This is a genomic window from Actinomycetospora sp. NBRC 106375 (assembly GCF_030269665.1).
GTDB lineage: Bacteria > Actinomycetota > Actinomycetes > Mycobacteriales > Pseudonocardiaceae > Actinomycetospora.
On record NZ_BSTS01000020.1, the window covers coordinates 57,672 to 113,798 of the forward strand.

The 56,127-nt window shown below is 73.6% G+C and carries 55 protein-coding genes and 2 pseudogenes (2 of these 57 running past the window's edge); 28 read left to right on the top strand and 29 right to left on the bottom strand.

Features of this window, described 5'->3' with window-relative positions:
- Together QSK03_RS26685 and QSK03_RS26690 are read right to left on the bottom strand one after the other, a co-directional pair.
- Window positions 1–39 carry the beginning of an alpha/beta hydrolase gene (locus QSK03_RS26685; protein ID WP_285658400.1) on the bottom strand. It extends 891 nt beyond the left edge of the window, so only the first 39 of its 930 coding nucleotides appear in the window; the start codon lies at window positions 37–39; the stop codon falls past the left edge of the window.
- The gene (locus QSK03_RS26690; protein ID WP_285658401.1) at window positions 36–584 is read right to left on the bottom strand and encodes an HdeD family acid-resistance protein; all 549 of its coding nucleotides are present in this window, start codon (window positions 582–584) and stop codon (window positions 36–38) included. Before QSK03_RS26690 ends, QSK03_RS26685 begins: the two co-directional genes overlap by 4 nt.
- Window positions 585–747: 163 nt before the next feature.
- Between QSK03_RS26690 and QSK03_RS26695 the strand changes: the two genes are divergently transcribed.
- Window positions 748–3,657, top strand: coding sequence for an AfsR/SARP family transcriptional regulator (locus QSK03_RS26695; protein WP_285658403.1), 2,910 nt, complete (start codon window positions 748–750; stop codon window positions 3,655–3,657).
- A gap of 92 nt (window positions 3,658–3,749) precedes the next feature.
- Window positions 3,750–4,754, top strand: a complete 1,005-nt coding sequence (locus QSK03_RS26700) for an enoyl-CoA hydratase/isomerase family protein (protein ID WP_285658405.1) — start codon at window positions 3,750–3,752, stop codon at window positions 4,752–4,754.
- Here the strand turns inward: QSK03_RS26700 and QSK03_RS26705 are convergent.
- The 4 genes from QSK03_RS26705 to QSK03_RS26720 all read right to left on the bottom strand — a co-directional run bounded on the left by QSK03_RS26705 (window position 4,703) and on the right by QSK03_RS26720 (window position 9,139).
- On the bottom strand, window positions 4,703–6,208 hold the full coding sequence (locus QSK03_RS26705) for a flavin-containing monooxygenase (protein WP_285658407.1): 1,506 nt from the start codon (window positions 6,206–6,208) through the stop codon (window positions 4,703–4,705). The genes QSK03_RS26700 and QSK03_RS26705 overlap by 52 nt on opposite strands.
- 38 nt (window positions 6,209–6,246) lie before the next feature.
- Entirely contained in the window at window positions 6,247–7,032 is a 786-nt protein-coding gene (locus tag QSK03_RS26710; protein ID WP_285658409.1) for an MBL fold metallo-hydrolase, read from the bottom strand.
- A 32-nt stretch (window positions 7,033–7,064) separates the two neighbouring features.
- Window positions 7,065–8,312, bottom strand: coding sequence for an MBL fold metallo-hydrolase (locus QSK03_RS26715; RefSeq protein WP_285658411.1), 1,248 nt, complete (start codon window positions 8,310–8,312; stop codon window positions 7,065–7,067).
- A 164-nt stretch (window positions 8,313–8,476) separates the two neighbouring features.
- Entirely contained in the window at window positions 8,477–9,139 is a 663-nt protein-coding gene (locus QSK03_RS26720; RefSeq protein WP_285658415.1) for a TetR/AcrR family transcriptional regulator, read from the bottom strand.
- Between the two features lie 184 nt (window positions 9,140–9,323).
- Here QSK03_RS26720 and QSK03_RS26725 point away from each other — a divergent pair.
- The 6 genes and pseudogenes from QSK03_RS26725 to mscL form a co-directional block, all read left to right on the top strand.
- Window positions 9,324–9,854: pseudogene (locus tag QSK03_RS26725) on the top strand (CocE/NonD family hydrolase); the annotation flags it as partial.
- 80 nt (window positions 9,855–9,934) lie between these two features.
- Entirely contained in the window at window positions 9,935–10,870 is a 936-nt protein-coding gene (locus tag QSK03_RS26730; protein WP_285658416.1) for a CocE/NonD family hydrolase, read from the top strand.
- A 324-nt stretch (window positions 10,871–11,194) separates the two neighbouring features.
- A complete protein-coding gene (locus QSK03_RS26735) occupies window positions 11,195–11,545 on the top strand; it encodes a YrhK family protein (protein ID WP_352232050.1) in 351 nt (116 codons plus the stop codon).
- A 134-nt stretch (window positions 11,546–11,679) separates the two neighbouring features.
- Entirely contained in the window at window positions 11,680–12,141 is a 462-nt protein-coding gene (locus QSK03_RS33240) for a DUF1275 family protein (protein ID WP_352232051.1), read from the top strand.
- Between the two features lie 256 nt (window positions 12,142–12,397).
- Window positions 12,398–15,796 (top strand): bifunctional lysylphosphatidylglycerol synthetase/lysine--tRNA ligase LysX, encoded by a 3,399-nt coding sequence (lysX, locus tag QSK03_RS26740; protein ID WP_285658419.1) that lies wholly within the window; start codon window positions 12,398–12,400, stop codon window positions 15,794–15,796.
- A 209-nt stretch (window positions 15,797–16,005) separates the two neighbouring features.
- Window positions 16,006–16,380, top strand: a pseudogene (mscL, locus tag QSK03_RS26745) (large conductance mechanosensitive channel protein MscL); the annotation flags it as partial.
- Window positions 16,381–16,794: 414 nt separating this feature from the next.
- Here the strand turns inward: mscL and QSK03_RS26750 are convergent.
- The 3 genes from QSK03_RS26750 to QSK03_RS26760 form a co-directional block, all read right to left on the bottom strand.
- Window positions 16,795–17,703: an alpha/beta fold hydrolase gene (locus QSK03_RS26750; protein ID WP_285658421.1), complete on the bottom strand. Its 909-nt coding sequence runs from the start codon at window positions 17,701–17,703 to the stop codon at window positions 16,795–16,797.
- A 215-nt stretch (window positions 17,704–17,918) separates the two neighbouring features.
- Window positions 17,919–18,356 carry an SRPBCC family protein gene (locus tag QSK03_RS26755; RefSeq protein WP_285658423.1) on the bottom strand — a complete coding sequence of 146 codons (438 nt, stop codon included), beginning with the start codon at window positions 18,354–18,356 and terminating at the stop codon, window positions 17,919–17,921.
- A gap of 109 nt (window positions 18,357–18,465) precedes the next feature.
- Window positions 18,466–20,481: a heavy metal translocating P-type ATPase gene (locus tag QSK03_RS26760; protein ID WP_502872226.1), complete on the bottom strand. Its 2,016-nt coding sequence runs from the start codon at window positions 20,479–20,481 to the stop codon at window positions 18,466–18,468.
- Between the two features lie 68 nt (window positions 20,482–20,549).
- Here QSK03_RS26760 and QSK03_RS26765 point away from each other — a divergent pair, with 68 nt between their 5' ends.
- The gene (locus tag QSK03_RS26765; protein WP_285658428.1) at window positions 20,550–20,930 is read left to right on the top strand and encodes an ArsR/SmtB family transcription factor; all 381 of its coding nucleotides are present in this window, start codon (window positions 20,550–20,552) and stop codon (window positions 20,928–20,930) included.
- A gap of 57 nt (window positions 20,931–20,987) precedes the next feature.
- Complete coding sequence (locus tag QSK03_RS26770) at window positions 20,988–21,119, top strand: hypothetical protein (protein WP_285658429.1); 132 nt, start codon at window positions 20,988–20,990, stop codon at window positions 21,117–21,119.
- Window positions 21,120–21,152: 33 nt separating this feature from the next.
- On the opposite strand, the gene QSK03_RS26775 is transcribed toward QSK03_RS26770, so the two are convergent.
- A complete protein-coding gene (locus tag QSK03_RS26775) occupies window positions 21,153–22,832 on the bottom strand; it encodes an MFS transporter (RefSeq protein ID WP_285658430.1) in 1,680 nt (559 codons plus the stop codon).
- Window positions 22,833–22,883: 51 nt separating this feature from the next.
- On the bottom strand, window positions 22,884–24,278 hold the full coding sequence (locus QSK03_RS26780) for an FAD-binding oxidoreductase (RefSeq protein WP_285658432.1): 1,395 nt from the start codon (window positions 24,276–24,278) through the stop codon (window positions 22,884–22,886).
- A gap of 254 nt (window positions 24,279–24,532) precedes the next feature.
- On the opposite strand from QSK03_RS26780, the gene QSK03_RS26785 reads away from it, so the two are divergent.
- The 5 genes from QSK03_RS26785 to QSK03_RS26805 all read left to right on the top strand — a co-directional run bounded on the left by QSK03_RS26785 (window position 24,533) and on the right by QSK03_RS26805 (window position 29,896).
- Window positions 24,533–26,305: a CocE/NonD family hydrolase gene (locus tag QSK03_RS26785; RefSeq protein ID WP_285658434.1), complete on the top strand. Its 1,773-nt coding sequence runs from the start codon at window positions 24,533–24,535 to the stop codon at window positions 26,303–26,305.
- Between the two features lie 76 nt (window positions 26,306–26,381).
- Window positions 26,382–27,080, top strand: a complete 699-nt coding sequence (locus QSK03_RS26790; RefSeq protein ID WP_285658436.1) for a TetR/AcrR family transcriptional regulator — start codon at window positions 26,382–26,384, stop codon at window positions 27,078–27,080.
- Entirely contained in the window at window positions 27,077–28,738 is a 1,662-nt protein-coding gene (locus tag QSK03_RS26795; protein WP_285658437.1) for an acyl-CoA dehydrogenase family protein, read from the top strand. The genes QSK03_RS26790 and QSK03_RS26795 overlap by 4 nt, the downstream gene beginning before the upstream one ends.
- 76 nt (window positions 28,739–28,814) lie before the next feature.
- Entirely contained in the window at window positions 28,815–29,249 is a 435-nt protein-coding gene (locus QSK03_RS26800) for a VOC family protein (protein ID WP_285658439.1), read from the top strand.
- A gap of 5 nt (window positions 29,250–29,254) precedes the next feature.
- Entirely contained in the window at window positions 29,255–29,896 is a 642-nt protein-coding gene (locus QSK03_RS26805; protein WP_285658441.1) for a winged helix-turn-helix transcriptional regulator, read from the top strand.
- Window positions 29,897–29,917: 21 nt separating this feature from the next.
- Here QSK03_RS26805 and QSK03_RS26810 read toward each other — a convergent pair whose 3' ends face one another.
- Together QSK03_RS26810 and QSK03_RS26815 are read right to left on the bottom strand one after the other, a co-directional pair.
- Entirely contained in the window at window positions 29,918–30,463 is a 546-nt protein-coding gene (locus QSK03_RS26810; RefSeq protein ID WP_285658443.1) for a hypothetical protein, read from the bottom strand.
- Between the two features lie 140 nt (window positions 30,464–30,603).
- The gene (locus QSK03_RS26815; RefSeq protein WP_285658445.1) at window positions 30,604–31,035 is read right to left on the bottom strand and encodes a MarR family winged helix-turn-helix transcriptional regulator; all 432 of its coding nucleotides are present in this window, start codon (window positions 31,033–31,035) and stop codon (window positions 30,604–30,606) included.
- 77 nt (window positions 31,036–31,112) lie between these two features.
- On the opposite strand from QSK03_RS26815, the gene QSK03_RS26820 reads away from it, so the two are divergent.
- A complete protein-coding gene (locus QSK03_RS26820) occupies window positions 31,113–31,490 on the top strand; it encodes a VOC family protein (RefSeq protein ID WP_285658447.1) in 378 nt (125 codons plus the stop codon).
- Between the two features lie 2 nt (window positions 31,491–31,492).
- Here QSK03_RS26820 and QSK03_RS26825 read toward each other — a convergent pair whose 3' ends face one another.
- The gene (locus QSK03_RS26825; protein ID WP_285658449.1) at window positions 31,493–32,224 is read right to left on the bottom strand and encodes a TetR family transcriptional regulator; all 732 of its coding nucleotides are present in this window, start codon (window positions 32,222–32,224) and stop codon (window positions 31,493–31,495) included.
- A gap of 155 nt (window positions 32,225–32,379) precedes the next feature.
- On the opposite strand from QSK03_RS26825, the gene QSK03_RS26830 reads away from it, so the two are divergent.
- Window positions 32,380–32,817 (top strand): VOC family protein, encoded by a 438-nt coding sequence (locus QSK03_RS26830; protein ID WP_285658450.1) that lies wholly within the window; start codon window positions 32,380–32,382, stop codon window positions 32,815–32,817.
- On the opposite strand, the gene QSK03_RS26835 is transcribed toward QSK03_RS26830, so the two are convergent.
- From QSK03_RS26835 to QSK03_RS26845, 3 genes are read right to left on the bottom strand one after another with little or no spacing between them, the layout of a single operon-like run.
- Complete coding sequence (locus QSK03_RS26835) at window positions 32,810–34,726, bottom strand: S9 family peptidase (RefSeq protein WP_285658452.1); 1,917 nt, start codon at window positions 34,724–34,726, stop codon at window positions 32,810–32,812. The genes QSK03_RS26830 and QSK03_RS26835 overlap by 8 nt on opposite strands.
- 57 nt (window positions 34,727–34,783) lie before the next feature.
- Complete coding sequence (locus QSK03_RS26840; protein ID WP_285658454.1) at window positions 34,784–35,161, bottom strand: CBS domain-containing protein; 378 nt, start codon at window positions 35,159–35,161, stop codon at window positions 34,784–34,786.
- 40 nt (window positions 35,162–35,201) lie between these two features.
- Entirely contained in the window at window positions 35,202–37,334 is a 2,133-nt protein-coding gene (locus QSK03_RS26845) for a molybdopterin-containing oxidoreductase family protein (protein WP_285658456.1), read from the bottom strand.
- A gap of 176 nt (window positions 37,335–37,510) precedes the next feature.
- Here QSK03_RS26845 and QSK03_RS26850 point away from each other — a divergent pair, with 176 nt between their 5' ends.
- Window positions 37,511–38,518 (top strand): helix-turn-helix domain-containing protein, encoded by a 1,008-nt coding sequence (locus QSK03_RS26850; protein ID WP_285658457.1) that lies wholly within the window; start codon window positions 37,511–37,513, stop codon window positions 38,516–38,518.
- 3 nt (window positions 38,519–38,521) lie between these two features.
- On the opposite strand, the gene QSK03_RS26855 is transcribed toward QSK03_RS26850, so the two are convergent.
- Both QSK03_RS26855 and QSK03_RS26860 read right to left on the bottom strand, forming a co-directional pair.
- Complete coding sequence (locus QSK03_RS26855; protein ID WP_285658462.1) at window positions 38,522–38,725, bottom strand: hypothetical protein; 204 nt, start codon at window positions 38,723–38,725, stop codon at window positions 38,522–38,524.
- A gap of 81 nt (window positions 38,726–38,806) precedes the next feature.
- Window positions 38,807–39,376, bottom strand: coding sequence for a TetR/AcrR family transcriptional regulator (locus tag QSK03_RS26860; protein ID WP_285658464.1), 570 nt, complete (start codon window positions 39,374–39,376; stop codon window positions 38,807–38,809).
- 24 nt (window positions 39,377–39,400) lie between these two features.
- Between QSK03_RS26860 and QSK03_RS33475 the strand changes: the two genes are divergently transcribed.
- Together QSK03_RS33475 and QSK03_RS26870 are read left to right on the top strand one after the other, a co-directional pair.
- Window positions 39,401–40,198 (top strand): alpha/beta fold hydrolase, encoded by a 798-nt coding sequence (locus QSK03_RS33475; RefSeq protein ID WP_285658466.1) that lies wholly within the window; start codon window positions 39,401–39,403, stop codon window positions 40,196–40,198.
- A 136-nt stretch (window positions 40,199–40,334) separates the two neighbouring features.
- Window positions 40,335–40,742 (top strand): amphi-Trp domain-containing protein, encoded by a 408-nt coding sequence (locus QSK03_RS26870; protein WP_285658468.1) that lies wholly within the window; start codon window positions 40,335–40,337, stop codon window positions 40,740–40,742.
- Between the two features lie 9 nt (window positions 40,743–40,751).
- Here the strand turns inward: QSK03_RS26870 and QSK03_RS26875 are convergent, their stop codons facing one another.
- The 3 genes from QSK03_RS26875 to QSK03_RS26885 form a co-directional block, all read right to left on the bottom strand.
- Window positions 40,752–41,159: a VOC family protein gene (locus QSK03_RS26875; RefSeq protein ID WP_285658470.1), complete on the bottom strand. Its 408-nt coding sequence runs from the start codon at window positions 41,157–41,159 to the stop codon at window positions 40,752–40,754.
- A 91-nt stretch (window positions 41,160–41,250) separates the two neighbouring features.
- A complete protein-coding gene (locus tag QSK03_RS26880; protein WP_285658472.1) occupies window positions 41,251–41,844 on the bottom strand; it encodes a DinB family protein in 594 nt (197 codons plus the stop codon).
- Window positions 41,845–41,909: 65 nt separating this feature from the next.
- Window positions 41,910–42,368, bottom strand: a complete 459-nt coding sequence (locus tag QSK03_RS26885; RefSeq protein WP_285658473.1) for a MarR family winged helix-turn-helix transcriptional regulator — start codon at window positions 42,366–42,368, stop codon at window positions 41,910–41,912.
- A 65-nt stretch (window positions 42,369–42,433) separates the two neighbouring features.
- On the opposite strand from QSK03_RS26885, the gene QSK03_RS26890 reads away from it, so the two are divergent.
- On the top strand, window positions 42,434–42,811 hold the full coding sequence (locus QSK03_RS26890) for a cupin domain-containing protein (RefSeq protein WP_285658475.1): 378 nt from the start codon (window positions 42,434–42,436) through the stop codon (window positions 42,809–42,811).
- 6 nt (window positions 42,812–42,817) lie between these two features.
- Here QSK03_RS26890 and QSK03_RS26895 read toward each other — a convergent pair whose 3' ends face one another.
- Together QSK03_RS26895 and QSK03_RS26900 are read right to left on the bottom strand one after the other, a co-directional pair.
- Window positions 42,818–43,186: a VOC family protein gene (locus tag QSK03_RS26895; protein WP_285658476.1), complete on the bottom strand. Its 369-nt coding sequence runs from the start codon at window positions 43,184–43,186 to the stop codon at window positions 42,818–42,820.
- Window positions 43,187–43,196: 10 nt separating this feature from the next.
- Window positions 43,197–44,033 carry an AraC family transcriptional regulator gene (locus QSK03_RS26900; protein ID WP_285658477.1) on the bottom strand — a complete coding sequence of 279 codons (837 nt, stop codon included), beginning with the start codon at window positions 44,031–44,033 and terminating at the stop codon, window positions 43,197–43,199.
- Between the two features lie 47 nt (window positions 44,034–44,080).
- Between QSK03_RS26900 and QSK03_RS26905 the strand changes: the two genes are divergently transcribed.
- Complete coding sequence (locus QSK03_RS26905; protein WP_285658479.1) at window positions 44,081–45,589, top strand: flavin-containing monooxygenase; 1,509 nt, start codon at window positions 44,081–44,083, stop codon at window positions 45,587–45,589.
- A 49-nt stretch (window positions 45,590–45,638) separates the two neighbouring features.
- Window positions 45,639–46,424 (top strand): type I methionyl aminopeptidase, encoded by a 786-nt coding sequence (map, locus tag QSK03_RS26910; protein ID WP_285658481.1) that lies wholly within the window; start codon window positions 45,639–45,641, stop codon window positions 46,422–46,424.
- A 17-nt stretch (window positions 46,425–46,441) separates the two neighbouring features.
- Here the strand turns inward: map and QSK03_RS26915 are convergent, their stop codons facing one another.
- Window positions 46,442–47,080: a hypothetical protein gene (locus QSK03_RS26915; RefSeq protein ID WP_285658483.1), complete on the bottom strand. Its 639-nt coding sequence runs from the start codon at window positions 47,078–47,080 to the stop codon at window positions 46,442–46,444.
- An 83-nt stretch (window positions 47,081–47,163) separates the two neighbouring features.
- On the opposite strand from QSK03_RS26915, the gene QSK03_RS26920 reads away from it, so the two are divergent.
- Complete coding sequence (locus QSK03_RS26920; protein WP_285658485.1) at window positions 47,164–47,712, top strand: ester cyclase; 549 nt, start codon at window positions 47,164–47,166, stop codon at window positions 47,710–47,712.
- A gap of 10 nt (window positions 47,713–47,722) precedes the next feature.
- Here the strand turns inward: QSK03_RS26920 and QSK03_RS26925 are convergent, their stop codons facing one another.
- The 3 genes from QSK03_RS26925 to QSK03_RS26935 form a co-directional block, all read right to left on the bottom strand.
- Window positions 47,723–47,965 (bottom strand): helix-turn-helix domain-containing protein, encoded by a 243-nt coding sequence (locus tag QSK03_RS26925; RefSeq protein WP_285658487.1) that lies wholly within the window; start codon window positions 47,963–47,965, stop codon window positions 47,723–47,725.
- Window positions 47,966–48,115: 150 nt separating this feature from the next.
- Window positions 48,116–48,811, bottom strand: coding sequence for an MT-A70 family methyltransferase (locus QSK03_RS26930; RefSeq protein ID WP_285658489.1), 696 nt, complete (start codon window positions 48,809–48,811; stop codon window positions 48,116–48,118).
- Between the two features lie 89 nt (window positions 48,812–48,900).
- A complete protein-coding gene (locus QSK03_RS26935; protein ID WP_285658490.1) occupies window positions 48,901–49,647 on the bottom strand; it encodes a BglII/BstYI family type II restriction endonuclease in 747 nt (248 codons plus the stop codon).
- A 93-nt stretch (window positions 49,648–49,740) separates the two neighbouring features.
- Here QSK03_RS26935 and QSK03_RS26940 point away from each other — a divergent pair, with 93 nt between their 5' ends.
- The 4 genes from QSK03_RS26940 (at window position 49,741) to QSK03_RS26955 (ending at window position 54,977) form a co-directional block, all read left to right on the top strand.
- Complete coding sequence (locus QSK03_RS26940) at window positions 49,741–50,355, top strand: TetR/AcrR family transcriptional regulator (RefSeq protein ID WP_285658491.1); 615 nt, start codon at window positions 49,741–49,743, stop codon at window positions 50,353–50,355.
- Entirely contained in the window at window positions 50,352–51,884 is a 1,533-nt protein-coding gene (locus QSK03_RS26945; RefSeq protein WP_285658492.1) for a glycosyltransferase family 39 protein, read from the top strand. Before QSK03_RS26940 ends, QSK03_RS26945 begins: the two co-directional genes overlap by 4 nt.
- 87 nt (window positions 51,885–51,971) lie before the next feature.
- Complete coding sequence (locus tag QSK03_RS26950; RefSeq protein ID WP_285658493.1) at window positions 51,972–53,495, top strand: ArnT family glycosyltransferase; 1,524 nt, start codon at window positions 51,972–51,974, stop codon at window positions 53,493–53,495.
- Window positions 53,496–53,516: 21 nt separating this feature from the next.
- Window positions 53,517–54,977 carry an alpha/beta hydrolase gene (locus tag QSK03_RS26955; protein WP_285658494.1) on the top strand — a complete coding sequence of 487 codons (1,461 nt, stop codon included), beginning with the start codon at window positions 53,517–53,519 and terminating at the stop codon, window positions 54,975–54,977.
- Here the strand turns inward: QSK03_RS26955 and QSK03_RS26960 are convergent.
- Window positions 54,956–56,127: the 3' portion of an FAD-dependent oxidoreductase gene (locus tag QSK03_RS26960; protein WP_285658497.1), read on the bottom strand. The gene runs 265 nt beyond the window's last position; the window shows 1,172 of its 1,437 coding nt (coding positions 266–1,437); the start codon falls outside the window, past its right edge — the gene reads right to left on this strand; its stop codon occupies window positions 54,956–54,958. The two genes, QSK03_RS26955 and QSK03_RS26960, sit on opposite strands and share 22 nt — an antisense overlap.

The window sequence follows — 56,127 nt, forward strand, 5'->3', positions numbered from 1 at the left end:
GGGGAAGGAGACCTCGATACGCCGACAGCCCCCGGTCACGAGGTGCTCCCGGCGGCCACGGCGGAGTGCGACCCGCCGGCCCTGACGACCCGGGTCAGGACCGTGATCCCGTAGACCGTGCTGAACAGGCCGAACGTGACGCCGAGGGAGAGGGGATCGATGCTCGGGAGCAGCGCGAGAGCGAGGCCGAGGGCGACCGACACGAGTCCGCCCGCCACCCAGATCGCGCGGCGGCCCGGCGTCAACCCGTGCCGTGTGGCCAGGACGATCTCGCCGATGCCGGCGGCGAGCGCCCAGAACGCGACGACCCAGCTCAGCAGCACCGCCGTGGCACCGGGCCAGAGCAGGGCAGCGAGACCGGCCAGAGCGGAGAGGGCGGCCAGCGCGAGGTGGCCGAGTGTGGGTCCGATGCCCTCCACCTGGACGGCCGTCACCAGGTCGGACCCGGCCGCCACGAACGCGGAGACGACGAACAGGAGGACGACGACGCCGAGGGTGATGCTCGGCCAGCCGATGGCGAGCACCCCGAGCACCACGGCCAGGACCCCGCGCACGATCAGGACCCGTCTCAGGTTCCTCGGCATGTCCTTCTCCTCGCAGCTGGAGTCATCACCTCCGAAAGCTGCCGGCGGCGACTCCACCCGCTCTCCGGTCCGACTCCAGTCCGGCCCGGGTGCGGCGCCCGCGCCCACTCCGGGGCCTCACGATCCCTTCTCCGCGATTCGTTGTGACGGCTAACCTCCACTGATGCGGGTGCGGGACCTCGGCGCCATCGCCGTGGCCGTCGATGCCGACGAGCGCCCGGTCGCCGGGCTGCGAGCGACCGCGATGCTCGCGCTCCTGACGATCAACGTGAACCGTCGTGTCTCGGTCGACGCCTTGATGGACGCGGCCTGGGGTGAGCGCCTCACTCCTGGGGCCGCCTCGAGCCTGGACTCGCACATCTGGCGTCTGCGACAGCTCCTCGAGCCGGGTCGCAGCCCACGGCAGCCGCCGACGGTGCTGGTCAATGACGCCGGGGGCTACCGCCTCGTGGCCGGGGCCCACGGCGTGGACTCGCTGCTGTTCTCCGAGCTCGCCGGCGAGGTCCGGGACCTGATCGCCGCCGGGCACGCGGGCGCGGCCGTGGTTCGTGCCGACAAGGCGCTGGGATTGTGGCGTGGTCGCCCGTACGGCCCGCTCGCCGAGCGCCCGTGGGCGCAACCGGCCGTCGCCCGCCTCGACGAGCTGCACGGACAGGTGGAGGCCCGGCGGATCGAGGCGCTCGTCGAGGCCGGGGCACTCGACCAGGCACTCTCCGACGTGGAGCCGCTGATCGCCGCGATGCCGTTCCGCGAGCCGCTGCGGGCGCAGCAGATGCTGGCGCTCCATCGCAGCGGTCGTGGCGAACAGGCGCTGCAGAGCTACCGGGACGCTCATCGCCTGTTCATGCAGGAGGTCGGCACCGAGCCCGGCGCGGAGCTCCGGACCCTGCACCGCCGCATCCTCGACGACGACGCCGGGCTGGCCGCGCCGGCTCCGGCCCGCCGAACACCGGCCGCCGGGCGTAGGCCCGAGGTGCACCTGCCGGCCGCTCTGACGCCGCTGATCGGCCGCGAGGACGTGCTGCCCGCGCTCGCGCAGCTCGTGCGGGAACGCCGGCTGGTGACGGTCGCCGGAGCCGCCGGGTGCGGCAAGACGCGGCTGGCGATCGAGGTCGCCCGCCTCGCCGCCCCGACATTCGGTGACGGCGTGTGGTTCGTCGACCTCGCGTCGGTGTCGGACGACGACCTCGTCGTCGAGACCGTCGTCTCGACGGTGGGTTTCGCGGCCACGGCGGGGTCGACGCCGCTCGAGGACCTCGGGGACTACCTGCGCGCCCGCCGGGTCCTCCTCGTCCTCGACAACTGCGAGCACCTCCTGCCCGCGGTCGCCCGGATCGTGGACGCAGCGCTCGCCGACAGCGTCGACCCGAGCGCCCGGCCGGTGTGCGGGATCCTCGCCACCAGTCGCGAGCCGATCGACGTCGCCGGCGAGACCATCTGGACCCTCGATCCCCTCCGGCTGCCACCCGACGACGCCGGTACCGACCGCGCCGCGGCCCCCGCCGTCGCCCTGTTCCTGCAGCGGCTGGCCGCGGCGGCGCCGACGCTCGCGGTCGACGACCAGGTCCTCGACCGCGCCGTGGACATCTGTGCGGCCCTCGACGGGCTTCCCCTGCCGATCGAGCTCGCCGCCGCCCGCGTCCGCAGCCACACCCTCGACGACATCGCGGCGCAGGTCTCGGCCGACCCCGGTCGGCTGGGCCGGCTGGGGCGCGTCGGTGACGACCACCGCCGCACGGTGCAGTCCGCGATCGAGTGGAGCCACCGGATGCTGACGGTGCCCGAACAGGTCGCCCACCGGCGGATCGCGGTCCTGCCGGGGCCGTTCACCAGCTCGATGGCGGCCGCGGTGCTCGGCGAGGTGGTGGACGGGCCGGCGGGGGCGGACGACCTCCTCGCCCAGCTGGTGCACCGCTCGATGCTGAGCGCGCAGAGCGCGCGACGCAGCCACGGGTCGACGACGTTCCGCCAGCTCGCGACCGTCCGCGCGCACGCACACCGTGCGCTGGTCGACGCGGGCGAAGAAGCCGAGATCATCGACCGCCGCGACGCGTGGACCGCGGCGCTGGCCGCGGCGCGGCCCCGCCTGGGACATCCCGACGAGATCGAGTGGTTCCACGCGCTCGACGACGGCTACGCCACGGTCCGGGCCACCCTGTCCCGGCACCTCATCGACGAGCCCGACGTCCGGGGCGCCCACATCGCGGTTCGCCTCGGGACCTACTGGTACTACCGCGCACGGGTGCTCGAGGGCACCCGCTGGCTCCAGCTCGCCTACGACGTCGTCCACGGCGGCGCCCCCGACGGCCCCGAGGGCGGTCGGCCCGTCGACTCCGTGTCGGTCCGGCTGGCGCTCGGCGCGGCGCTGGCCCTGCGGGCACGGATCGACCTCGCTCGACCGCACGTCGAGCGCGCCCTCGACGACCTGCCCGCGGCGGCGCCGGAGGACCTCGTCGAGATCGGCGAGGGATTGGTCCGTCTCATCTCCTCGGCCTTCGTGCCGGCGGCCTGGATGCCGGCCGCGGTCGAGCTGATCGCGGTGGTGCACGAGCGGCTCCGCCAGGTCGTCGACGACACCGGCGATCCGGAGCTCGAGCTCGTTGCTGCCGCCGTCGGCTGTTCGGCGGCCTTCGCCGCCGGCCGCTGGCAGGAGGCGGTCCGCGACTCGGAACGCGTCCACGAGCGCGCGAGCGTCGCCGGGAACGTCATGGCGACCTGGGTGTCCGCGGCACCGCCCATGCTCGTGGCGATGCTGACGGCGGACCCGGACAAGGGCATCCCGTGGTTCCGACGACTGGTCCACGGCTACGCGCGGCTGGGCACCGGGGGCGTGGGGAGTCCTCTCGAGGTCCGCGCCAACTTCGCCGCCCAGGCCGGGGATTACCGACGGGCCGCGACGATCTACGCCGCGGCCCGCGCCGAGAACCGCCGCGCGGCGCTGACCTGGCCGCGATGGGAGCTCACCCACTCGCTCGAGGAGATCACCCGAGAGCGGCTCTCCCGCGCCGAGTACGAGCAGGCCTGGCAGGACGGCGAGCGCCTGTCGGTCGCGGAGGTGCTGGAGGCCGAGTAGCCACTGGAGTCGGACTGGAGTCAGACGCGCGACCGTGCCCCGGTGCCGGGCCGCTCGGCCCGGATGACCGACGGAGCCGAGGAGTCGCGCCGATGCGCACAGCCGATCTGGATCTCGCGACGTTGCGGTGCGAGCAGGACGGCCGCGTCCTGACCGTGCGCGTCGTGTCCCCGCCGTTCAACTACATGACCGCGGCGATGCAGGACGATCTCGTCCGGCTCGTCGCGGCTGTGGACGCTGACGACGGCGTCGGCGCCGTGATCCTCACGGGCGGCGTGCCCGGTCGCTACATCACCCACTTCGACATCGCCGACCTCCTGCACAGCGCCGAGACCCTCCCGCCGACGCTCCCACGGGCGCCGGTGTCCCTGGCGGTCCGGGTGATCAAGACGATCTCGGCGGTGGGTGGCGGGCCGGCGCGACGGCTGCTGGATCGGACGCCCCTGGCCTCGCTGGGGCTGCTGGCCCGCTTCCACGCCGCATGCGAGGCGATCCTGCGCTCGCCCGCGGTGTGGATCGCGGCGGTCGACGGGCCGTGCGGCGGCGGCGGGCTGGAGGTGTCGACGTTCTTCGACGTACGCCTGGCGTCGGCGGACGCCCACTTCATGCTCCCGGAGCTGACGATCGGGCTGACCACGACCTTCGGCGGCCAGCAGCTGGCGAAGGTGATCGGACCGGTGCGCGCCCTGGAGCTCATGCTCGAGGCACGGGCGATCACGGCGGCCGAGGCGTCCGAGGTGGGCCTGGTGAACTCCGTCGTGGACGGCGACGTGCTCGCGGCCGCCCAGGAGCTCGCCGCCCGGTACGCCCGACGACCCCGATCGGTCGTCGCTGCGCAGAAGGCCGTCTTCCACGACGACGTCCCGCTGTCGGAGAGCCTGACCCGGGAGGCCGTCGACCAGATGATCGGCCTCTCCACCCGGGTCACGCGCGCGGCGCTCCGCTGCTGGCTACGGCGCCAGGACCCGTCCGGTGACTCCACGTTCCTCACCGATCTCGAGCCGTGGCGTGACGGGACGGCGCTCGACATGAACGCCGGGGCGGGTCAGCGCCGCGACGAGGAGGCGGTCGGTTCGACGGCGGGGCGCACCTCGTAGTTGCCGGCGTCGAAGAAGCGGGTGCGTTTGCGGTAGTCGGTGGTGAAGCCGGGCCAGTTGCTGGTGTTCTTGCCGTTCGCGGACCGGTACCAGCTGGTGCAGCCGGACTCCCACACCGTGCCGGACAGCAGCCGCTGGATCTCCTCGTTGTACCGGGCCTGCACCTCGGGTCGGACGTTCGCCCAGCCGTGGCCGTGCACGCCGAGGTGCCGGATCGCGCTGAGCACGTAGTCCGTCTGGCTCTCGAGCATGTAGATGATCGAGTTGTGCCCGAGGTTCGTGTTCGGGCCGTAGAGGATGAACATGTTCGGGAAGCCGGTGACGGTCATCCCCAGGTAGGCCTCGGGCCCGTCGCGCCACGCGTCGCGGCGGAGGTTCACGCCGTCGAGGCCGGTGATCGCCATCGGGGCGAGGAGGTCGCTCGCCGCGAAGCCGGTGCCGAAGATGATCACATCGACCTTCCGCTCGCTGCCGTCGGCGCCGACCACGGCGTGCGGCCGGACCTCGGCCAGCCCCGTGGACAGCACCTCGACGTTCGGGCGCGTGATCGCGGGATACCAGTCGTTGGAGATCAGGACGCGCTTGCAGCCGAGCGGGTAGGTCGGGGTCAGGCGGCGCCGCAGCTGCGGGTCGGGAACGTGCTTGCGCAGGTGGCGTCGGAAGAGGCCTCTGATCAACCGCAGGCCGCGACCCTTGGTCATCGGGATGACCCGCGCCTCGTAGTACAGGTACTTGCGGGTACGACTGGTCGCCAGGGTCGCCGGGAAGTTCCGGTAGACGTACTTCTCCAGAGGTGAGTAGGGGCGATCGGGCTTCGGCAGCACGTAGGGCGCCGAGCGCTGGAACAGGGAGAGCCGGTCGACCTCGCCGACGATCTGCGGGACGAACTGGATCGCGCTGGCGCCGCTGCCGATGACGGCGATCCGCTTCCTCGTGAGGTCGACGTCGTGATCCCAGCGCGCGGAATGGAACGCCGTGCCCTCGAAGCTGTCCAGGCCGGGCACGCTCGGTTCGGCGGGCAGGCTCAGCTGCCCCGTGGCCGGCACGAGGAAGCGGCTCTCGACCTCGGTGCCGTCGGCCACGGTGACCCGCCACCGCCCGCGGTGCTCGTCGAAGGACGCGGCGGTGACCTCGCTGTCGTAGCGCACGTGGTCGAGCACCCCGTACTTGCGCGCGCACGTCTCGATGTAGCTGCGGATCTCGCCGGCCTGGCCGAAGGCGCGTGACCAGTCGTGGCTCGGTTCGAAGGAGTAGCTGTAGAGGTGCGACGGGACGTCGCAGGCGGCGCCGGGGTAGACGTTGTCGCGCCAGACGCCGCCCACCGCCGATGCCTTCTCCAGGACGACGAACGGGATGCCGGCCCGGCTGAGCTTGATGCCCAGACACACGCCGGCGAAGCCCGCGCCGATGATCGCCACCGTCGGTTCGACGACGGTGCTGTCGGTGTCGCTCACAACCGCTGTTCCTCTCGAGTAGCCGGGACGCGTCCCCCCTAGTGCTCGCTGACGTGGTCGAGCGCCTCGTCGACCGCCCGGCTGATCGGGCCGTGCCAGGTCGGCCCGTGGCCGGGGACCAGGGTGTCGGCGTCGACCGTGCGCAGGGTGCTCAGCGCACGGACGGCGCTGTCCTGGTCGTTCGAGAAGAAGCCGGGCAGCAGCCGGGGCGCGACGACGTCGGGGAGTGTCGGGTGCGCGGTGACCAGCGCGTCGCCGCTGATCAGGACGCCGGCGGACGGCAGGAGGTAGCTGGTGTGCCCGGAGGTGTGCCCGGGGGTGGCGACCGGGACCGGTCGACCGGGCAGGTCCAGGGCGCCGTCGTCGGGGCCGTCGTCGGGGCCGGCTTCCTGCGGGAAGGCCTGGGCGTCGGGCACGGTGACGTGGCGCAGGGCCCCGACACCGACGATCTGGGCCGCCCAGAGCGCGACACGCGGCCGGTAGAGGATCTTCGCGACGTCGAGGGGGCCGCCCGACTCGTCGACCGTGCCCACCGCGTTCGGAACCTCGGCGGAGTCCATGTACAGCGGCACCCCGTAGGTGTCGTGCAGGTGGTTGAGAGCCCCGGAGTGGTCGGCGTGCGCGTGGGTGAGCACGACGGCGCGGAGATCCTGCGGTTCCCGGCCCAGCGACCGGATCGATCGCTCGACCTGCTCGGTGTCGCCGCGCCAGCCGGCATCCACGAGGGTGAGCTCGCTGCCCTCCCGGATGAGCACCCAGTTCACGGCGGTACCGGTGAACACGAACACGTCGTCCGCCACCTGGTGGCCTCGGACCTCGGACATCGATCGCTTCCTTCCTGACGGGGGTGGTGGGGTCAGCGGCGTCGGGGAGCCCAGGTGATGCGGTCCATGTCGTTGCCCACGTGCACGGTCCCCCGGAAGTTGGCGCTGCACTGGGCGTGCCAGACCGGATCGGGGATCTGTCGGGGGTTGGACGGCACCAGGTGGGTCAGCACCAGTTGGCCGACCCCGGCCTGGGTGGCGACCTGGCCGACCTGGCTGGTCGTGGTGTGGGAATCCTGCAGGTGCGTCATCAGCGCGGGCGTGACGTGGCCGAACCGCTCGATGAGCTCCAGGTTGATGACCTCGTGGACCAGGACGTCGGCGCCCTGGGCGAGCCGGACGACGTTCTCGGAGTACTTGGTGTCGCCGCTGAACACCACCGAGCCCTTGGCCGTGTCGAAGCGGTAGGCGAAGGACGGGAACACCGCGCCGTGGGAGACGAGGATGGCGCTCACCCGCACCCGGTCGTCCTCGTAGATCGGGAACGGGGCCATCGACGGTGCGGTGTTCGCCGCGGTGGCGCCGACCGCAGGTACGACGATCTCGTGGATGTCCTGCAGGGACTCGATGTCGCGGGTGCCGATGCCCCGCATGAAGACGTTGTAGCTGTAGGCGTACCCCTCGTTGAGGCGGTCGGTCAGCTCCTTGATGCCCGGGGTCGGGTTCTGCGGCGCGATGGTCGCCACCGGCGGGGTCGGCATGGGGGGCAGGGCCCCGGCCGGCCCGGGGCCGTAGACCGTCAGCGGTCCGGAGAGGTTGTCGCCCTCGCCGTTCGGTTCGCCCCCCTCGCAGAGGAAGTAGTTGTAGTAGTCCGCGAGGTGGTCGGCGTGCAGGTGGGTGATGAACAAGGCCTGGAGCGACCTGAACTCCAGCCCGGCGTTGATGTACTGCGTGACGCTGGCGCGCCCGCAATCGACGACGTAGTTCTGCCCCTCGACGGTCAGCACGCTCGACGTACCGGTACGGACGTAGTCGGCCTGCGGGCCGCCGGAGGTCCCGAGCAGCGTGAGCGAGGTGTCGCGGGGCTGCGAGTTGCTGGTCGGGAGCACCGGGTTCAGCGGTGTGGAGAGCGGCCCGGCGGTCTGCTCGGCCGACGGAGCACAGCCAGCCGCGGCCGCCGCCACGAGCCCGGTGCCGGCGATCGCGGAGCCTAGCAGCGAGCGTCGTCCGATCGAGGGGCGCGACGGCTCGGCGGTGCTCGCGGTGTCGTCGGACGGGACGTCGGTGCCCGACGGTGCGCAACAGGCGACGGGCTCGCGCACGCCACGGCGGCGGAACATGGGGTCTCCTTCGTCTCGGTCCGGTGCCCGAGACGCTCACCCCACGGACTTCAACGGCACTTCAGTCCGGCTCCAGTCGTCGCGGCCAGCCAGGGCGCTCGACATCGACGCCGAGTCGGAGGCGGTCCTGACGGGTCGCGGTCTCGTGGAGACCGATCCTTCACTCAGGCGAGAAGTGCGGCGGTCAGGGTCTCGGTGAGCCAGTCCTCGTACTGGTCGATCGTGTACTGGAGGCGTTCGACGAGAAGGTGATACGTCTCGGGCGAGGCGACGGCCCAGAGGGTGTCGACGGCGGCGTCGCGGCCGAGTCCTGTCCGCAGCGCTTCGTCGGGAACGTCCTCGAGCAGCGCGGCGAGCGTGCCTCGACGCAGCCGGTGCAGCTCGGCCCAGTCCGCGGCGATCTCGGGCTCGGTGGCTGCGGCGTCGCGGTAGAGGCGCCACCAGGGCGCGGCCCGTTCGGCCAGGAGCCGGTAGACGTGCACGATGGCGCGGAGCCGGGCGCGGGAGTCGTCGGAATCTCGGTGCGCCTCGGCGGCGTGTGAGCGCAGCTGCTGACGGTAGCCCTCGGTGGCCGAGGCGCTCGGGACGCTCTCCTCCGTCGCGTCCGGCGGGGCCAGGGCCTGCTCGAGCACCGCGCGGAGCAGTGCGGGCTTCCCGCCGACGGCGAGGTAGAGGGTCTGTATCGACACGCCACCGCGCCGGGCGAGGGCGGTGATGGTGGTTCCGGTGTATCCGCCCTCGCGGAACTCATGCGCCGCGGCATCGACCAGGCGCTGCCGCGTCGCCGCTCGGCTCGCCTCACCGACCCGCTTCTGTCGTGACGTCACCCGTTCAGCCCTTCTCGCCGACTACACTCTGAGGTTTAGAGTGACATTCTAAACCAAGAGGTTCGAGGAGGAGATCATGGCTCACCTGGTTCGGCATCGACTCGCACGGCGGACGCGTCCCCTGGTCACCATCACTGACCCGCCCCGCGAGGGCGTCATCGTCGAGCGCGACGTCGCCGTGACGATGCGCGACGGCGTCACGCTGCGGGTCGACGTGTTCCGGCCGGCCACCGACGAGCCGGTGGCGGTGCTGCTGTGCGCGCACCCCTACGGCAAGGACAACACCCCACCGAAGCGCCGCCACGGCTACGGCATCCCCCGCCAGTACCGCGTCCTCACCCAGAGCCGGGCGTTCTCGCATTCGGCGTGGACCAGCTGGGAGGCGCCCGACCCCGCCCACTGGGCGTCCCGCGGATACGCGGTGATCAACGCTGACCTGCGCGGATGGGGACATTCCGAGGGCGAGGGCGAGCTGTTCTCCGAACAGGAAGGTCGCGACGGGCACGACCTCGTCGAGTGGGCCGCCGCGCAGCCGTGGAGCACCGGGCGGGTCGGGATGACCGGCGTGTCCTACGTGGCGATCTCGCAATGGGCGGTCGCCGCCGAGCGGCCCCCGCACCTCGTGGCGATCTGCCCGTGGGAGGGGTTCACCGACGCCTACCGCGACCTCGCGAGGCCCGGGGGAGTCCGCGAGGACGGCTTCGTGATCATGTGGACCACGATGCTCCGCCTGGCCAGCGGCAAGCCGGTGACGTTCCGCTACGAGCAGACGCACCGGGAGCTGCGCGATTCCTGGTGGGAAGCCCGCGCCCGCGACATCGAGAAGATCGACGTCCCGGCCCTGGGTGCGGCAGCTTCTCCGACCACGACCTGCACTCCCGCGGATCGTTCGAGGGCTTCCGGCGCATCTCGTCGGAACACAAGTGGCTCTACACCCACCGCGGACCCAAGTGGGCCACCTACTACTCGCCCGAGGCGCTGGCGGTGCAGGCCCAGTTCTTCGACCACTTCCTGCGGGGCGAGGACACCGGCATCACCGAGCGGCCGCGGGTGCGCGTGGAGGTCCGCGAGGACGCCGACACCGTCAGCTCCGTGCACCAGGTCGCCGACTGGCCACCGCCCGGCACGACCTGGCGCGAGCTGCACCTCGACACCACTCACCGCGCGCTGTCCGAGATCGGCCCCGGCGAACCCACTGAGATGTCGTGGCGTACCCGCGGCGCCGGGCTCTCGTTCCGCTGGCACATCGACACCGACATCGAGCTCGTGGGCCCGATGAGCGCCAAGCTCTGGGTGTCACTGCCCAAAGGTGGTGACGTTTCCCTGTTCGTCGGCGTGACCAAGGAACGCGACGGCCGCGACGTCGGGTTCGAGGGCTCCTACGGGTTCCGCGGCGACACCGTCACCCACGGCATGCTCCGTGCCTCGCACCGCCGCCTCGACCCGACCCTGTCCGAGCCCGGACGCCCGGTGCACGCCCACACCGAGCAAGAGCCCCTCGAGCGGGGCCAGATCGTGCCCGTCGAGATCGCGCTGCTGCCCTCGGCGACGCTCTTCCGCGCCGGTGAGGTGTTGCGCTTCGACCTGCGGGGGCACTGGCTCCAGGCTCGCAACCCGCTGACCGGCCAGTTCCCCGCCGGCTACCAGCCCAGCTCCCGCGGCCGCTGCGTCCTGCACACCGGCGGCGAGCACGACAGCACCCTGAGCGTGCCGATCGCCCCGTGGTCGTGACGAGGGGCTGAGCCCGAGCCGGACCGAGCTCGGGGTCAGCACCGCCGACTGCGCCGCGGCGCCCGACTCCGACGTCCGACCCGGCAAGGGAGGACCCCATGTCCAACGCCCCGATCGGCCCGCGCCTGATCCTGCACGGCTTCCGGGAAGCCGATCCGGCGGGCTCGACCACCTCGTCCTGATCGGCCCATCACACGATGTCCCTCTCGAGATCGCTCGCGAACAGGAGCGACGCATTCTCGCGGCGGCCCGGCAGGCCTCGAGAGCGCTCGTGGCACGCCGCTGGGCCCGCCGCGTGCCGACCGGCGCCGAAAGGAGCCTCCAATGAACGTCCGATCACCCGAATCGACCCTGCGAGACACGCACGCGACTGGGGCCGTTGCCGTCCCTTCCCATCCCGGCCCCCTGGTCGTCACCTTCGGGGACCGAGAGCTGGTGATCCGCCGGCGCTACGAGACCCTGAGCATCGTCAACGACATTCTGATCGCGATGTGGTTCATCGTCGGTAGCGTGCTGTTCCTCTCGACCGAGACCGCCGGGCTGGGTACCTGGTTGTTCATCGCGGGCAGCGTCGAGCTGCTCATCCGCCCGGCGATCCGCCTCACCCGAAACCTGCACCTGCAGCGCCTGCCGGGCCATCTCGGTCCGCCGCCCGAGGCCACCCAGGACTTCTGATGCCCCGCCAGCTCCACCACCCGCGAACCCGAACCGGGTCGGGGAGGAAGTCGGGCGTCGACTCGATGGCACCCGCGGCTGCGTCATGTCTGCGATGGCCGAACCCTCTCTGCGGAGACAACCGTCGGTGGCTGATGGTGGCGCTCGTCGTGCTGACCATGACGGCGGGTGCCGCCGACGTCATCAGTTTCCTGTCCTTGGGACAGGTGTTCACCGCTCTGCAGACCGGGAACCTGATATTCCTTGCCCTGGCTCTGGGCGGCTCGGGCGCGACCCCGGCCTGGTCGCCGGCGTTTGTCACTGGCCGCCTTCGTCGGCGGTGCGATCCTCGGTGCCGGAGACTGTCACGGGGCGCCGAACCGCCCCACGCATCAGGTGTCGACAGCCCGACGGGGCGCCGGCACTCGATCACCATCGGCTTCCTCTTCCTCGGCGGTCTGCTCGGCGCCTTCATGACGTCATGGGGGACGGGTCCTGCCCTGCTGACACTCGCCGTGGCCGTGCTGGGCAGCGCAATCGTGCTCCGCTTGAGTCTGGCGCGGGGTAGCGGAGGTCCTGGTCAACGCGGTCGTCCATCCTTGCGATGCGGGGGTTGAGGGTTCGATTCGTTCGTCTCCACCGCATCGACCTGCGAGTCGGACGGTCTCTCGCTCTCTCCACGATGATGCTCGTGCGCGTCCTCGCCCCGGATCGTTCGCTGCCACCCCGTCACCGGGACCGACGATCAACGAGCTGCGTGAGCACGCGACCACGCATATCGCTGTATCCGTTCCTCGGATTGATCGCCATGCTGACGGCAGAAGCCCGGGCCGGGGACGCGCGCCGGGGCCGGTGACCTTTCGGAGAGACGACATGGTCGAGCTGACGGCTGACGAGCCGCCCCAGGCCTCCCGCACCGGGTCGCGCGCGCCGTCGCCGACCGCGGCGCGCCGCGACGAGTCGCCACCGGCCGGCCGGTCCGCGATGGCACGGTTCGCCGACCGGGTGCCGGACCTCCTCGCCGGCTACCTCGCGTTCGTCGCGACCTTCTGCGCCGTCACGGCGATCGTTCCGCCGCTGCGCGCCCCCCTGGAGTGGCTGCGGATCGCCATCGAGGTCGTGTCGGTCGAGGCGCCGCCGAGCCTGGCCATCGCGACCTTCCTGGGCATCCTCGCGTCCGCCGTGCGTCGACGGATGCGTGTGGCGTGGTGGTTCGTCGTGGTCTACCTCGTACTGGGACGCGTGCTGGGCGGTGTCGAGTTCACGATCGACACCGACGCGGAGGACCCGGTCACCCTCCAGATCGGGGCCACGGGGACGTGGCTGCGGCTGGCGTTCGGCGTCGCGGCACTCGCGATCCTGCTCGTCGCCCGCCGGCGGTTCACCGCGCGGACGCAGCACCACAGCGGGTGGCGCGCGCTGGGGACCTACCTCGCGCTCGTCCTCGCCGGCACCCTGCTCGGCTGGGGCCTGCTGCAGCTGTTCCCGGGCACCCTGAGCAACCCCGCGGACCGTTTCGGGTGGGCCATCACCTACGTGCTCGGCGGTCTCGGCGACCCCGGAGCGGTGGGCGTCGACGGCGCCGGACCGCGCGCGGTGACGTTCCTGTGCGGCCTGTTCGGCGCCCTCGCCGTCCTGGCCGCCGCCTACGTGCTGTTCCGGCCCCGGCCCGACCGCCGCCGGCTCGACCCCGCCGACGAGCAGCGCCTGCGGGTGCTGCTCGACCAGTACGGCGACGACGACTCACTGGGCTACTTCGCCACCCGCCGCGACAAGGCCGCCGTGTTCTCGAGGACGGGCAAGTCCGCGGTGACCTTCCGCGTCGTCTCCGGCGTCAGCCTCGCCAGTGGGGACCCGATCGGCGATCCGGAGGCGTGGCCGGGCGCGATCGAGGCCTGGCTCGACGAGGCGCGCAGGTACGGCTGGCTGCCGGCGGCGATGGGCGCGAGCGAGCGCGGCGCCCGCGCCTACGCGGGCGCAGGGTTGAGCGTCGTCGAGCTGGGCGACGAGGCGGTCCTCGACGTCCGAGAGTTCTCGATGGAGGGCCGGTCGATGCGGGTGGTCCGCCAGGCCGTGAGCCGGGTGGAGCGGACGGGCCACACCGCCCGCGTCCGGCGGCACGCCGACCTCTCCCCGGAGGAGATGAAGGAGGTCGTCGAGCGCGCCGACGCCTGGCGCGACACCGACGCCGAGCGCGGCTTCTCGATGGCGCTCTCCCGCCTGGGCGACCCGGCCGACGGGCAGTGCGTGCTGGTCGAGTGCTTCGACGGCGCCGGGGAACTGCGCGCACTGTTGTCGTTCGTGCCGTGGGGCCGCCACGGCCTGTCCCTGGACCTCATGCGCCGCGACCGCACCGCCGAGAACGGCCTGACCGAGTTCATGGTCGCCTCGCTCGTCGAGCAGGCGCGCACCCTCGGGGTGGACCGCCTCTCGCTCAACTTCGCGATGTTCCGCGCCGCGTTCGAGCAGGGCGAGCGGATCGGGGCCGGCCCGGTGGTCCGGTTGTGGCGGCGGCTGCTCGTGCTGGGGTCGCGCTGGTGGCAGCTCGAGTCGCTCTACCGCGCGAACGCCAAGTACCAGCCGATCTGGACGCCGCGCTACCTGTGCTACCGCGCCGCCCGCGACCTCCCGCGGCTCGGTCTGGCCGCCGCGACCGCGGAGGGGTTCCTCACCACCCCGAGCCTGCGGACCCTGCAGCGCCGCGGCCTCGCCGCCGAGGGTGGCCCGGCCGTCGTCCTTCCCCCGCCGTCCCCGGTCGAGGCGGAGGATCCCGTCGCGGCGCAGCTCGCGGCCCGCCTCGCCCGGCTGCCCGAGCAGGTCCGCGTGCGGCACGCGAAGTACGAGCAGATGCTGGCCGACGGCGTCGACCCCTACCCCGTCGGCCACCCGCGCACCGCGAGCCTCGCGGAGATCCGGGCCCGATCCGGGCGGCTCAAGGCGGACGCGTCGACCGGCGAGCGGGTGGCGGTGACCGGCCGGGTCGTGCGCGTCCGCGACTTCGGCGGGCTGGTCTTCGCCGTGCTGCAGGAGGGCGACACGCAGCTGCAGGTGATGCTCACGGCCGCCCGGCTCGGCCGCGACGGCGTGCGCGACTGGGCTCGGCAGGTCGACCTCGGCGATCACGTCGGCGTCTCCGGGGAGGTCGGGGCGTCCCGCCGCGGGGAGCTGTCCGTGCTGGCCACCGCGTGGTCGATCACCGCGAAGTGCCTGCGCCCCCTGCCCGACAAGCGCCGCGGTCTGGCCGACCCGGAGGCCCGGGTCCGGCAGCGCTACCTCGACCTGGTGGTCAACGGTGCGGCCCGCCGCATGCTGCGGCAGCGGTCGGACGCCGTGCACGCGGTCCGCGAATGCCTCACCGGCCGGGGCTACCTCGAGGTCGAGACCCCGATGCTGCAGCCGGTGCACGGCGGCGCCAACGCCCGCCCGTTCACCACCCACATCAACGCCTACGACATGCGCCTCTACCTGCGCATCGCCCCCGAGCTGTACCTCAAGCGACTCATGGTCGGGGGCGCGGAGAAGGTGTTCGAGCTCAACCGCAACTTCCGCAACGAGGGCGCGGACGCCACCCACAATCCCGAGTTCACGATGCTCGAGGCGTACGAGGCCTACGGCGACTACGACACCATGCAGACGATGGTGCAGGACATGATCCAGCAGGCGGCCGGCGCCGCACTGGGCGGCACCGTCGTCGTCCACCGGGGCCGCGAGTACGACCTCGGCGGGACCTGGCGCGCGACCACCGTCAACGACGCCATCTCGCACGCACTGGGCGAGGAGGTCACCGCCGACACGACCATCGAGGAGCTGCGCAGGCACTGCGACCGCATCGACGTCCCCTACGACCCGAACTGGGGCCGCGGTGCCGTCGTCCTGGAGCTCTACGAGCACCTCGTCGAGGACCACACCCTCGAACCGACCTTCTACCGCGACTTCCCGACCGACGTGTCCCCCCTGACCCGCCAGCACCGCGCCGACCCGCGGCTGGCCGAGCGCTGGGACCTGGTCTGCTTCGGCGCCGAGATCGGGACCGCCTACTCCGAGCTGGTCGACCCGGTCGAGCAGCGCAAGCGGCTCACCGAGCAGTCGCTCCTGGCGGCCGGTGGGGACGCCGAGGCGATGGAGCTCGACGAGGACTTCCTGCTCGCCCTCGAGTACGCCATGCCGCCGTCCGGCGGGCTGGGGATGGGCGTCGACCGCATGGTCATGATGCTGACCGGCAGCACGATCCGCGAGAGCCTGCTGTTCCCGATCGTCCGGCCCGGGCACTGAGTCAGCCGAGGACGTCGCCCTGCGCGCGGTCGATGAACGGAACGCCCGGCGCGCCCACCGCCCCTGCTGGCGAGCTCGATCCCCTGCTGAGCTGGGCACACGTTCCCCGGGGATGGGGGGTTGCGGGAACCGACCGTCCGGCCTCCTACCGTGATCGGTGGGACGCCGGGGACCTCCGGCTCGAGATCGATCTCGGCAAGGGGCGTCGGGTGCTCAAGGGTTTCAAGGATTTCCTGCTGCGCGGCAACGTGGTCGATCTGGCGGTCGCCGTCGTCATCGGCGCAGCCTTCACCGCGGTCGTCACCGCCTTCACCAACTCGTTCCTCAAGCCGCTCATCCAGCTGGTCTCGCCCGGGAGCGGTCAGTTCGCGGGTACGGCGACGGTCGACGGCGTGGTGTTCGACTACGCCGACTTCATCAACCAGACGATCACGTTCGTGCTCACCGCGGCGGTGGTCTACTTCATGATCGTCGCTCCGATGAAGGCCATCCAGGCCCGCCGGCTGAGGGGCGAGGAGTCAGGCCCGGTCGAGTCGACCGACATCGAGCTGCTCGCCGAGATCCGGGATCTGCTCGCCCAGCAGGCCGCGGACAGGGATGGCGCCACCTCGCGCGAGGGCGACGCGGCCTCCGGTCCGCCCGACCCGGTGGCGGTGGCTCTCGACGGCGCGATCGCCGGTGGGACGGCGGGGCGTGACGACCGGGTCGGCGGATCACGTCGCCATGGCCGCGCCGAGCCGGCACCCGCCACTGCGGCACGGGCCGGCGCTCCGGGCGCCGCTCACGGAGCGGCCCCCGCGGCGCGACCCCCACACCCCTCGGCCGCGTCGCCGACGACACCCCTTCCCGCGGCCACGCCCGAACCGGTCTCGGCCGGACCCGCTCGAGGCGCCCACCGGTCCTGACTGATCTCGCGCCCGACCGGTCGAGCACCGGACGCAGGATGCGGAGCATCACGGAGCGTGGTGGTGCTGTGGCGTGGCCACTGGGCGGGGACGTCACCCGCCGCCGCGCGTCAGGAACTCCACGACGCGCGCCTGGGCCGCCGCCGCGTCGGGGTGGGTGTAGAGCGCGAGGTGGGTGCCGCTGTCGAGGGTCAGCAGTTCGGCGCCGGGGATGGTGTCGGCGGCGAAGGTGCTCTGGGCCGGCGGCAGGTCGCTGTCGGCGGTGCCCTGCACGACCAGCGTCGGCGCGGTGATCTTCTCGAGCTCGAGCGACGTGATCGCGGCGAACCGGTCGAGGTCGTTGTGGAAGCCGGCGCGGCGGTGGGCGTCGGGGACGGCGGTGGGACCGAGGGCCAGGGCGAGGTCGCGCTTGGCCGGGTCGGCGAGGACCTCCTCGACGCGCCGGGAGAGCTGCTCGTCGGTGAGGTCGCCCTCGGAGGCGAGCTCCGAGCGGATGTACTGCTCGGGCTGGTGGGCGGCGAGCAGGCGCAGCAGCCACCGACCCGGGGCGGTGGTGAACATCAGCCGGGTCGCGAGATCCTGGTGCGGCGCCTCGTAGGCCTGGCACACCGCGGCGTTGGCGACGAGGGCCGTGACCCGCTCCGGATGACGGACCGCGAGGCGGTAGCCGCTGGGACCGCCGCCGGACCAGGTGTAGACGCCGGCCCGGTCGATCGCCAGGTGGTCGAGGAGCGCCGCCACCAGATCGGCCTGCTCGTCGATGGTGGACCGGCCCGCGAGGGGGGTGCCGAGGTACCCGGGCCGGGAGAGCAGGATCGCCGAGACGCGGTCGCGGGGCAGGATCCGCGCCATGAGGGCGGCGGCGTCGATCCCGCCGGGGCTGCCGTGCACGACGACCACCGGCGACCCGGTGCCGACGACGGCGTACTCGACCGGCCCCAGGGCCGTCTCGGCGATCTCGCTGACGTACTCGGGCTCGTCGGTGCGGGTGGCGTGATCCATCAGCGGCTCCTCGGCTGAGCTGGTCGACGTCACCGAATCCTGCTGGCCCGGAGGACGACGGACATCCCCCACGGCGCTGATCCTCGGCCCCCGTGGGCTCACCCCGCCCGGTGCGGCGCTGCCGAGCCCGAACTCGCACACGACCTCGTCGGCCGGTGGCCCGCCCGGAGCGGGAGGGCGGTCCGCCCGGTCGGAGTGACGGGCCCGCCCGCTCGTCAGGCGAGGCGCTGGCGCAGTCCGGCGATGCCGCCGGCGTAGACGTCGTCGGCGAAGGTGCGGTTGAGCTCCTCCTCGCGGTCCGCGTCCGTGTCGTACTCGGCCCACCACTCGACGAAGGACTCGCCCGTGTCGGTGACCGGGCTGACGCGGATCGTCGAGACGTAGCGGCGGACGTCGAACGGGTTCGCCCCGGTGAAGGTGTAGGTCAGGGAGCGGCCGGGGTCGTCGAGGGCGATCAGACGCTCGTCGAAGGGGTCGCCACCGTCGGCGAGGGTCAGTCGGCGGACGGCGCCGGCCTGCCCGTCGACGCCCTCGACCAGCTCGCTGTGTCCGATGGCGGGCAGGAAGGCGGGCAGATCGTTGAAGGCACGGACCTGGGCCCAGACCTTGTCGACGGGCGCGGCGACGACTCCACTGGCGTACGGGCGCGGCATGATCGCTCCAAGGGTGTTGACGGTGGATCTCCGGAGGTGCCGTGGCCGGCTCCGGTGGCCACGGGTGCACGGACCTGTTCGACGTTGCTGCCCCCGATCACAGCAGAGATCAGGAGCGCCGAGAACAGCGATCTCGGGATTCCCGGGCGGGAACGACTCTCCCGGTGCTCGGCCGCCCGCGGGCCGGGACCTGATCGAGATCACCGCAGACGGTGCGACGGGGCAGCGTCGTCGTCCGGGCGGCGCGGATCGCGTTGAGGATGACCAGGACCTCGGCGGCCTCGTGGACGACGACCACGGTGGCGAGCCCGAGGAGGCCGAGCGCGGCGAGCGGGACCAGCGTGCCGATGATCAGCAGCGAGAGCCCGACGTTCTGCAGCATGATCCGCCGCGCACGGCGGGCGTGGGCGAGCGTCCGGGGGAGGTGGCGCAGGTCCTCGCCCATGAGGGCGACGTCGGCGGTCTCTATGGCGACGTCCGTGCCCATGGCGCCCATCGCGATGCCGACGTCGGCGGTGGCCAGCGCGGGGGCGTCGTTGACGCCGTCGCCCACCATCGCGACCGCCCGCCCACCGGCGATCTGGGGCAGCAGGGCGGCCTTGTCCTCGGGGTGCAGCTCGGCGTGCACCGTCGCGATGCCCGCCTGCTCGGCGAGGGCGACGGCGGTGCGCCGGTTGTCGCCGGTGAGCACGGCGACCCGCAGGCCGAGATCGCGCAGGCTCCGGACGGCCTCCGGCGCCTCGGGACGCAGCTCGTCGCGCACCGCCACCGCACCGAGCACGGCGTCGCCGCTCGCGAGGAGGGCGACGGTGGCACCCGCGTCCTGGAGGCGCTCGACGTCGCCGCCGAGGTCCGAGACGGGGACCCACCCGGGCTTGCCGAAGTGCAGCACGGTGCCGTCCCGGACGCCGGTCAGGCCGTGGCCGGCGACGGCGGTGACGTCCTCGGCCGGCGTGCCGTCGAGCGCCCACCCGTCGGCGGCGGCCAGCACGGCGCCGGCGAGGGGGTGCTCGCTGCGGGCCTCCAGCGCCGCCGCGGCGGCCAGGACCTCGCGGCGCTCGTGGCCGGGCGCGGCGACGACCTCGACGACCCGTGGGTCGTTGCGCGTCAGGGTGCCGGTCTTGTCCAGGGCGACGGCGCGGACGCGGCCGAGCTCCTCGAGCGCGGCGCCACCCTTGATCAGGGCGCCGTGGCGGCTCGCGGCGCCGACGGCGGCGACGACGGTGAGCGGCACCGAGATCGCCAGGGCGCACGGCGAGGCGGCGACGAGGACGACCAGCGCCCGTTCGATCCAGAGCAGGGGATCGCCGAGCATGACGCCGAGCCCGGCGATCACGACGGCGAGGACCATGATGGCGGGGACGAGGGGCCGGGCGACGCGGTCGGCGAGACGCTGCCCGGCGCCCCGGTGCTCCTGGGCCTCCTCGACGATGTGCACGATGCGCGCGAGCGAGCTGTCCGCCGCCGCCGCGGTGACCTCGACCTCGATCGCCCCGCCGCCGTTGATGGTGCCGGCGAACAGGTCGTGACCCGGCCCGGCCTCGATCGGGACCGACTCGCCGGTGATCGCCGAGGTGTCCAGGCGGGTCCGGCCGGTGCGGACGACGCCGTCGGTGGCGGCCCGCTCGCCGGGGCGGAGCACCAGCAGGTCGCCGACCACGAGGTCGTCGGCGGAGACCGTGACCTCGCGGTCGCCGCGCAGTACCGAGGCGGTCGGCGGCACGAGGCCGAGCAGGACCCGCAGTCCGCGCCGGGTCCGGCTGACGGCGTGGTGCTCGAGGCCCTCGGCGATCGAGAACAGGATCCCGAGCAGCGCCGCCTCGGCGACCTCCCCCAGGGCGACCGCGCCGACCGCCGCGATCGTCATCAGGGTGCCGACGCCGAGGCGGCCGTGGCGCAGGTCGCGCAGCGCCCCGGGGACGAAGGTGGAGGACGCGACAACGGCAGCGACCAGGGCCAGGCCGGTGACGGCGAGGTCGGGGCCGCCGGCCAGGCCGGTGATCCAGGCGCCCGCGAGCAGGACGGCCGCGGCGAGCGCAAGCCGCAGCCCGCGGACCTGCCACAGCCGGGCGGGCTCCTCGTCGGCGCTCTCCGCGTCGCCGGGGCCGCAGCAGGCGTCGGACACGGCAGACATCCTCACGCTCGTTGATGCGTTGTCACAAGGGACGCAGCAACGATGGTTAGTCTGACGCCGTGTCCCCCGAGGTCGACCAGTGCGATCTGCTCTGCCTGGATCTCCCGCACGCCGAGGACATCCGGACCTCCCTGCCCGAGCCGGACGTCCTGAGCGGCGCGGCCGCGCGAGGGAAGGCGCTCGCCGACCCCACCCGGCTCGCGGTGGCGGCGGCCCTGCTCGCCGGCGACGAGCTGTGCGTCTGTGACATGGCCTGGGTCGTCGGCCACGCGCAGAACCTCGCGTCGCACCACCTGCGGGTCCTGCGGTCCGCCGGGCTCGTGACCTCGCGGCGCGACGGCAAGCTCGTCCTGTACCGGCTGACCCCGGCCGGCCACGCACTCGTCGCCGCGGTGCTCGGGGACGTCTCCGCGGCGGAGGACCGACCGGTCGGGTCGTAGCCTGCGGTCGTAAGCATCGAGGTCGAGCCCGAGGCGCTGGCCGAGACGGTCGAGGGCATGGGAGCCGGCTACCTGCTGACGCTCGGCGACCGGCCGCGTCCGCACGTCGGCGCGGTCGCCACCGCCGTCGTCGACGGGGTGGTGCGGTGCACGGCGTCGGCCGGACCGGGGCGGCCGGCGGACGGCTGACGCCGGCCGTCCGCCTCCGCGGGACGGGTGCGCTCAGCGCTTGGTGAGGACCAGGACGCTGCGGTCGCCCGCGCACGCCCGCACCTCGACCTCGGCGAAGCCGGCCCGGGCGGCCATGTCGCCGAGCTCGCCGGTCGACCAGCACTTCCCGGGCGTCGAGTGCATCAGCAGCGCCGAGTACTCCGCGACCGGACGCGGGCCGGTGCGGCGGGCGTCGACGTGGGCGTCGACGTCGACGAGGCGCCCGCCCGGCGGGAGCGCGGCGAACGACGTCGCCATCAGCCGCTCGACGTCACGCGCACCCCAGTCGTGCAGGACCTGCGAGAACAGGTGCACGTCGTGATCGGCGGGCCACGGGTCGCCGAACATGTCGGCCGTGACGACCCGGACGCGCTCGCCCGCTCCTCGCTCGGCCAGTAGCGTCCGCGCCGCCTCGTCGACCGGTGACCGCTCGAGCACCGTCGCCGTGGCCTCCGGCCGGTCCTCGAGCAGCGCCATGGCGTAGATCCCCGAACTGCCGCCGACGTCGAGCAGCCGGTCGATCGCGAGGTCGCCGAGGACCCGCGCCACGCTCGGTGCCAGGAAGGCGCCTCGCGCGTCCATCGCCGCGGTGATCGTCGCGGCGAACCGCGGATCGGCGAGGCGTCCGGCCCAGTCGTGGCCGTCCGGTCGCGGCGGCGCGCTCGCCCACGGGGCGGGACGGTCGGTGCGCAGGACCCCGGCGAACTCGGCGACCGCGGGACGCTCGGCGAGCGAGCCGAAGTACGGCCGGAGGTCGAAGGAGGTGTCACCACCGAGGTGCCACCGCCCGAAGTCCGAGATGCGGACGAGGTCGTCGGCCTCGAGGAAACGGTCCACGAGGCCGTGGGCGGCGCACAGGGTGAGCAGCACGTCGGCGGGGCGGGCGGCCCACCCCATCGCCTCGCACACCTGTTCCGCCGGTGCCGGACCGTGGGCGGCGAGCCAGGCGAACACGTCGAACTCGCTCACCGCCGTGAGCAGGAGGTCGGCGGCGTAGGCGCCGTCGCGGAGGCGGTAGAGCGCGGTGGGGTCGAGCACGTCCGGGTTCACGGGATCGCCGAGCACGACGACAGCATGGCGATCACCGCGGGTGCGGGAAAGAACTCCAGCGAGACTCCGCAGGTGCGGGACCGATCCGGCGGCCGCCGAAGGGCTGTCGCGGCTGGTGGCGCGGGTGCTCGCCGCGGTCGCGGGTCCGTCAGCCGAAGGACCGGGCCACGACGGCGGTGCCGACGACGCAGAGGACGGCGGCGACCGCGAACCCCGCCGCACCGGGAGGCCGCCCGCGGAGAGCCCGGTGAGCACGCCGAGGAGGGCGACACCGGCGACCCCGCCCACCTGGCGCACCGTCGACACCAGCCCCGAGGCGAGGCCGCGGCGGTCGGCGGGTGCGGCCGAGAGCGCGGCCGTGGTCATCGGGCTGAGCAGCAGCCCGATCCCGGCGCCGATCGGGACCAGGCCGGCCACCACCACGACGACGCCGCCGGTGACGAGCCCCGCGCCCGAGCACAGCAGTCCCGCGGCCGTCGCGAGGGTGCCGCCGACGCCGAGGGCGCGGGGTCCGATCCGCTCGTAGGACCTGCCCGCCCACCGGGTGGCGACCAGCAGCGGGACGACCAGCGGCAGCAGGGCGACCCCGGCCAGGGTCGACGAGAGGTCGAGCAGGGCGCGGCCGGGGTGGCGCGGGGTCACCGGACGTGCGAGGGCCTCGCTCCGCCCCGGTCCGGGGTGCGCCGGGCGCCGTCACCCGGGGACCCGGGTCCCGGTGCGGTCTCGGGGCGGGATGTTGTGGTTGATCCGGAACACGTTCTCCGGGTCCCAGGCTGTCTTGATCTCGACGAGGCGCTCCCAGCGCTCCGGCTCGTAGGCGGCCCGGACGTCGGCCGCGGTGACGTGGGCACCGGCGAGGAAGTTGACCAGCGCGCCGCCGTCGCTCCACGGGCCCAGGTCGTCCAGCAATGCCTGCTCGGCCGCGCCGTCGGGCACCGTGCGCGCCGAGGGACGGGGATAGGACGTGGTCACGTAGACCGAGTAGGCGCTGTGACGGTGACCGACGGCGTCCGGCACGGTGGGCTCGCGGCCGAGCGCCCCGCCGAGCTGGCGGATCTCGACGACGAACGGGGCGTGCGGACCCGCGTGGCGCAGGATCGTGGCGACGGTGTCCTCGTCGGCGGCCCGCAGCGCGAGCGAGCGGCTGGTGGTGGCCCGCGGGGTCGTCGGGTCGTTGTGGATGGTGCCGACCTCGGTGACCGGCATCGTCCGCACGGTGTCCAGGAGCGGTGTCGCCGCGCGACGCAACCCCGCGATGGCGGCCTCGCAGCGGGCGGGTGTGCCCGACGAGGTCACCCGCGCGTGGCAGCACCAGCGCCCGCGCAGGGCCGCGGGCACGGCCGGGAGGTCGGGGAAGGTCATGAGCATCGCCGACAGGCTGATCTCGTTGGGCACGTCACGTCCCGCGACGAGCAGCGCGTCGAGGACCGCCCGGGCGTCCTCGCCGGGGAAGAACAGCCCGCCGCCGTAGATCTCGGCGAGCTCGACGAGCTCGATCTGCATCCCGGTGACCACGCCGAAGCTGCCGCCCCCGCCGCGCAGGGCCCAGAACAGGTCCGGGTGCTCGTCGGCGGTCACCAGGCGCGGTACGCCGTCGGCGGTGACGACGTCGAGGCGGCGCACGCGGTCGGCCGAGAACCCCCAGCGGCGGCCGAGCACCCCGAGACCGCCGCCGAGGGTGTACGACACCGCGCCGACCGCCGGGGCCGAGCCGGCCAGGGGCGCCAGTCCGAACGGCGCGGCCTCGTGCAGCACGCGGCTCCACACCGCCCCCGCCTCCAGCCACGCGGTGCGGTCGGACGGGTCCACGCGCACCGCGTCGGCGCGACGTGTGGTGATCAGGAGGGCGTCGTCGGCGGGGACGGTGATGCCGTGCCCGGTCGCCTGCACACCGACCGCCAGTCCGCGCTCGCCGGCGTGGCGGACGGCGGCGACGACATCGGCGGCTCCGGTGGCACCGACGACGACCGCGGGACGCTGGCCCACGGCGAGGTCGAAGCCCGCCAACTCGGGCGCGTAGCCGTCGTCGCCCGGCAGCAGCACCGGGCCGAGCACGCGTGCCGCCAGGTCGCCCGGCCCGGCGGTCACTCCGCACCGCCGGTGCGGAGGAACCGGGCGTCGACGAGGTCGTCGTCCAGGACGAGGGTCACCGGCGTCCTCCGTTCCCTGACCGGGGCGTGGCGTCCGACGGCGCGCCTCGGCGTCGGACGACACGCTAGGTGCTGACCCCTCGTCGAACGAACCGCCGCTCACTCCATCGGCCGATCGATCTGTCGGGAACGAGACGGAAACGTACGGACGGTGACCATCGTGACCGACCGCCTGCCCCGGCTGGAGACGCCGTGAGTACCCGGATCCCGCTCAAGCCGTCGACCGCGGGGCCCCAGTACGCGGGCTGGACGCCCCGTACCGTCGCGATGGAGGGCCTGGGCAACCGGGTCCTCGCCGGACAGTGCGTGCCGGTCGGGGACGGCGTCACCCTCAACGCCGACGCCTACACCCCTGCCACCCCCGGCCGGTACCCGGCCGTCGTCTCCTTCTCGGCGTACAGCAGCGAGACGCACACCGCCGGCATCCCGACCGGCTCGAACGAGATCGGCTCCCCGCCGGTGTTCACCGACCGCGGGTACTGCCCCGTGGTCGTCGAACGTCGCGGCATGGGCCGCTCGACCGGCGAGCAGGTGATGTTCTTCGACCCGCAGGACGTCGACGACCACGAGGCGGTCATCGCGTGGGCGGCCGAGCAGCCCTGGTGCAACGGCGAGGTCGTGCTGTTCGGCACCTCGTACTACGGGATGACCCAGCCGCAGGTCGCCGCGCGGAAGCCACCGGCGCTCAAGGCGTTCTTCGCCAACGAGATGTGCACCGACTTCGTCCGGCACCTCCAGCAGTTCGGCAGCGTGCCCAACAGCTTCTTCTTCACGCTGTGGATGGGGGCCAACTTCACGGAGGCCGCGGGCCGGCGCCGGATGTCCCCCGACCTGCGCGCCCTGGTCAGCCACGTCACCAACGGCCCCCTGCACTCCCTGCTGGAGAAGGTCGTCCACCGCAGCGTGGACACGGTGTTCCGCCGGTTCATGGCGGCCACCCCGACCCGGTTCGCCCGCGAGATCTACGCCCACTGGCTCTTCGACGAGAAGACCCGCGCGTCCTCCTCGATCCCCGAGGGCTCGACGGGGGTGCTCGGCGACATCGAGGTGCCGTTCGCGGTCGTGCAGAACCTCGGCTACTTCAACTTCCACCAGTTCGGCACCTACGACCTGTTCGAGAACGCGGGGACGCCTGCCGGCCGCAAGTGGATGATCGTCGGGCCGCCGGAGTACGACCTGCCGGTCTACGCGTGGCAGGGCGAGGCGCTCGCCTTCTTCGACCACGTCCTGCGCGGGATCGACAACGGCTACGACGAGCAGCCTCCCGTCCGGTACTGGGTCGACGGCGCCGACGCCTTCGGCTCCGCCGGGGCGTTCCCGCCCCCGGACGGCGAGACGGTCCGGCTCTCGCTCGCCTCGGCAGGCGCCGACCACGTGACCCATCGCCTCACCGAGGACACGCCACCCGCCGGCACCAATTCGTGGGCGGCCGTCCCGCTCGGGGTCCCCGTGCTCGGCGGGCTCGACGAGCTGGCCAACCAGGTGCTCACCTTCGAGCTGCCCGTGACGCAGGACGTCCAGCTCGCCGGGCCGGTCACCGCCCGCCTGGCCTTCAGCAGCAACGAGATCGACTCCTTCGTCCTCGCGCGCCTGTCGCGCGTCGACGCCCGGGGCGCGGCGCACCAGCTCTCGTTGGGCGCGATCCGCCCGGTGTCGCGGGTGGAGGACACCGCCCGCAGCACCGCGATCGAGATCGCGATCGACCCCGGCCGGCGTGAGCCGCTGACCCCGCACGAGGCGGTGGTGCTGCGCTTCAGCCTGACCCCGGGCCCGGTGCTGCTCCGCGCCGGTGAGCGCCTGCGCCTCGACCTCGCCAGCCGCACCGACCTCGTGCGCAAGGACCCGGGCGAGGGCTATCCGCAGTTCGACCTCCCGGTCCCGCCCTACCTCGCCCGCAACACCGTTCACTTCGGCGGCGAGAGCTGGATCGAGGTCACGAGCGTGCCCCTCGACCGCGCCCATTGACGGTCACACGTGAACCCTGGTTCAGTACTGAACGATGATTCCGGACTGATCCATCGTTCACGCGGAGGTCGAGCTGATGACCGAGCCGGTCGGCACCGGGACGGCGAGGTCAGCGCGACCGAGCCCCCGGGTCGCGGCGCGGCAGGCCGACGCCCGGCGCCGCATCCTGCAGGCGGCCCGGGTCGTCGTGGCCGAGCAGGGGTTCGCGGCCGCCCAGATCGCGGTGGTCGCGGACATGGCCGACGTCGCCACCGGCACGATCTACCGGCACTTCCCGTCGAAGGCCTCGCTGTTCTCCGAGATGCTGCGGGCGGTCTGCGTCCGCGAGCTCGAGGTGGTCCGCGCGATCACGGGAGAGCCGGGGCGCCGGGCGACGGACCGACTCGGGGACGCCGTGGCCACGTTCGTCGACCGCGCGCTGCGCGGCGAGGGCCTGGCGTACGCGGTGATCGTCGAGCCGATGGACCCCGAGGTGGACCAGGTGCGCCTCGACGCGCGGGCGGAGCTCGCCGCGGCGTTCGCCGACCTCATCACCGAGGGCGTCGAGGCCGGCGAGTTCCCCGAGCAGGACGCCGGGGTCCGCGGCGCGGCCATCGTCGGCGCGTTCCTCGAGGGCGTCGTGGCCCCGCTCGCCGGCCGCACCGCACACGCGCCCGACCGCGACGCCGTCAGCACCGAGATCGCCCGGTTCGCCCAGACCGGCGTCGCCGGCACACCGCCCGGGACCCGCCCCGACATCCGCGCCGTCCCCTCCCCGACCGGAGCAGAACCATGACGCTGACCAGCCCGAGCGGCGACACCCGCAGCGACTTCTCCCGGATGCGCCCGGTCCCGGACAACCTGGTCGGCGACCTCAACCACGTCAACGCGTTCACCGGCGACCGGCTCGCCGCGGGCGTCGTCGACGCCGACGCCCCGTGGGCGCGCGAGCGCGCGACCGGTCTCGGCGCGAGGGTGTGGGACCCGACGATCCTCAAGGCCGCCCGCGACGCCAACCGGGTGCTGCCCGAGCTGCGCCGGCTCGACCGTCTCGGCCACGAGGTCCACGACGTCGACTTCCATCCCGCCTACCACCAGCTCATGGCCCTCGGCTTCGGCTCGGGCGTGCACTCGCTCGCGTGGACCGCCGACCAGCCGGGCGCCCACACGGCCCGGGCGGTGCTGACCTATCTCTGGAACCAGATCGACGGCTCCACCGCGTGTCCGATCGGCATGGCCTACGCCGCCGTCCCGATCCTGCGCAGCCAGCCCGAGCTCGCACCGTGGGCGGAGAAGGTCGTCGTCGAGGGCTACGACCCCGCGGACGTCCCGATCGTCGGGAAGTCCGCGGGCACCATCGGCTACTTCATGACCGAGAAGCAGGGCGGCTCGGACCTGCGCGCCAACGTGACGGTGGCCCGGCCGGTCGGGGCCCGGGGGCCGGGGGAGACGTACCTGGTCAACGGGCACAAGTGGTTCGCCTCGGTGCCGATGGCCGACTGCTACCTCACCGTCGCGCAGACCGAGGGCGGTGTCTCCTGCCTGCTCGTCCCGCGCCGCCGCGCCGACGGCACGCTCAACCGGATCCGCATCAACCGGCTCAAGGACAAGCTCGGCAACAAGGCCAACGCCTCCTCCGAGATCGAGTACCACGACGCCGAGGCGATCCTGGTCGGCGAGGAGGGCAAGGGCGTGCGCACGATCCTGTCCTCGGCCGAGTACACGCGCCTCGACTTCGCGGTGGGCTCGGCCGGTCTGATGCGCGCCGCGCTCTCGCAGGGGCTCTACTACAACGACGAGCGCACCGCGTTCTCCTCGCCGCTCTCGGCGCTGCCGATCCAGGCCCCGGTGCTCGCCGACCTCGTCCTCGAGTGGGCCGGCGCCGCCCACCTCGGGTTCCGGGTCGCGCGCGCCGAGGACCACCAGGACGACGTCTCCGAGAAGCTCGTCAGCCGGCTGCTCACACCCGTCGCGAAGTTCTGGAACTGCCGGCGGGTCTCCTCGGTGGTCGAGGAGGTCATGCAGTCGATCGGCGGCAACGCCTACATCGAGGAGCACCCGCTGCCGCGCTACTACCGGGAGGCGCCGCTCAACGCCATCTGGGAGGGCACCTCGAACATGATGGTCATGGACGTCGGGCGCGTCCTGGCGCGTGAGCCCAAGGCCGTCGAGCCCGTCCTCGACGAGATCCGCCCCGTCGCCGCCGAGCACCCGCTGCTCGCCGCCGCGATGCGCGAGATCGAGGAGCTCGTCGAGACCCCGGAGGACACCGCGCGCTACCTGGTCACGAAGATCGCGCTCGCGGTCCAGGCCGCCCTGCTCGTGGAGCACGCCCCGACACCCGTCGCGGAAGCCTTCATCGCGTCCCGGCTGGGCACCGGCTGGGGGCCGGGCTACGGCACCCTGCGCGGCGTGGACGTCGCGGCGGTCATCGACTACGCGCGGCTGGGCTGACGAGCGGGGCTGGACGGGTCACTTGTTTTTTGCAAGTCTGATCTCGCCACGCACCGTCCCGCGAGCGGAGTCCGCCATGCCCACGATGTTCGTCAACCTGCCCGTCACCGACCTGGACCGGGCGAAGGCCTTCTACACGGCGCTCGGGTTCTCGATCAACCCGCTCTTCACCGACCACAACGCGGCCTGCGTCGTCGTCGAGGAGGGCCACAGCGCCTTCATGCTCCTCACCCGCGAGTTCTTCCAGACCTTCACCGACCTGCCGATCGGCGACCCGGCCGTGAGCCCCACGACGGCGACGGCCCTCTTCCTCGACAGCCGGGAGGCGGTCGACGCCCGTGTCGCCGACGCCCTCGCCGTCGGCGGCGCCGAACCGCGGGCCGCCGCGGACTACGGCTTCATGTACCAGCGCGGGATCACCGACCCCGACGGCAACCACCTCGAGTTCGGCTGGATGGACCCGGCCGCCGCCCAGCAGGGGCCCGAGGCGTATGCGAGCCAGCAGGGCTGAGCCCGGTGGCCGCTCGCGAGTACGGGCAGTACGACGGCGTCACGCGGGCGCTGGAGCTCGTGGGCGAGCGGTGGGCGATGCTCATCGTCCGCGACCTCCTCGTCGGGCCGCGCCGCAACGGGGAGCTCGCCGCGGGCCTGCCCCGCATCCCGACCAACATCCTGGCGGCGCGGCTCAAGGAGCTGCAGGCGGCCGGCGTGATCCGCCGGGCCCCCCGGTCCCGGGTGATCATCTACGAGCTCACGGACTACGGACGCGAGCTCGAGCCCGTCGTGCTCGCGCTCGGCGCGTGGGGGTCCAAGGCGATGGGCGACCCGCGGGAGGAACAGATCCTCACCCCGGACGCCCTCACCATGACCCTGCGCACCGCCTTCCGGCCCCAGGTCGCGGCGGGCCTGCCCGCGACCGCCTACGCGGCGCGCCTCGGCGCGGCCGAGCTGCTCGTCCGGGTCGACGGATCCGCCCTCGACGTGCGGCGCGGGGACGGGCCGGTCGACCTCGCCTTCACCGCGGGCCCGAGCATCCACCGGCTCATCTCCGGCGAGCTCGCCCCGGACCGCGCGCTCGCGACCGGCGAGGTCGAGGTGCTGCGCGGGCCCGGCGACCTCCTCGACCGCTTCGTGACCACGTTCCACCTGGCGGCCTGATCAGGACGGACACACTCCACCTCAGTCCTGGGGAACCAGGCGAAGGTCGACGGTGCAGAAGCTGCCGTCCTGCTGGGTGCGGATCGGTTGGACGTCCCACATCCCGGCGAGTGCGGCTCGGGCAGTACGCGGCAGCCAGGCGTATGTCCCGGAATCGACATCTCCCCGGAGATAGACGTAGAGAGGGACGAGGCGCCCGGCATCCCCCGGGCACTGCGTCGTCATCAAGCGGAAGCCGTGGCCCGGGTCGCTGCGATCGAGCACCGGGTCCCCCGATCGGTCGCCGGAGTTGACGTCGAAAGCACCCAGCCGGCCGTCGATGCTGGTGTCGATCTCGATGCGGCGACCGAAGACGCGATCCAGGTCGAAAGGGGCGTCCTGGCGACTCACAACGGTGGCGACGAAGTCGTCGATGCCGGCCTGGTCGCTGATCGCTTGCTTGAAGTCGGCCGCCATGAACGACTTGAAGTCAGAGTTGAACAGCGCGAGCGTTGCGATGACCAGCGCGGCGACCGCGATCCACGTGTCGCGCGACGTCCTGCTCGGGTCACACGGTCCCGTCACCACACCGCCCCCGCTCCGACCGCCGCGAGCCGCCGGTCCACTGCTCCGAGCCCGCCCGGCGGAGGCATCGACGCACTCGATCACAGCGTTACGAAGCGCGTGCGGAGCGCCCCGACAGGCAGATCCGACGCTCGAGCGAGCGGTCAGGGCTCGCGATCGGTGCCCTCGCTCAGGTGTTCCAGGACCCGAAGGAACACGGCGCGATCGTGCGGAGTGACGTCGGCGAGGAGCCGCTCCTCGAGTTCGCGGATCCCGGTGCGACAGCGGCGGAACGTGGCGAGGCCCTCGGGCGTGACCGTGACGACCCGCCGACGTCGATCGGTCGCGTCGGGTCGCCGTTCCACCAGCCCGCGGCGGGCGAGCTCGTCGAGGTGCCCGATCAACCGCGTCGGATCGCGCCCGGTGAGCCGCGCGAGCTCGCCCTGGGTCGGCGCGGGTCCCTCGGCCAGGGCGCCGAGGACCACGTAGTCCCACATCTGGAGATCCTCGCGGGACAGCACCGGTCCCTCGCCCTCGGCGACGGCCCTGGCCAGGCGCTGGGCCATCTTGCCGAGATCGGGTCGGTCCTCGGGCACGGCGGCAACCTAGCTGGTTGACAGAATCATCTACGTCGGTAGATGGTCTACCTGTGAGGATAGAATTCGGGATGTCGGTGCTGTACGTCCGAGACCTCCAGCGATCCCTGGCCTTCTACCGCTTGCTCGGGCTCGACGTCCCCGACCCCGTGGACGATCGTCCGGTCGCTCTCCACCGGACGGGCGGCGGCGTCACGATCATCTTCACCACCGAGGAGATCGCGCGGCGCTTCGACCCGACCTGGACCCGCCCCGAGGGCGGATACCAGCAGGTGATGGAGTTCCTCGTGTCCGACGACGCCGACGTCGACGCCGTCTGGACCAGGCTCACGTCCGCCGGCCACCACGGCAGGACGGCACCGGGCCACATCCTCGGCCCGTACGCGACGGTGGTCGACGACCCGGACGGGAACGTCGTCCTGATCTCGCACGATCCCGACACGAACCGAGCGTGAGCTCACGCCTCGCGGATCCGGGCGAACGCCGACGCGTCGGGCGGCGGGCGGTGCTCCCAGCCGGAGTCGAGGACATCGGCGAGCCACCACTCGGTGGCGACGATCTGGAGGATCCCGAGCCAGGTGTCGGTCATCCGCTCGAAGTGGGTGGGCGACCCGGGGATCGTCTCGGCGAACGAGCGATGCCCGCAGGACGCGGCGACGACGAGCCGGCTCAGCCGGTCCGGGTCGGTGTCGGGGCGCAGCATCCCCTGGTCGCGGGCGTCCCGCAGGTGCTCGGCGGTGCTCCGGCCCCAGTCGCCGTACCAGGCCCGGTGCTTGTCGGCGAAGTTCGCGCCGCCCGACATCGCCCGGCTGCCGCCGCGCACGACGACGTCGTGGGTCCACCGGCTGACGTAGGCGTCGGTCTCGACCAGCAGGGTCCGCAGCGGGTCGAGCGCCCGGTCGCGGATCTCCCGGCAGACCACGGCCCAGGAGTCGACGATCTCGGTCACGAGGACGGTGGCGAGGTGCTCCTTGGACCGGAAGTGGAAGTACATGGCGCCCTTGGTGCGCCCGCTGGCCTTGAGGATCTCCGAGAGCGAGGCCGCGTCGTAACCCCGCTCGTCGAACGCGCGGGCCGCCTCGAGCAGCAGGGTCTGGCGGGTGGTCCGGCCCCGCTCCTGCCGCGACGAGCCCGCGTCGGACCACCCGATGACCGGGACGTCCCACCAGCGCACGGCGGTCGAGGTCACGGGATCCACCCCCTGCCGCTCGAGCGCCGGCGCCACCATGTCGTCGGGTGACGCTAGCGGTCGCCGAGCGTCCCGAGAGGGTGGCGGTGTCGAGAAACCGGGACCCGGATCCGTCCCCGGGGGACAGGAGCCACACCAGCGGGAGGACCACCACCATGGCCGTGCACCGGATGGACCACGTCGGCGTCGTCGTCGACGACCTCGACGCCGCCGTCGCGTTCTTCGTCGAGCTCGGGCTGGAGCCGGGTGACCGGGGGACCGCGGAGGGCGCGTGGGTGGACCGCGTGGTCGGGCTGGACCACGTCCGGGTCGACATCGCCTTCGTGGCGACACCGGACGGGCACAGCCGACTCGAGCTGACGCGGTTCCACACCCCGGAGGCCACCATCGCGGAGCCGGACGCGCCGGCGAACACCCTGGGCCTGCGCCGCCTCATGTTCGCCGTCGACGACATCCACGACACCGTGGAGCGGTTGCGCGCCCACGGCGGGGAGCTCGTGGGCGAGATCGCGCGCTACGAGGACGTCTTCCTGCTCTGCTACGTGCGCGGGCCGTCGGGCATCATCGTGGCGCTCGCGGAGGAGATCAGCTGACCCGTCCGCCGAGGTGCCGGCCGAGGTGCCGCTCGATCGCGCGGTACAGCCGGAACCGGTTCTCCGGGTTGGCGAAGCCGTGGCCCTCGTCGTCGGCGACGAGGTACTCGACGGGCACGCCGCGCCCGCGCAGCGAGGAGACGATGTTGTCGGACTCGGCCTGCACGACGCGGGCGTCGTTGGCGCCCTGGGCCACGAGCAGCGGGGTGCGGATCCGGTCGACCATCGTGATCGGCGAGCGCGTCAGCATGTCGGCCTCCTGCTCCCCGACCGCCGGGTCGCCGACGTAGCGGTACCAGTTGTTGACCTGCCACGGCCGGACGAACGGCGGCAGCGTGCGCATGAAGTTCGCCAGGTCCGAGATCCCCACGTAGTCCACCGCGGCGGCGAAGTGCTCGGGGGTCACGGTGACGCCGACGAGCGAGGCGTAGCCGCCGTAGGAGCCCCCGTAGATGCCGATGCGCTCCGGGTCGGCGTAGCCCTGCGCCACGGCCCACTCCGCGGCGTCGATCAGGTCGTCGTGCATCGCGCCGGCGAACTCGCCGATCGCGGCCGTGACGTGCCGCTTCCCGTAGCCCGTGGAGCCGCGGAAGTTGACGTGGAGCACCGCGTACCCGCGGTTGGCCAGGAACTGCGCCTCGGGGTCCCAGCCCCACGAGTCGTGGGCCCACGGGCCGCCGTGCACGACCAGCACCAGCGGCAGCCGCGTCGGCTCGACGCCCACCGGCAGCGTCAGGAACGCGTGCAGCGACAGCCCGTCCCGGGCGGGGAAGGCGACCGGAGTGGTCGGGGCCAGGTCGGTCGGGTCGAGGCGGGGGTACGGCCGGAACAGCAGCCGGCTCTCGCCCGTGGCGTGGTCGTAGAGGTAGGTCAGCCCGGGCTCGCGGTCGTGGACGAAGCTCGCGACCCACAGCCGCTCGCCGTCGTCGGACGACAGCCAGCCCAGGACGCCGTCGGACAGGGTCTCGAGCGCGGCGACGACCTCGGCGACGTGTGGGTCGAGCACCTCGATGTGCGGCCGGTCGCCGACGAACCGGGCGGCCACCACCTCGTCGGTGCGGGCGCTGGTGAACACCGTCGGCGGCAGGCCGGGCGCCATCAGCCCCATGGTGTCGAGGCTGTGCCCGTCCACCGCCGCCACGACGGTCTCCTCGCCGGTCTCCCGGTCGAGACGCACGAGACGGAGGTCGTCGCCGTCCTGGTAGTCGCCGATGAGCAGGCCCGTCCCGTCCGGCGTGACCAGCTGCAGCGGCACCCCGAGCGGGTGCTCCGGGCCGCCCACCCGGCGCAGGAGCCGCGTCGCGCCGGTCGCGGCGTCGACCGCGGAGAGCTCGTAGCTGCCGTCGTCGGCGAGCAGCGAGTAGAACGCCGGCCGGCCGTCCCGGTCGAGCAGGTAGCTCCCCGTGCCCTCCGGCTGTTCCACGTGCACCGAGGTCTCCCCGGTGGCGATGTCGACGCGGAAGACGTCGATCACCAGGCGGCGCTGGTTCATCCAGACGAGCAGGGTCCCCGGCGACGACCGCAGGGGCTCGACCCCGACCACGCGCGAGCCCGCCGCCAGCGGGGTCAGGTCGACGGACGGCCGGTCGGGCGCGGTGAGGTCGACCCGGAAGAGGTGCCAGTCCTCGTTGCCGTCGGTGTCCTGCAGGTAGAGCAGCCACCGCGGGTCGTCGGTCCAGTAGAACGTCCGGATGCCGCGCCGGGCGTCATGTGTGACGCACACGGCGTCCTCGTGCTCCTCGTCGATCCCGCGGACCCACACCTGCGTCCGGCCGTACCGCGGTGCCAGGTAGGCGAGCCGGGTGCCGTCCGGCGAGATCGCCGGGTGGGAGAACGCGGGGTCGGCGAAGAGCTCCTCGAGGTCGATCAGGCGGGGCTGTGCGGTCGTGCGGTCTGCCGTCTGTGTCATGACGCCATCGGAATCCGTGCCGTCGCGGCACGCTCAAGCCCGGGTGGCGGGCGTCACTCAGAGCACGCGATCGGCCGCCCGCGCCGCCACGTCCGCATCGGAGCAGAAGCCGCGCCCGGACCGCTTGAGGCACAGCAGCCCCAGGAGCACCCCGTCCCCGTCGACGACGGCCATCCGGCGCCGGCCCCGCGCCGCCATCTCCGACCAGGTGGCGTCCAGATCCGCGTCCGGCCCCACCGTGCGCCCGGCGAGCCGGCCGACCAGCGCGGCCGGCATGGCCGCGGGCACCGACGGGTCCAGGTCGCCGCGCTCGACCACGGCCAGCAGCACGCCGCCGTCGACGACGAGGGCCGCGTGGACGTGGTCGTCCGCCAGCACCGCGCGCGCGTCGGCCACCGTCGCGGAGGCGGGCAGGACCTTGGGCCGGCGGAGCACGGCGGCCGCGGCGACGGTGCCGCCGTGCCCCGCCGCCCGGTCAGACGAGCGTGACCTCGACACGGGTGTCGGAGAAGGTCGGCGCGTTGCCGAGGTCGGCGAAGACGAACGGGTTGACCGCGTTCACGGTGCTCCCCTCCTTGGCGTTCTTCGGCCACGATCCCATCGGGCACACGACGACGCCAGGCGCGACCTCGTCGGAGACGTGCGCCAGGGCGACGAACCGTCCGCGGTCGTTCGTGACCGCCACGTACCGACCCTCCTCGATCCCGCGCGCCTCGGCGTCGGCCGGATGGATGGTCACCGTCTGCTCACCCTGCACGCGCTTCTGCATCGCCTGGTCGCCGGCGCTGGAGTTGATGTACGCGTGCGACTTCGGTGAGAGCAGGTTCAGCGGGTGGACCTCGCTGCGCTCGCGGGGCGCGATGTAGTGCGGCAGCGGGTCGACAGTGCCGCCGGGCTGGAACTCCTCGCAGAGCTGACGGAACAGCGGCACGACGAAGTTGCCCGCCGCCTCGAGGGCCGAGGAACGGAACTCGGTCTTGCCCGACGGCGTCGGGAAGCCGCCGTCGACGTGCGGCGCGTACTCGTCGGCGCTCGGGAGGTTCAGCCGCGCCCACCCGGTCTCGCGCAGCGTCTCGAGCGTGATGCCCTCCATCGCGGGGCTCGACCAGTCGTAGGCCTGCGCGAGCAGCTCCTCGTCGGACAGACGGAAGTAGTCGTCCTCGAAGCCCATCGCGGCAGCGAGCCGGCGGAACAGCTCGGTGTTGGCCACGGCCTCGCCCTCCGGCGGCACGGCCGGGGTGTTGAGGGTGACGTAGAAGTGGCCCCAGCTGAACATGAGGTCGTGCTGCTCGAGGGCGGTCGTCGCCGGCAGCACGATGTCGGCGTGGCGGGCGGTGTCGGTGAGGAAGTGGTCGCTGACCACGGTGAACAGGTCCTCGCGGGCCAGCCCGCGGGCGAGCTTGTCCTGCTCGGGGCACACGACCATCGGGTTGGAGTTGTAGACCATGAGTGCCGTGATCGGTGGATCCAGGTCGAGCTCCCCGGTCAGGGCCCGCCCGAGGAGGAACTGGTTGACGACCCGGGTGCCGGGCGTCGCCATCTCGGGGTGGACGAACGCCGGCCAGTTCACCGGGTGCGCCCACAGCGGCAGCTGCAGCAGGCCGCCGCCGACGTGACGCCACGCGCCGACGAGCGCGGGCAGGCACGCGATCGAGCGCACCGTCTGGCCGCCGCCCGCGTGGCGCTCGACCGCGACACCGATCCGGATCACCGCGGGGTCGGTCGTGGCGTACTCCCGGGCCAGGGTGCGGATGTCCTCGGCCGGGATGCCGGTCTCCTCCGACGCCCACTCCGGCGTGTACCGGGTGACCCGCTCGGCGAGCTCGTCGAACCCGACCGTGTGGTCGCGGACGTAGGCCTCGTCGTGCAGGCCCTCGGTGATGATCACGTGCATCATCGCCAGCGCGAGGGCGTTGTCGGTGCCCGGGCGGATCGGGATGTGCCAGTCGGCGCGCTGCGCGGTCCGGTGGCGGGTCGGGTCGATGCACACGACCTTCGCGCCCCGCTTCTGCGCCTCGGCGATGATCGGCCAGAGGTGCAGGTTCGTCGAGATCGTGTTGGTCGCCCAGATGACGATGTAGCGGGCGTGCACCATGCTCTCCGGGTCGACTCCTGCCGTCGCGCCGATCGTCGCCGCGTAGGCGGTGCAGGAGCCGGAGTCGCAGTACGTCCGCTCGGTGATCGTGGCGCCGAGGCGGTTGAAGAAGGCATCGCCCACCGTCAGGCCGTTGAGGACGCCCTGGTTGCCGAGGTAGCTGACCGGCATGACCGTCTCCGGGCCGTGCTCGGCGATCTTCTCCCGGAACGTGGTCGCGATCGTGGACAGCGCCTCGTCCCAGGAGATCTGCTCGAAGCGGCCGCTGCCCTTCGGTCCGGTGCGGCGCAGCGGGTGCAGCACGCGGTCGGGGCTGTACGTCTTCTCCTGGTAGTTGTTGACCTTGACGCAGAGACCGCCGCGGGTGAACGGGTGCTCCGGGTCGCCGGCGACCTTCGTCGCCCGCCCGTCCTCGACCGTCACGAGCATCGCGCAGGTGTCGGGGCAGTCGTGGGGACAGGCGGCCCGCACGGTGGTCGTGGTGGGCGTCAGGGGGATCTCGGTGGCCGTCACGGTGACTCCTCGGTGTGGTGGGTCCGGGGTGGGTCGGCCTCGACCGTGACGAGATGGTCGTCCGGACGCACCGTTTCGGGCTTGTCGCAGAGCGCCAGAACCCGGTCGCCGCGCGTTGACGGGCCCGCGGGGGCGCCCTAGCGTCGGCGGACCACCACCTGACCGGGAGTCCGCCGGTGACCCGAGAGCCGCGACCCGTCGGGCCCTTCCCGGACACGGGGCCCGCGTACGCGAACCACACCACCGCGAGCGAGTCCGAGGGACTCGCCCCGTGGTGCGACCTGCTCCGCGAGCACTTCGTCGCGCTGGACGTGGACGACGTCGAGGACGGCGATCCGCTCGCGAGCCGGGTCCGCAGCACGCTCGTCGGGCACCTCTCGGCCGCGGTGGTGAGCTCCTCGCCGCAGAGCGCGCGCCGCACGACGGGGCTCGCCCGCAGCGACGGCCGCACCTACCTGCAGGTCGGCCTGGTCGCCGAGGGCACCGCGGTCGTGGAGCAGGACGGCCGGGAGGCGGCGCTCGGGCGCGGCGGGTACGCCGTCTACGAGACCGACCGCCCGTTCGCCTGGCACTTCGCCGGCCCGTGGAAGCTGCTGGTGCTCACGTGGCCGCGCGAGCTCGTGCCGCTCGGCGCGGACGTGACCCGCGCGGCGACGGCCCGCCCGCTCGGCGGCGACCGGCTGGGCGCGATCGTCGGGCAGACGCTCGCCGAGACCGCCGTCCGGCCGCCCGCGCTGAGCGATCCGGCCGGCGGGCGCCTGGCCGGGCAGCTCGCGGCGCTGCTCGGCACGGCGATCGGGGAGTCGCTGCGGCAGGACGAGGTCCTGTCCCCGACGAGCGCCGCCGACCTGCGACGGCGCGTCGAGGACTACATCGCCGAGCACCTCGAGGACCCGGCCCTCGGCCCCGAGGACGTCGCGCGGGCGCACTTCATCTCGGTGCGTGCGCTGCACCGGGTGTTCGCCGACGCGCACACGACGGTCGGCGCGCTCATCCGCCGCCGGCGCCTCGAGCACGCGCGGCGGCGTCTGCTCGACCCGCGCGACGCGGGCCGCAGCCTCACCGAGATCGCGTACGCCTGCGGCTTCTCCGACCTGGCGTCGTTCAGCCGCCGCTTCAAGCTCGAGTTCCACGAGCCACCGGGCAGCTACCGGCGTCGGGCGGGGCTGGGCCGGCTGTCCTGACGGTCAGCCGCGCAGGCCCGCGTCGAGCCGCCCGCCGAGGCGGGCGCGCCGCGCGCGACCGGGAGGATCGGGCGGCAGGCGGCGGACGACGTCCCGGACGGCCGGTGCCGCCTCCCCGATCGCCCGGTCGATCTCGTCGTCCCGGTCGCCGCCCGCGAGCTCGGTGGCGAGCGCGAGCTGCAGCGCCGGTCCGAGGACGTGGCGCACCTGGTGCGGCTCCGGGCGGGGGGTGGAGGAAGGCCGTGGCGGCGGCGTAGCCGGCCGACCGGTCGTCGCTGATCTTCCTGCTCACCCCGGAGCGCTCTCGCCGAGCAGCACCGCCGCGTGGTGCCGGGCCCGGTCCAGACGGTCGGTGTCGCCGTCGAGCCCGCCCCGGACCATGGCGCCCTCGAGCAGCAGCGCCAGGTGCTCGGCGAGCGGCGCCGCGTCGTCGCGGGGGGCCAGGGCCTCGCGCAGCAGGGTCTCGACCTCGTCCTTCTGCCGGGCGACGAGCGCGCGGGCCGGGTCGTCGCTCGCGAGCTCGCCGGCCGCGTTGAGCAACCCGCAGCCGCGGAAACCGTCGACGCCCGCCGCGTGGTCGCGGTAGGCGTCGAACACGGCGAGGGCCCGGGCGCCGGGACCGGCGTCGGCCGGCAGGGCCGCGAGGCGCCGCCGGTGCCGCTCGAGGAACTCCTGCTGGCGCCGGTCGAGGTAGGCCGCGACCAGGTCGGCCTTGGAGGCGAAGTTGTTGTAGAGGCTCATCTTCGCCACGCCCGCGTCGGCGGTGATGGCGTCGATGCCCGTGGCCGCGACGCCCCGGGCGTAGAACCGCGCCGCGGCGGCGTCCAGGAGCTTCGACCGAGCCGTTCGCGGTGCCATGCTGGGTAGACTAGTCTACCCAGCATGGACCTCCTCGACCGGCACGTCATCGTCGACGGCGTGCGCCTCGCCCTCCGCGACCGCGGCGACGGCGACCCCGTGGTGTTCGTGCACGGCACGCCGTCGCACTCCGTCGAGTGGCGCGACGTCGTGCCCCACGTCGAGGCCGCCGGCCACCGCGTCGTCACCTACGACCTGCTCGGGTACGGGCGCTCGGAGCGACCGGTGGACCGCGACACCTCGGTCGGCGCCCAGACCGACATCCTCGTCGGGCTGCTCGACGTCCTCGGGATCGAACGGGCGAGCTTGATCACCCACGACATCGGGGGCGCAGTCGGGCAGCGGATGGCCGTCCTGCACCCCGAGCGGGTCCGGCGGCTGATGCTCATCGACGCCGTCAGCTACGACTCCTGGCCGTCCGAGACCTGGCGCGCGATCCTGCGCACCGGGCTCGACGACCTCGCCCGGCTGCCCGCGGCGGAGTTCGAGGCGATGCTGATCCGGCAGCTGACCATGACCGTCGCCGACGGCTCCGTCATGACCGGCGACGTCCTCGAGGCCTTCCTGGCCCCGCACCGCTCCGCGGTCGGGCGCGCGTCGTTCGTCCAGCACCAGATCGGCACCTACGACTCCGCCCGACCGAGGAGCTCACCGGGCGGCTGGGTGAGGTGTCGGTCCCGGTGCGCCTCCTGTGGGGCGAGGAGGACCGCTGGCAGCCGACCGGCTGGGCCGAGCGTCTCGCCGGCGACATCCCGGGCGCCGAGCTCGTCGTCGTACCGGGCGCGGGCCACTTCGTCATGGAGGACGACCCCGCGCGGGTGACCCGGGAGATCCTCGAGTTCCTCGCCGGCGCGCAGAGTTCGGCCGCCTGACGGAATGTCCGGATCACACCTCGCGCGGCAGGGTGGTCGGCACACGGCGCCGGCCGCCCGGCGCCCCCGCGGAGAGGACCGGCGCGATGGCCGAGATGAAGATCGAGCACGAACTGACGCTGTCCCGGGAGGAGGTCGCCGACTGGCTGACCGACCTGGCCGACGCGATCCGCGAGGGCGGATCCGCCGAGCTGTCACTCTCGGGGCCGGTGCTGACCGTGCCGCTCGGTGACGACATCGACGTGGAGATCGAGGTCGAGATCGACGGGGACGACGTGGAGCTCGAGCTCGAACTGTCCTGGTCGGCGGGCCGGGCGGGGAAGGCCGCCGACGACGACGAGGACGGGGAGGTCAGCCGAGAGGTCCCCGAGGAGGTCGCGGCGAAGGTCACGGAGACCGCCCCGGCGAAGGCTCCGGTGAAGGGCAACGCCAAGGGCCCGGTGAAGGCCCCGGCCAAGGCGCCCGCGAAGGCGCCCGCCGCGGGCGAGGGGTGAGCGGGCGGCTCAGCCCGACCCGGCGATGTTGACCAGCCAGCGGACGCCGTACCGGTCGGTGCAGTCGCCGTAGAGGTCGCCCCACATCTGCTTCTCCAGCTGGGTGCCGACCTCGCCGCTCGCGGAGAGCTTCTCGTAGTAGCCGCGCAGCGTCGGTTCGTCGTCACCGGAGAGCGAGATGGTGATGTCGTTGCCGCGCTGCCGCGCCGACCCCGGGGGCATGTCCGAGACCATCAGGGTGATGCCCCGGTCGGTCTCGAGCTGGCCGTGCATGACCTTGTTCGCGTCCGGGCCCTCCATGCCCATCTGGCCGAAGGTCATGACCGAGGTCGTGCCGCCGAGGACGTCGGCGTAGAAGGCGATCGCCTCGGAGGCCTCGCCGTCGAAGTGCAGGTACGGGTTCAGGGTGACGCCCACGAGGTGCTCCGGAAGTCGACGGTGGTGGAACGGATCTGGTGCCCCGACGGGCGAGCAACGTAGCGCCGTCACCGACGTCCGCGGAACCGCCTCACGGGCGTCCGGCGGCGTCGCGCGCGGCCCGCTCGACGCGGTCGTGGTAACGCGCCCAGGTCCCGGCGTCGCCGGGGGCGAGGTTGTCGTTGCCCGGCTGCCGCCCGGCGGCGCCGTCGACCATCTCGCGGACGATGTCCGCGTGGCCCGCGTGCCGATGGGTCTCGGCCACGACGTGCACGAGCATCCCGTGCAGCGTCACCGGGTTCCGCTCGGCCGACCAGTGCACCACGTGGCCCGGCGCGTCGAGCGGCAGCGCCGCGATCGTCGCGTCGGCGTGCTCGGCGACGTGCCGGTACCGGGCGACGAGCTCCTCGCGGGACTCGTCGGCCCGCGCCCACATGTCGGCCGTCTCGTCGTCGCCGAGGTCGGACCAGCGCGGCGCGTCGGGCACGGGACGGTCGAACGTCGTGCCGAAGTACGCGGCCTCGACGAACGCGAGATGCTTGATCAGCCCGAGCAGGTTGGTGGCGGTCGGGGTGAGGGGGCGCCGGACGTCGTACTCACCCAGCCCGTCGAGCTTCCAGAGCACGGCCTCGCGGGCCTGGCGCAGCGCCCGGTGCAGGTGGTGCTTCGCGTTCTCGTCGTCCACGGTGCGCAGCGTCTCAGCCGGAGCCCGGGGAGCTCCTGGGATTTCCGTGGGCCGTCGGGCGCCCGTCAGGACGGCACGAACCACGACGCCGCGGCCAGGGGCCCGGCCGCGTCGAGGGGGAGCGCGCGGAGGCCGTCGGCGAGGGCCGCGAAACCCTCGGGGCCGACGCGCGCCTCCCACGCCGAGCGCCGGCGCTCGAGGACCTCCGCCGAGATGCCCAGGACCTCGCGACCGCGTGGGGTCAGGGCCAGCAGGCGTCGGCGCGCGTCGCCGGGGTCGCCGGTGCGCTCGACGTAGCCGTGCCCGACGAGGAGATCGGCCGTCTTGCCGGCCGCCTGCTTCGTGACGCCGAGACGGCCGGCCAGCTCCGATCCCGTGACCGGGCCCGGCGCGATCGCCTGGAGCGCGAAGCCGTGGGCGGGACGCACGTCGGGATGACCGCGCCGCGCGAGCTCGGCGTGCATCGCGTCGACGAGGTCGCGGAAGGCCGCGAGCAGCCGGAAGACGAGCTCGCCGCCGGACATCTGGACACGACGGTCAACTAAGTTTATGTTTTCGTCAACCACGTTGACGAGTCTAGGAGGACACCGTGAGCAGCGTGATCCGGCGCGCCGACGCCCGGCGCACGAGCACCCCGAACGCGACCATGACGACGCTCGCGTCGCCGACCCAGGGCGCCTCCCGCCAGGCGCTGTGGCGTGTCGAGATGGCACTCGGGGCCGTGGGACCCGACCACGCGATGGCCGGCGAGCAGATCTGGAGCGTGGTCGCCGGCGGGGCGGCGGTCGAGGTGGCGGGCACGCGGCACGACCTCGCGCCGGGCGACACGCTCGTGCTGCCCGCGGACCTGCCCCGGCGCATCCATGCCGACACCGAGCGCGGGCTCGAGGCCGTCGTGACCGGCCCCGGCGACGACGTCGCCTCGGGCCCGGGACGCGATCCCGTCGTGCCGCCCTGGATCGCGTGACGCCGGTCAGCTTCCCGGCCGGTAGGTGCCGAAGCTCCAGACGTTGTCCTCCGCGTCGACCGCCGCGTACTCGCGCGAGCCGTAGTCCTGATCGGTGAGGCCCATGATCACCTCCGCGCCCGCGGCCACAGCCCGGTCGTGGTGGGCGTCGACGTCGTCGACCACCGTGTAGATCACCGCGCGGCCGGTCGCGAACCGGTCGCCCTCGCGCCGGGGTCCGAGGAGCACCGCCCCGCCGTCGTGGACGAGCTCGGCGTGCTGCACGGTGCCGGCGTCGTCGCGGTGGGCGGCGGCGACGGTGAAGCCGAAGGCGTCGCGTAGCAGGGCGATGGCCTTGTCGGGGTCCTGGTAGCGCAGGGTGGGGAAGACGCTCATGGCGGGAACGCTAGGACCCGGGCGCACCGGCGTCTTGGACGTCGGGGAACCACTCGCGCAGGAACTCCCCGGGTGTGCAGCCGGCGAGGTCGCGGAACTCGCGCACCAGGTGGGAGTGGTCGGCGTACCCCGCGGCCGCTGCGACGTCGGTGATGCGCCGGTCGGTGGGCACGCGGGCGGGCCCGGTGCCGGGCGCCAGGAGCTCTGTGGCGTGGCGGAAGCGCAGGACCCGGCCGGTGACGGTCGGGGCGAGGCCGACCTGGCGGTGGAAGCGGGTCAGGAGGTGGCGGCGGCTCCAGCCGGTCTCCGCCGCGAGGTGACCGACGGGCACGCGACCGCGCGCGGCGTGCAGCCGTGACCAGGCGTGCGCGACCTCCGGGTCGGGGTCGAAGCGGTTGTCGGCCAGGAGGTCCCGGAGCGTCGCCGCGACGCGGGCGAAGCGCGCGTCCCAGGTCGCGGTCTCGGCGAGGCGGTCCGGCAGGGCCGTCAGCGCGGGAACCCCGAGGTCGTCGAGCGGCGGGGCGTGGCGGGCGAGCTCGACGCCGTCGCGGCCCAGCAGGCGCGCGGCCCCGAGCGGGGTGAGGTCCACCTGGACGCCGCGCTGGTGACCGGTGAACGCGGTCCGGGCCCAGCCGTCGTCGAGCCCGGCGAGGAACGCGCGCTGCCAGAGCGGGCCGGCCGGGCCCTCGACGCGCAGCGGGTCGCCCCAGGCGAGGATGAGCGTGCAGCCGCCGGTCGGGGTCTCGCGGCGGACGACGGGGGCGGCGCTCGCGCGCTCGTCGTAGCCCGCCATCCCCGTCACGACGCCCGCCAGCCCGGCCGGAGCGCGCTGGGGCAGGTGAGCCACGTTGGCAGCCTGCCAAAAAAGGCCGTCGAACGGCTACCGTCCGGGCCGTGACGGGACCGGACGGAACACTCCAGACGCGGGTCGTGGTCGTGGGCGCGGGCTTCGGCGGGATCGCCGCGGCGATCGAGCTGCGCAGCCACGGGATCACCGATGTCGTGATCCTCGACAGTGCCCCCGAGATCGGCGGCACCTGGTACTACAACAGCTATCCCGGCGCGGCCTGCGACGTCCCGAGCCACCTCTACTCGTTCTCGTTCGCCCAGCGCAGCGACTGGTCGCGCCTGTGCTCGCCGCAGTCGGAGATCCTCTCCTACCTCCAGGGCGTCGCCAAGGAGTACGGGCTCGGCGAGGTGTTCGTGCCCTCGGTGCGCGTGTCGGCGGCACGGCTCGACGAGGCGACGATGACGTGGACCGTCGAGGCCGAGGACGGACGCACCTGGCAGGCCGACGCCGTCGTGCTGGCCACCGGGCAGCTGAACACCCCGGCCATCCCGCCGATCCCCGGGGCGGGCTCCTTCGCCGGCCCGGCCATGCACTCCGCGCGCTGGGACCACGACGTCGACCTGCACGGCCGGCGCGTCGCGGTGGTCGGGACGGGCGCGAGCGCGGTGCAGTTCGTGCCGGCCATCGCGCCCGAGGTCGGGCACATGACCGTCTTCCAGCGCAGCGGCAACTGGTTCTTCCCACGCAAGAACCGGTTCTACCCGCGCTGGCTGCACGCGTTGTTCGCGCGGTTCCCGGCGGTGATCCGGGCGCGGCGGTTCTTCCTCAAGGGCTATCTCGAGATGCTCACGATCATGATCCGCCACCCGCGGACGGCGGGGCGCCTCGGCCGGGTCTACTCGACGCTGTTCATGCGGCGTCAGCTGCGCGACCCCGAGGTGCGCCGCAAGGCCTGGCCGGACTACACGTTCGGCTGCAAACGGATCCTGTTCAGCTCGCACTACCTGCCCGCCCTCGAGCGCGACAACGTCGAGCTCGTCACCGACCGGGTCACCGAGATCCTCCCCGACGGCGTCCGCACCGAGGACGGGCGCCACCACCCCGCCGACGTGCTCATCTGGGGCACCGGGTTCCGCACGACCGAGTTCATGTTCCCCATGGACGTCGTCGGCCGGGAGGGGCGGACGCTGCAGCAGGAGTGGGGCGACGGGGCGCACGCGCACCTGGGGATGACCGTGCCCGGCTTCCCGTCGCTGTTCGTGCTCTACGGGCCGAACACCAACACCTCCGGCGGCTCGATCATCGTCTTCCTCGAGGCGCAGGTCGCGTACGTGCGCCAGGCGCTCGAGGAGACAGCGCGCCGACGGGCGGCCGCGCTGGAGGTGCGCCGCGACGTCGAGCAGGCGTTCGACGCCCGCCTCCAGGCCGAGTTCGAGGGCACGGCCTGGACCCGCTGCGACTCCTGGTACCGCGACGCGTCCGGCCGGATCGTCGCCAACTGGCCGCGCTACATGGAGGAGTACGTCCGCGCGGTCGCCCGGGTCGAGCCGACCGACTTCGACTTCGTGCCCCGCGAGTTGTCCACAGGTCGTGTCCACAGTGGGGACGAATGACACCGGTGTCATTTCGGCTGGTGAACCGGCCGGTGTCTAGGGTCGGGTCATGCTGCGGCGCGCCGAGATCGAGCTCAAGTCCCCCGGCGAGGTGGACGCCATGCGCGAGGCGGGTCGCGTCGTCGCGCGCTGCCTCGACGCGGTGCGCGCGGCCGCCGTGCCGGGGACGTCGCTGAAGGAGCTCGACGACGTCGCGCACGCCGTCATGCAGGATCACGGTGCGGTCCCGGCTTTCCTCGACTACCACCCGCACTTCGCGCCCTCGCCGTTCCCGGGCGTGATCTGCGCGAGCGTCAACGACGCCGTCGTCCACGCCATCCCGGGCCCGTACCGGCTCGCCGACGGCGACCTGCTGAGCATCGACTGCGGCGCGTTCCTCGACGGCTGGTGCGGCGACGCGGCGTTCAGCGCGGTCGTGGGCGACGCCCCGTACCCGGCCGACCTCGACCTCATCGCGACCACCGAGCGCGCGCTGCACGCGGGGATCGCGGCGGCGGTGCCGGGCGGGAAGCTCGGGGACATCGGGGCCGCGATCAGCGCCGTCGCGCGCGAACCCGGCTACGGGATGCTCGCCGACCACGGGGGGCACGGCATCGGGCGGGCCATGCACATGGCGCCCCACGTGCCCAACGAGGGCCGCGCCGGGCGCGGGCTGCGGCTACGACCCGGCCTGGTGATCGCGATCGAGCCGATGCTGCACGCCGGCGGCGGCGACGACTACGTCCACGACGACGACGGGTGGACCCTGCGCACCGCCGACGGCAGCCGCGCCGCGCACGCCGAGCACACGATCGCGATCACCGACGACGGCCCGCGGGTGCTCACCCTCGCGTGAGGTGCGCTGGGCGCACCTCAGGCCTGGCTGGAGGCGCGGTCCTGCTGGCCGGTGTCCTGGTCGTCCTGCTGCGAGGAGCCCTGGGACGCTCCGTCGCGCGGGGCGTCGGCACGCTCGCGGTGCGCCTGCTCCCACTCGGAGTCGTCGCGGGCGCCGTCCTGCCCGCCGTCGGACTGCGGCTTGCGTCGCGCGCTGCGGCGGTCGAGACGGTGCAGCAGGCCGTTGCCGTCGCGGCCCCAGTGGCTGCCGTGGGAGTCGGTGAACCGCATCTCCGGGACGGCGGGAGCCGAGTACAGCTCGTCGCGGCTGACCTCGTCCGCGCCGAACGGCAGCGAGTGGATCTGGTCGCTCTGCGGGGGCAGCAGGGCCATCGAGACGCTGTGCTGCTCGTCGCTCGAGGGCAGGCTGAACAGGCAGCGGACCTGGAAGACCGGCGAGTCGCCCCCGTTGTGGACGCACAGGACGTAGTCCTCGTCGCGGTCGTGGCTCTCGCCCTCGTCGAGCCACGCCGTCACCCCCTGGGCCTGCTGCTCCTGGCGGACCTCGACCTGGTCCTTGCGGTTGAGCAGCATGATCCAGACGTAGGCGGCGAAGCCGAGCAGCGAGCCGGCACTGCCGACCGCCGACACCCACTGCGCGGCGATCTGGGAGCTCATCGGTGGCCGTCCTCCCGGACGGTGGACTGGGGAGTCACGAGCGAGGAGGTGCCCGAAACGGACGCCGTCTACGCTCCGGCGACGTGACCGCCGAGCCGACCCGTACCCCCGCCCCGGACCCGCCGCGGCCCACGCCGCCGGCCGACGCGTCGCCGGGCGCGCTCGTGCGGTGGACGATCGACGTGATCAACGCTCACGACGCCGCCGCGCTGCGTCAGGTGTTCTCCGCGGACACCCGCGAGCGCTTCCCGAACCGGACCGTGCGCGGGGCCGACGATCTCGTCGCGTGGTGGGAGGGCGTGTTCGCCGCGGTGCCCGACCTCGCGATGACGATCGAGGGCCTGTCGGAGAACCCCGCCGAGGACGGCGGCGAGGTGTTCCTGCGGTGGCGGCTCTCCGGTCACCACACCGGCGGCGAGTGGGAGGGCATCGCCCCGACCGGCGCGCGCGTCGACCTCGACGGGATGGACCACGTCGTGGTCGCCGACGGTCGGGTGATCAGCAACTTCGTGATCTTCGACCAGATGCAGTTCGCCCGGCAGGTCGGGCTGCTCCCCGCCGACGGGTCACGTCTCGACGTCGGCCTCAAGAGCGCCTTCAACGTGCTGGCGCGCCGCCGGCGCGGGCGCTGAGCGTCCGGGGCTAGCTGCTCTTCGCGTCCTTGCCGTCCTTGCGGGTCCGTCCCTGCGTGCCGCCCCGGCCGCGGAACTCCACGCCCGCGTCGACCAGCAGCCGCCGTACGCGCCCGATGCTGTAGCCCGTGTCGGCGCAGATCTCACGGATGCTGGCGCCCTTCTGATACCGCTTCAGCAGCTCGTTGCCCAGCTTGGTGCGCTCCGCCCCCGTCACCCGCTGGTTGCGCGCCAGCTCCGGTGTCTTCGCCATGCGCGGAAGTATCACAGCGCGTGGCCGAATGCCGCCACTATCGATGATTACCGCTGAGTCAAGCGGTCGGACGCGTACTGCGAACGAGATCATGGTCCGTCTGTCGGGCCAGCGAACTGACGCACCGTGACTGAATTGTGCGCTCCTGTACTACCTGTAAGCGGGGTACTGGCGCCCCCGCGGAGCAACGTCGGCGGCGGACTCCGCGCCCCAGCTCGTCCACCCGGGCCGGGCGTAGCGGGCGAACATCTCGAGATACGGGCCGGGGGAGCAGGCCTCGATGAGGTCGTAGGCCTCCTCGGGCTTGCGGGAGTGCTCCCGCTTGCGTGTCTCGATCATGTTCACCTGCCGGCGACCCGGCTCGAGCGTGCGCAGCGAGCCCCGGACGCCGAAGAGGATCAGTTCGGTGACATTGCGGAAGTAGAACCCGACACCCCGGCCGTCCGGGCCGCCGTCCTTGCGGCGCTTGGCCCAGACCAGGTTGCTGACGTAGCGGAAACCCCACCCCTGCATGACGGCCAACCCCTCGGGGAGCAGGGCGTTCGGCACCCAGAGGTAGAGGTGGGCGTTGGCGGACACCACGTCGGCCACCGGGAGGCGGGCGATCTCGTCGGCCGTCATCGTGTCGTAGCGGTCGAGCCGCCGGTGCTCGGGCGCGACCTTGCCGGTGCGGTTGGTGAAGCGCCACGGCGGGTCGGCGTAGACGCAGGACCACCCGCCCGCCGTGCGGGGCAGCGCCACGTCCTCCAGGGGCGTCGCGTCCACGCGCAGGGGTTCCGCGCGCCGCGCCCGCGTCGCGTCGGGTGCTGCGTGTCCGTCGGTGCCGGCGTCCGCCGCCAGGGTCATCGCTTCGGGCCTCCTCGCCGTGGTCGGGGCGGGCGGGACGCTAGCGCCGGGGTCCGACAGCCCGGGATTCTCCGTGCCTCCCGTGTCGGTCACAGCACCTCGTCGGTCAGCATCAGCGGTGCCGGCGCGGCCGGCCGGTCGGGTTCGCCGGGCGCGGGGGTCCAGCAGCGTCGGGAGATCGCGACCGCCAGCAGGGGGCAGCCGCCGGCGTCGCCGCGGGTCATGCGCGACGCGAGCTTGCCCAGGTGGGTCGTCGTCGAGGTCGACAGCCGGCTGCGGACCTCGTCGTCGCTGCCGCCGGCCGCGCGCGTCAGCTCGCGGGCCAGCTCGCGCAGGTCGTCGTGGGTGCGGGTCAGCAGCACCGCGCCGTCGATCAGCCCGGCGTCGTAGAGCGCGCGGTAGGCCCCGACGTCGCGGTCGAGGTTGCCGTCCTTGGCGTTCCACTCGACGTCGAGCGCCACCCGGCCCTTCACGTTGTCGACCTTGTAGCCCTCGTTGACGACCTCGCTCTCGCGCACCGTCACGCCGTGCTCGCCGGCCGGGGCCCAGGGCTGCACCTGCAGGCGGGAGGTCACGACGGTGTCGACCCGTCCCTCGCGCCACCCGCGGGACCGGAACGCCGCGTTGAGGCGGGCCGCGAGCCGGGACTCGTTGCCCCCGGCCTCGACGAGGTCGGCCGTCGTGAGCACGAAGTCGGCGAGCACCGCGCAGATCTCGCCGAACTCGTCGGGGCTCGTCGCCGCCAGCACCGCGGCGGCGTTGCGCGTCTCCCGGAGCTCGTAGCGCTCCACGACCGCCGACGGCAGCACCGTCGACCACCCCTGGGTGAGCTCCATCGCCGGACAGTCTCGCACCACGGTCACGCACGCCGACCGCGACCTCTTGACCGGCCGTGCTAATTTCTGACCGTGCGGCCAGAAAACAGTCCAGTGGGCCAACCGGCCGAGGAGCTGTCCTTCATCGAGCGCGCCCGCCGGACGCAGATCATCGGTGCGGCCGCCGCGACGATCGCCGAGGACGGGATCGGGCAGGCGTCGCTCGCCCGCATCGCGAAGCGGGCCGGGGTCAGCAAGGGCGTCGTCTCGTACCACTTCGCGGGCAAGGACGACCTGATGAAGCAGGTCGTCCTCGCCGTCTACGAGGCCGGGGCGGCGGCGATGACACCGGTGATCCAGGCCGCGACGACGCCGCGGGACCGGCTCGCCGCGTACCTGCGCAGCAACGTGGCCTACATCGCGGCGAACCCGGAGGCCCTGCAGGCGGTCATCGAGATCGTCTCCGGCTACAGCCCCGAGGGCGGGGGCCGGCTCTTCGCGCCCGGGGACGACGAGGTCATCGCGGACTTCCTCGTCGGGCTCTTCCGCGAGGGGCAGCAGGACGGCTCGTTCCGCGACTTCGACCCGCTCGTCATGGCGCACACCGTGCGGGGCGCCATCGACGTGATCGCCCCGCGACACGCCCGCCATCCCGAGATCGACCTCGAGGCCTACGCCGAGGAGCTCGTCGCGCTCTTCGACGCCGCCACCCGACGGGAGTCGTCATGACCGTGCTCGACCCGGCACCCGCCCTGACCGACGCCGGGGCCCCGCCGTTCGCCCGCGGACCCGTGCTGGGTGTCGCCGGCGCCGTCGCCGTCCTGCTCCTCGCGTGCTCGCCGTTCTACGGGCACTTCGGCGACGAGCTCTACTTCGTCGAGGCCGGGCGCCACCTGCAGTGGGGCTACGCCGACCAGCCGCCCGTGCTCCCGCTGCTCGCAGCCGGGCTCGACGCCCTCGCGCCGGGCTCGACGGTGGTGCTGCGCCTGCCCGCGGTGCTCGCCGTCGCGGGCATCGCGGTCCTCGCCGCGCTCATCGCCCGGGAGCTCGGCGGGCACACCCGGGCACAGGTCACCGCCGCCGGCGCGGTCGCGGCGAGCTGGTTCCTGCTCGCGAGCGGGCGGCTGCTCGCGACGTCCACGCTCGACCCGTTCTGGTGGGCGCTGCTGCTCTGGCTGCTGGTGCGGTGGATCCACGCAGCCACCGGCGTTCCGCGCGGCAGCTCCGCTGCGCTGCGTGCCGCCCCCGACCGCCTCCTCGTCGTCGCGGGCGTGGTGCTGGCCGTCGCCCTGAACACGAAGTTCCTGGTGCTCGGCCTGGTGCTCGGGGTGGGGGTCGGGGTGCTCGTCGCCGGACCCCGCCGTCTGCTCACCCGCCCGATGCTGTGGCTCGGGCTCGCGATCGCCGCGCTCGCCACGGTGCCCACGCTCGTCTGGCAGGCGACGCACGGCTGGCCGCAGCTGCAGATGGGCGGCGTGGTCACCGGCGAGGCCGACCTCTTCGGCAACCGCTGGCAGTTCCTCCCGGTGGCCGTGCTGTTCGCCGGCGTCCTGCCGGGTGTGGTGCTCGTGCTCGTCGGGCTGGTCGCGCTGCTCCGGCGCCCGGAGCTGCGGCCGTGGCGGGGGCTCGGGGTGGCGGTGCTGGTGACCACCGCGGCGTTCGTGGTCGCCGGCGGGCGCCCGTACTACGTCGCGGGGCTCTACGCGCTGCTCTTCGCGGCCGGTGCCGTGGCCCTCGAGCAGCGCCCGGCGCAGCGGTGGTGGCGATGGACGACGGGGCCCGTCGCGCTCGTCGTCTGCGGGGTGGCGACCGCCGTGCTCGTGCTGCCGATCGGGCCGGCGTCGGCGAAGGCGCAGACCGACTTCACCACGATGGGCCAGCTGGGATGGCCCGAGCTCGCCGCCGGGGTGGGGGAGCGCTACGACGCCCTGCCGCCCGACGTGCGGGCGGAGACCGTCGTGATCGCGAGCTCCTACTGGGACGCGTCGGCGCTCGCGTACCACCGCGAGGCGGCCGGGCTGCCCGCGGTCTACAGCCCCCACCGCGGCTACTACGACCTCGGCGTGCCGCCGGGCTCGGCGCCCGCGCTGGTCGTCGGCGAGCTCGGCGCGGGACGGGGGGCGTGCGCGACGTACACCCCGCTCCCGCCCTACCTCGCCCCGGAGCCGACGCCGGTGCTGAACACGGTGCCGCTCGCGCTGTGCACGCCGCGCGCGCCATGGGCCACGGTGTGGCCGGGACTGCGCTCGATGGCGTAACCCGCGTGAGGCGCCGCCGGAACCCGCGGCGGCCTCGCCTAGGGTCGCCCGAATGGGTCGTGGTGCTGCGCGCGGGGGGTGCCCCCGGTGACCGCGACGGCTCCGCAGCCGGTGGTCGCCGCACCGGCGCCCGCGTCCGATCCCGTGCGACCACGGCCGCGGACCGCGTGGCGCGCCGTGCTCCTGCTCGCCGGCGGGGTCGCGCTCGTCCACGGCATCACCTCGGCCTGGTACGGGACGTTCGGCGACGAGCTCTACTTCCTCGCCGCCGGCCGGCACCTCGCGTGGGGCTACGCCGACCAGCCGCCGCTGGTGCCGTGGCTCGCGGCGGCGCTCGACGGGCTCGCGCCGGGCAACCTCGTCGTCCTGCGCCTGCCCGCCACGATCACGAGTGCCGCCCACGTCGTGGTCGGGGCCCTTCTCGCCGCGGAGATGGGCGGCCGGCGCCGCGCCCAGCTCCTCGCCGGGGCGGCGGTCGCGATCTCGCCGTTCCTCCTCGCCACCGGCCACCTCCTGGCGACGTCGACGCTCGACCCGTTCCTGTGGGCCCTGCTGCTCTGGCTGCTCGTCCGGTGGCTCCGGACGCGTCAGGACGCCCTCCTCCTCGCCGCCGCGCCGGTGCTCGCGGTCGCGCTGGCCGTCAAGCTCCTCGTCCCGGTGCTCGTCGCCGGGCTGGCCGTCGGCGTGCTGGTGGCCGGACCGCGCCGGCTGCTCGCCCGACCGGCGCTGTGGGTCGCCCTCGTCCTGGCCGCGGCCTCGACCGTGCCGACCGTGCTGTGGCAGGCGGCGCACGGCTGGCCGCAGCTGCGGATGGGCGAGGTCGTGGCCGGCGAGGGCGGCCTGACCGGCAACCGCTGGAGCTTCCTGCCGTTCGCGGCCTGGGACGTCGGCCTGGTCCCCGGGATGGTGCTCGCCGCCGCCGGGCTGTGGGCCCTGCTGCGCGCGGACGCCCTGCGGCCCTGGCGGGCGGTCGGCGTCGGGGCGGTCGTGACGACCGTGGCGATGCTCGCGGCCGGCGGCCGGCCCTACTACGTCATGGGGCTCGCCGCGCTGCTCGTCGCCGCCGGCGCCGTCGCGCTCCAGGACCGCCGGCCCGCGCGGTGGTGGTCCTGGTCGGTCTCGGTGCCGGCGTTCGTGGCGTCCGCGCTGGTCGTCGCCGTGATCGCCCTGCCGCTGGGGCCGGTGTCGTGGCGGGTCGAGCGGGGCGACTTCCTCGCCTCCGGCCAGGTCGGCTGGACGAGCCTCGCCGCCGACACCGCCGCGGCGTACCGGTCGCTGCCGCCCGAGCAGCAGGCGCACACCACCGTGCTCGCGTTCTCGTACTGGTACGGCGCCGCGCTCGAGGAGTACGGCCCGGCGGCCGGCCTCCCGCCGGTGTACAGCGGCCACCGCGGGTTCGCCTTCTTCGGACGGCCACCGGACACGGCCACCGCCGCGATCCTCGTCGGCGAGGTGCGCGGGGCCGAGGATCTCTGCCGCACGATCACCCCGCTGCCGCGCCACCGCGACCGGGCGGCCAACGCCGTCGTGAACGGCGACGTCCCCCTCGCCCTGTGCACCCTGCGCGCGCCGTGGTCGGTGTCGTGGGGGACGGTCGTCCACATGGACTGAGCCCGACGCATGATGTCGCAGGTGAGATCCCGGGTGGTGCTCGCGGCCGCCGTCCTGCTGGCCGTCGTGGCGTGCTCCGGCACGCCGTCGCGGCCCGCCGCCGACGGGGCGCCGGGCGCACCGCCGCTGGGCACGAACGGCGCGCAGGCCCCGGCGCCGGCCTGGGAGGCGTGCGGCGGCGCGTTCCAGTGCGCCACGGTCACGGTCCCGCTGGACTACCGGCAGCCGTCCGGCGGGACGATCGACCTGGCCGCGACCCGGCTTCCGGCCACCGACCGCGCGGCGCGGATCGGGACCCTGGTGGTCAACTACGGCGGCCCCGGCACGCCGGCGACCTCGAGCCTGCGGCGTCTCGCGGGGCGCTTCGACGGGCTGCGGGCGCGGTTCGACATCGTCGCGGTCGACCCGCGGGGCACCGGTTCCTCGGCGCCGGTCGCGTGCGCCCCCTTCGGCGGCGACCGCGTGCCCGCACCCGTCGGGCTGGCGCGCACCCCGGCGTTCTGGGCCTCGGCCGCCGAGCCCGGGCGGGCCTGCCTGGCGGGCACCGGGGAGCGCCTGCGGCACCTCTCCACGGCGAACGCCGCCCGGGACCTCGACCTGCTGCGCCAGGGCCTCGGCGAGGACATGCTGAGCCTCTACGGCTACTCCTACGGCACGTACTCGGCCGCGACCTACGCCAACCTCTTCCCCGGCCGCACGCGCGCCATGGTCCTCGACGGCAGCCTCGACCTCGTCGCCAACGCCACCGGGGCGCCGGACACCGAGCGGGTGCCCGTCGACGTCCGGGCCGGGGTCAGCGCGGCGTGGGAGGAGGCGTTCGGCGTCGCGCTGGACCGGTGCGCGGCGACCCCGACCTGCCCGCTGGGCCCGGATGCGCGGGCCCGGGCCACCGACGCCGTCGCGGCCGCCGGGCCGTCGTCGGCCGAGCTCGTCGCCCGCATCGACCGGGCGCTCCAGACCGAGGGCCGCCTCCCCGGCCTGATGCGCACGCTCGCCGTGCGGGCCCCGTCGGCGCCGCCGTCGGGCGGGCGCGTCCCGCTGCCCGAGGTGCCGTGGGCGCCCGAGCACTCGCCGTCCTACCTGGCGATCCAGTGCACCGACAGCGTCACGCCCTCATCGGCGGACATGGACGCCGCGGTCGTCGCCGAGCAGGCCGCCCACCCGATCGTCGGGGCGTCGACGGCCCTGAACCACGCGATGTGCGTGGACTGGCCGGCGATCGACCCCGACCGCTACCTCGGCCCGTGGAACGCGCCGCTGCCGGCGCCCGCGCTGCTGGTCAACTCCCGCTACGACCCGACCACCCCGCTCGTCGACGCCCGCGCCGCCGCGTCGCAGCTCTCGGCCGGGCACGTGCTCGTCGTCGACGCGATCGGCCACACCACCCTCGACGCCCCGAGCCGGTGCGCCGCCGACGCGTACACGGCGTACCTGCTGGACCCCGGCTCGGCGATGCCCGATCAGTGCCCGGCGGGCGTCTGAACCCGCGCCAGCAGCGGCGCGAGCCACGCGCCGACCTCGTCGGCCGTCCCGCGGCGTCCCACGTACCCGTCCGGCCGGACCGCGACGACCTCGCCGGGAGCGAGGGCGTAGGTCGCGGGGTCGTCGACGGTCACGGTGACCGTGCCGGGGACGCGCGCCGCGGCGTCGGTGGTGAGCACCGTCCAGTCGGCCTCGCGGCGGCGGAGGAAGACGGTGCTGGTGCCGCCGTCGGCGGGCGCGTCGGGGGCGCGGTCACCGGCCCGCGGCCCGGGGCCGTCGGTGTCGGGGTCGGTGTCGGGGTCGCCGAGCGGGCCGTCGCGATACGAGAGGTCGAGCTGCGAGGTGGTGCGCACCTGCGCGGCCGTGCGTGCCCACATCGCCTGCCCGGAGAGCTCGGCGGAGATGCCGAGCACGCCCGCGGCGATCGGGAGGCGCTCGGCGGTGTAGGTGTCGAGAAGGGTGTCGTCGGCGCCGCGGAGCACGGCGGCGAGCTTCCAGCCGAGGTTCACCGCGTCGCCGATGCCGGTGTTCATGCCCTGGGCGCCGGCCGGGGAGTGCACGTGGGCGGCGTCGCCGGCCAGGAACACGTTGCCGCGGCGGTAGTCGGACACCATCCGCACGTTGAGCCGCCACACCGAGCGCCACGCGACCCGGCGCAGGCGGACCCGCGGGCCCCGCGCAGCGACGATCTCGGCGAGCACCGCGTCGTCGGGCTCGCGGTCGTCGAGCGGGCCGGCCTGGAGCTGCCACGTCGGCGACGCCGGCAGCGGGCAGAGCGCCACCCACGAGTACGGCACCGGGTCGGGCGCCCCCCACTGGTGCCAGTGGTCGCGGTCGAGACCCTCGAGCTCGACGTCGGCCACGACCATCCGGATCTCCTCGCGGGTCTCGCCGAGGAACGAGACGCCGAGCGTGCGCCGCACGGTGCTGCCGCCGCCGTCGGCGCCGACGACGTAGCGGGCGCGCAGGGTCCCGATCGACGTGGCGACGGTGACGCCATCGTCGTCACTCGTCAGGTCGTCGACCCGGACGCCCTGCTCCGGGGCGACCCCGAAGTCGGCGAGGCGCTCGCGCAGGACCTGCTCCACGCGCCACTGGGGGATCAGCAGCGTCGTCGGCCAGGGCGTGTCCGGGGTCGGCGTGGTGTCGC

Bases quoted from the DNA above. Each gene is read 5' to 3' on its own strand.
- QSK03_RS26895 (WP_285658476.1), bottom strand. From the start codon at position 43,186: ATGAGCGTCTTCCCCACCCTGCGCTACCAGGACCCCGACAAGGCCATC.
- QSK03_RS26945 (WP_285658492.1), top strand. From the start codon at position 50,352: ATGACCGTGCTCGACCCGGCACCCGCCCTGACCGACGCCGGGGCCCCG.
- QSK03_RS33240 (WP_352232051.1), top strand. From the start codon at position 11,680: ATGGTGGCGCTCGTCGTGCTGACCATGACGGCGGGTGCCGCCGACGTC.
- QSK03_RS33475 (WP_285658466.1), top strand. From the start codon at position 39,401: ATGGACCTCCTCGACCGGCACGTCATCGTCGACGGCGTGCGCCTCGCC.
- QSK03_RS26930 (WP_285658489.1), bottom strand. From the start codon at position 48,811: ATGACCCTGGCGGCGGACGCCGGCACCGACGGACACGCAGCACCCGAC.
- QSK03_RS26885 (WP_285658473.1), bottom strand. From the start codon at position 42,368: ATGTCCGGCGGCGAGCTCGTCTTCCGGCTGCTCGCGGCCTTCCGCGAC.
- QSK03_RS26870 (WP_285658468.1), top strand. From the start codon at position 40,335: ATGGCCGAGATGAAGATCGAGCACGAACTGACGCTGTCCCGGGAGGAG.
- QSK03_RS26695 (WP_285658403.1), top strand. From the start codon at position 748: ATGCGGGTGCGGGACCTCGGCGCCATCGCCGTGGCCGTCGATGCCGAC.
- QSK03_RS26690 (WP_285658401.1), bottom strand. From the start codon at position 584: ATGCCGAGGAACCTGAGACGGGTCCTGATCGTGCGCGGGGTCCTGGCC.
- QSK03_RS26835 (WP_285658452.1), bottom strand. From the start codon at position 34,726: ATGACACAGACGGCAGACCGCACGACCGCACAGCCCCGCCTGATCGAC.
- lysX (WP_285658419.1), top strand. From the start codon at position 12,398: ATGGTCGAGCTGACGGCTGACGAGCCGCCCCAGGCCTCCCGCACCGGG.
- QSK03_RS26795 (WP_285658437.1), top strand. From the start codon at position 27,077: ATGACGCTGACCAGCCCGAGCGGCGACACCCGCAGCGACTTCTCCCGG.
- map (WP_285658481.1), top strand. From the start codon at position 45,639: ATGCTGCGGCGCGCCGAGATCGAGCTCAAGTCCCCCGGCGAGGTGGAC.
- QSK03_RS26860 (WP_285658464.1), bottom strand. From the start codon at position 39,376: ATGGCACCGCGAACGGCTCGGTCGAAGCTCCTGGACGCCGCCGCGGCG.
- QSK03_RS26715 (WP_285658411.1), bottom strand. From the start codon at position 8,312: ATGTTCCGCCGCCGTGGCGTGCGCGAGCCCGTCGCCTGTTGCGCACCG.
- QSK03_RS26755 (WP_285658423.1), bottom strand. From the start codon at position 18,356: ATGCCGCGCCCGTACGCCAGTGGAGTCGTCGCCGCGCCCGTCGACAAG.
- QSK03_RS26735 (WP_352232050.1), top strand. From the start codon at position 11,195: ATGAACGTCCGATCACCCGAATCGACCCTGCGAGACACGCACGCGACT.
- QSK03_RS26770 (WP_285658429.1), top strand. From the start codon at position 20,988: ATGGGAGCCGGCTACCTGCTGACGCTCGGCGACCGGCCGCGTCCGCAC.
- QSK03_RS26915 (WP_285658483.1), bottom strand. From the start codon at position 47,080: ATGAGCTCCCAGATCGCCGCGCAGTGGGTGTCGGCGGTCGGCAGTGCC.
- QSK03_RS26935 (WP_285658490.1), bottom strand. From the start codon at position 49,647: ATGGAGCTCACCCAGGGGTGGTCGACGGTGCTGCCGTCGGCGGTCGTG.
- QSK03_RS26830 (WP_285658450.1), top strand. From the start codon at position 32,380: ATGGCCGTGCACCGGATGGACCACGTCGGCGTCGTCGTCGACGACCTC.
- QSK03_RS26750 (WP_285658421.1), bottom strand. From the start codon at position 17,703: ATGGATCACGCCACCCGCACCGACGAGCCCGAGTACGTCAGCGAGATC.
- QSK03_RS26710 (WP_285658409.1), bottom strand. From the start codon at position 7,032: ATGTCCGAGGTCCGAGGCCACCAGGTGGCGGACGACGTGTTCGTGTTC.
- QSK03_RS26800 (WP_285658439.1), top strand. From the start codon at position 28,815: ATGCCCACGATGTTCGTCAACCTGCCCGTCACCGACCTGGACCGGGCG.
- QSK03_RS26700 (WP_285658405.1), top strand. From the start codon at position 3,750: ATGCGCACAGCCGATCTGGATCTCGCGACGTTGCGGTGCGAGCAGGAC.
- QSK03_RS26925 (WP_285658487.1), bottom strand. From the start codon at position 47,965: ATGGCGAAGACACCGGAGCTGGCGCGCAACCAGCGGGTGACGGGGGCG.
- QSK03_RS26790 (WP_285658436.1), top strand. From the start codon at position 26,382: ATGACCGAGCCGGTCGGCACCGGGACGGCGAGGTCAGCGCGACCGAGC.